This is a genomic window from Pseudomonas sp. Mn2068 (assembly GCF_049319725.1).
Taxonomy (GTDB): Bacteria; Pseudomonadota; Gammaproteobacteria; order Pseudomonadales; family Pseudomonadaceae; genus Aquipseudomonas; species Aquipseudomonas gingeri.
Window position 1 is genome coordinate 457,787 of record NZ_JBMOUG010000003.1, and the last position, 56,836, is coordinate 514,622.

Sequence of the window (56,836 nt, forward strand, 5' to 3'; positions counted from 1 at the left end):
TCGACGCAGATTTCGTACGCGCTTGCGAGATGATTCTGGCCAGCAAAGGCCGCGTGGTCGTGGTCGGCATGGGCAAGTCCGGGCATATCGGCAACAAGATCGCCGCGACCCTGGCCAGCACCGGCACCACGGCTTTTTTTGTCCATCCGGCGGAAGCCAGCCACGGCGACATGGGCATGATCACCCGGGATGACATCATCCTGGCGCTGTCCAATTCCGGCTCGACCGCGGAAATCGTTACCCTGCTGCCACTGATCAAGCGTCTGGGCATCCAGTTGATCAGCCTGACCGGCAACCCGGATTCGCCGCTGGCCAAGGCCGCCGAGGTCAACCTGAACGTGCATGTCGAGCACGAGGCCTGCCCGCTGAACCTGGCGCCCACCTCCTCGACCACCGCCGCGCTGGTGATGGGCGATGCCCTCGCCGTCGCCCTGCTGGAAGCCCGTGGCTTCACCGCCGAAGACTTCGCCTTTTCCCATCCGGGTGGCGCCCTCGGCCGCCGCCTGTTGCTGAAAGTGGAAAACGTCATGCATGCCGGCGACGAGCTGCCGCAGGTATTGCGCGGCACGCTGTTAAAAAACGCACTAATGGAAATGACTCGCAAAGGCCTGGGCATGACCGTGATCGTCGAGGCCGATGGCCGCCTCGCCGGGATCTTTACCGATGGCGACCTGCGCCGCACCCTGGATCGCACCATCGATATCCACAGCGCCCTGATCGAGGACGTCATGACCCCCCACGGCAAGACCGCGCGGGCCGAGATGCTCGCCGCCGAAGCCCTGAAGATCATGGAAGACCATAAAATCAGCGCACTGGTGGTGGTCGATGACGAGGATCGCCCGGTGGGCGCCTTGAACATGCACGACCTGCTGCGCGCGGGAGTGATGTAAATGAGCACCGATCTGCTGCAACGCGGCAAGCACATCAAGCTGGCGGTCTTCGACGTCGACGGCGTACTGACCGACGGTCGCCTGTATTTCCTCGAGGACGGCACCGAATTCAAGTCGTTCAGCACCCTGGACGGCCAGGGCATCAAGATGCTGATGGCCGCGGGCGTGCAAACCGCTATCATCAGCGGCCGCAAGACCACGCTGGTCGAGCGGCGCGCGAAGAACCTCGGTATCCCGCACGTGTTCCAGGGTCGTGAAGACAAACTGGTGGTGCTTGACGCCCTGCTGGCCGAACTCGGCCTAAGCTATGAACAGGTTGCCTATCTGGGCGACGACCTGCCGGACCTGCCGGTGATCCGTCGCGTCGGGCTGGGCATGGCCGTGGCCAACGCCGCGGGTTTTGTCCGCGAGCACGCGCACGGTGTCACCCAGGCCCGTGGCGGCGAAGGTGCCGCCCGCGAATTCTGCGAGTTGATCCTGCGTGCCCAGGACAGCCTTGAAGCGGCCCACGCCGCCTACCTGTAGAGCTATTTATGCTGAGCAAGAAAATTCGCAATATTGTGCTGTTCGCAGTTATTGCCGCCCTGTTCGCGGCTGTTGGCTACTGGAACATCAGCCCGGAACGCTTCCTGGAACAGACGGCCGCGCCAGTCGACAGCACGCTCGTCGACTACTATGCGATCAACGCCCACAGCGTCCAGTACATGCCCGACGGCAAGGTGCAGTACGACATGACCGGCGACAAGGTCGAGCACCTCAAGGTGTCCGATGTGACCCTGGTGACCAAGCCCGACCTGCAACTCTATCGCGGCACGGCCTTCCCCTGGCATGTCCAGAGCGAACGCGCCGAGGTGAATCCGGACGGCACCCAGGTCGAACTGATCGACTCGGTACGCATCGCGCGCACCGATGAGAAGCAACGCAATATCGTCATCACCAGTAGCCGAATGACAGTATTCCCGCAGAAGCAATATGCGCAGACCGAGCAAGCCGTTAGAATCGACGGCCCCAACGGCGTGACCACGGGCACAGGCATGAAAGCCTATTTGGAAGAAAGCAGGATGCACCTGCTATCGAACGTAAGAGGACAGTATGAGTCTCGTTAAAACCCTCCCGATTTTGCTCAGCCTGGGCGCAGCACTGGGAAGCGTGAGCGCCTGGGCTCTGCCGAACGACAGCGAGCAGCCCATCCGCATTCAAGCTGACGACGCTCAACTGGATGACAAGCAAGGCATCGCCACCTACAAGGGCGACGTCATCATCACTCAGGGTTCGATGATCGTTAAGGGTAATACCGTGACGCTCACCCGCACCAAGGACGGCGCCATCGACGTGGTGACCTCCGTGGGCAACCTGGCCTACTTCGAACAGCGGCAGAAAGCCACCGACCCGCAGCCGGTCAAGGGCTACGGCAAGACCATCCAGTACCATGCGCAACAGAACCGCATCGTCCTGATCGACCAGGCCAAGGTGATCAACGATGGCAACACCACCGAAGGCGAGAAGATCGTCTACGACACGGTGAAGCAGGTGGCTACCGCCGGTCGCGCCAATGGCACGCCGATCACCACGCCACGCCAGCGCATCGACATGGTTATCCAACCGAAAAAGAAAACTGACGAGCAAAAGGCCCAGTAATGGCAATTTTGAAAGCTCAGCATCTGGCCAAAGCCTACAAGAGTCGCCAGGTGGTGCGTGACGTCAGCCTGTCGATCGAAAGCGGCCAGATTGTCGGCCTGCTCGGCCCCAACGGTGCCGGCAAGACCACCTGCTTCTACATGATCGTCGGCCTGGTCCAGGCCGACCAGGGTCGCGTGCTGATCGACGACCAGGACGTCAGCCACCAGCCGATGCACGGCCGCGCGCGCGCGGGTATCGGCTACCTGCCCCAGGAAGCCTCGATCTTCCGCAAGCTCTCGGTGGCCGACAACATCATGGCGATCCTCGAGACCCGCAAGGAACTCGACAAGGCCGCCCGGCGCAAGGAACTGGAAAGCCTGCTGCAGGAATTCCACATCAGCCATATCCGTGACAACCTCGGCATGAGCCTGTCCGGTGGCGAACGCCGCCGGGTGGAAATCGCCCGCGCCCTGGCCACCGCGCCCAAGTTCATCCTGCTGGACGAACCGTTCGCCGGTGTCGACCCGATTTCCGTGGGCGACATCAAGCAGATCATCCATCACCTCAAGGCCAAGGGCATCGGTGTACTGATCACCGACCACAACGTCCGCGAGACCCTGGACATCTGCGAAACCGCTTATATCGTCAATGATGGGCAACTGATCGCCGAAGGCGATTCGGCCACCATCCTGGCCAACGATCTGGTCAAGGAAGTCTATCTGGGCCATGAGTTCCGCCTGTAAGCCCGACGGTGTTTGACCGCCCGCCTGAGCGCCGGAATGTTCGATAAAGCGTCACATGCTTTTATTGTTACAGCGCTCTAGGCAAACACTCCGGTTTCAGGCATATAATTTGCTTATGTTTGGCGCTTCGGCGCCCTGTAGTGGATGGCGCATGCGCGCCGGCAAATAAGGTGTTAAGCCCCTGCCATGAAACCATCGCTAGTCCTGAGAATGGGCCAGCAGCTGACGATGACACCGCAGCTGCAACAGGCCATCCGCCTGCTCCAATTGTCGACCCTGGACCTTCAGCAGGAAATCCAGGAGGCCCTGGAATCCAATCCGATGCTCGAACGCCAGGAAGAAGGCGACGACTTCGATAATGCCGATCCACTGGCCGACAACGCCGAGCAAAAACCCAACACCGACGTCCAGGAACCCTCCTACCAGGAAACCGCGCCCACGGTCGACAACCTCGAGGAAGGCGACTGGAACGAACGCATTCCCAACGAACTCCCGGTCGACACCGCCTGGGAAGACGTCTACCAGACCAGCGCCAGCAGCCTGCCCAGCAACGATGACGACGAGTGGGACTTCACCACCCGTACATCCGCCGGGGAAAGCCTGCAAAGCCACCTGCTGTGGCAGCTGAACCTGGCCCCGATGTCCGACACCGACCGGCTGATCGCCGTGACCCTGATCGACTGCATCAACAATCAGGGCTACCTGGACGAGACCCTCGAGGAAATCCTCGACGCCTTCGATCCGGAACTGGATATCGAGCTCGACGAGATCGAAGCCGTCCTGCACCGCATCCAGCAGTTCGAACCGGCCGGCATCGGCGCGCGCAACCTCGGCGAATGCCTGCTGCTGCAATTGCGCCAGCTGCCGGCCAAGACCCCGTGGCTGAGCGAAGCGCAACGCCTGGTCAGCGACTACATCGACCTGCTGGGCAGCCGCGACTACAGCCAGCTGATGCGCCGCATGAAGCTCAAGGAAGACGAGCTGCGCCAGGTCATCGAGCTGGTGCAGAGCCTCAACCCGCGCCCGGGCTCGCAGATCGAGTCCACCGAAGCCGAATACGTGGTGCCCGACGTCATCGTGCGCAAGGACAACGAGCGCTGGCTGGTGGAACTGAACCAGGAGTCGGTACCACGCCTGCGGGTCAATCCGCAGTACGCCGGTTTTGTCCGCCGTGCCGATACCAGCGCCGACAACACCTTCATGCGCAACCAGTTGCAGGAAGCCCGCTGGTTCATCAAGAGCCTGCAGAGCCGCAACGAAACCCTGATGAAGGTCGCCACCCAGATCGTCGAGCACCAGCGCGGCTTCCTGGAATATGGCGATGAAGCGATGAAGCCGCTGGTCCTGCATGACATCGCCGAAGCCGTGGGCATGCACGAGTCGACGATTTCCCGGGTCACCACGCAGAAATTCATGCATACCCCCCGCGGTATTTATGAGCTGAAATACTTTTTCTCCAGCCATGTCAGCACCTCCGAAGGCGGCGAATGCTCGTCCACGGCGATCCGCGCGATCATCAAGAAACTGGTTGCGGCGGAAAATCAGAAAAAGCCGTTGAGTGACAGCAAGATCGCTGGTTTACTGGAGGCACAAGGCATTCAGGTCGCCCGTCGTACCGTCGCCAAGTACCGCGAGTCCCTCGGGATCGCGCCTTCCAGCGAACGGAAGCGGTTGATGTAACCGCCGGGCGTGCCACAGCGTTCCAGTGGCAGGCATACGCCTGCCGCTTTATGCACTGGCAACGAAGGAGAAGCTGTATGCAAGTCAACATCAGTGGACACCAACTGGAAGTGACCGAACCCCTGCGTGCCTACATCGGCGAGAAGCTCGACCGATTAGAGCGCCACTTCGACAAGATCACCAACGTACAGGTGACAATGGCCGTCGAAAAACTGAAGCAGAAAATCGAAGCCACTCTGCACATTCACGGTGGTGAGGTGGTCGCCAACGCCGAACATGACGACATGTATGCCGCGATCGACCTGCTTACCGACAAGCTGGACCGCCAACTGAAAAAGCATAAGGAAAAGAACCTGCACCTGCTCCAAGGTACAGGTCGCTAACACCCACCCATGATTCGACTTGAAAACATCCTGACCCCCGGCCGTTCCCTGGTGAACGTGCCGGGCGGCAGTAAAAAACGCGCCCTCGAACAAATTGCCAACCTGATCGCCCGTGAAGTGCCTGATCTGGAAATGCAGGATGTCTACGAGAGCCTGATTGCCCGTGAAAAACTCGGCTCGACCGGTTTTGGCAACGGCATCGCCATTCCCCACTGCCGCCTCAAAGGTTGCGAGTCGCCCATCAGTGCCCTGATGCACCTGGACGCTCCCATCGATTTCGACGCCATCGACGGTGCCCCGGTCGACCTGCTGTTCGTACTGCTGGTCCCGCAGGCCGCCACCGATGCGCACCTGGAACTGCTCCGGCAGATCGCCAGCATGCTCGATCGCAAGGAGGTACGTGACCGCCTGCGTAGCGCACCGAGCAATGAAGCCCTGTATCAGGTTGTCCTGGACGTACAGAACGGTCATTAATCATGCGCTTGATCATCGTCAGCGGTCGCTCCGGCTCAGGTAAAAGCACTGCCCTCGATGTCCTCGAGGACAACGGCTATTACTGCATCGACAACCTGCCGGCCGGCCTGCTGCCGGAACTGGCCGAGCGGGCGCTGATCCATACCGAGCTGGCACAACCGCTGGTCGCCGTGTCCATTGACGCGCGCAACCTGCCCAGCCACCTGTCGCGTTTTCCCGAGTTGCTGGACGAAGTCCGCGGCCGGCATATCCAGTGTGACGTGCTGTACCTGGACGCCGACGAGGAAACCCTGCTCAAGCGTTTCTCCGAGACCCGCCGGCGCCATCCCCTGAGCAGCGCCAACCGTTCGCTGGCCGAAGCCATCCGCGACGAGAGCAACCTGCTGGGACCGATTGCCGACCTCGCCGACCTCAAGGTCAACACCACCAACCTCAACCTGTACCAGCTACGGGATACCATCAAGCTGCGCCTGCTGAACCAGCCGGAACCGGGGACCGCGTTCCTGGTGGAGTCGTTCGGCTTCAAGCGCGGCATGCCGGTGGACGCCGACCTGGTATTTGACGTACGGTGCCTGCCCAATCCGTACTGGAAACCCGAACTGCGCGAGCAATCCGGGCTCGACGGCCCGGTGGCCGAGTACCTGGCCGCGCAACCGGATGTCGAGGAAATGTTCCAGGACATTTCCAGCTACCTGCTCAAATGGTTGCCACGCTTCGCCGCCAGCAACCGGGCTTATGTCACCATTGCCATTGGCTGTACCGGCGGGCACCATCGCTCCGTCTACCTGACCGAACGCCTTGGCCAGGTTCTGCAACAATCCCTGAAGAACGTCCAGGTCCGCCACCGCGACCTTAGCTGAAAGGATCACCATCGCGATGCCCGCTCTGGAAATTGAAATCATCAACAAACTGGGTTTGCATGCCCGCGCTTCCGCCAAGTTCGTCGGCGTTGCCGGTCAGTACCCCTGTCAGATCCGGGTAGGTCGTACGCCCGAGAGCATGGTCGATGGCAAGAGCATCATGGCCATGATGATGCTGGCGGCCGGCAAGGGCACCATGATCCACATGCAGACCGAAGGCGAACAGGAAGACGAGGCGATGGCGGCACTGGTGGCGCTGATCAACAACTACTTCGATGAGGGCGGTTGAGCTGGCGCGACGCCGCACCGCAGTGATGGCGTTCGACTGAACGCCATGGGACCGGGCTGACTCCCTGCTACAGCCCTTCCAGCCAGCCCAGCAGTCGGGCAACCAGCAACACCATCCCCGCCAGCAGCAACAGCCAGCCGACTCCGAAGCGAAATAGTCGCCCTCTGCTCATTGCCACGGTTTCAGTCCCCATCATCGGCTTTGGATCTTGTTGGTTATAGGGTTCACGCCAGTGCCGCGAGATAACGCCGTTCGACCTCTGGCCAGTTGATCACGTTGTAGAACGCATTGATGTATTCCGGACGGCGGTTCTGGTACAGCAGGTAATAGGCGTGCTCCCAGACATCCAGGCCGAGGATCGGGGTATTGCCGTTCATCAGCGGGCTGTCCTGGTTACCGCTGCTTTCAACCACCAGCTTTTTCTGCGGGGTCACGCTCAACCAGGCCCAACCGCTGCCGAAGCGCGTCAGTGCCGCCTTGGTAAAGGCCTCCTTGAACGCCTCGAAGCCGCCCAGTTGTTCGTCGATGGCCTGGCCCAGCGCCGCTTCCGGCTCACCGCCACCCAACGGGCTCATGACCGCCCAGAACAGCGAATGGTTGGCATGGCCACCACCGTGGTTGATCACAGCCGGGCGGATCTTTTCCGGCAGTTGCTGGACCGCGGCCACCAGTTCTTCCACCGGCCAATCGGCCCATTCCAAGCCCTCCACCGCCGCATTGAGGTTGGTGATGTAGGTCTGATGATGCCTGGTATGGTGGATTTCCATGGTCTTGGCATCGATATGCGGTTCCAGGGCATCGTAGTTGTAAGGCAGCGCAGGCAAGGTGTAGGTCATTTCAATGAACTCCATGTTGATGACGCGTCGGGGTCGATCCCGAGGAGGCCGTCTGGCTGTAGAGCAGGCGGCTGGTGCGGGGGTATTCGCCGTGTTCGCTGATAAAGGCGAGCAATTCGACGTAGGTCTTGCTGCTCTGATGCATCGCCGCCTCGCGCAGTGGCGGCGCAAGCCGGGTGTCCTGCATCGTCTGCAGCAGGCGCTGATGGATCGCGCACAGGTACTCGACGCTTTCTTCGGGCTGATTGAGCCGCAAGTGGAGGTCCGCCAGGTTGTGGTGGGAAATCACGCAGGCGGCCACCGCCTCCTCGGCGTCCGGCCAGCGCTCGAACAACACCTGTGCCAGGGCCAGGGCCTGCAGGTAGTGCTCGCGGGCATCGACCAGCTCGCCCAGGTTGAAATAGCGGTTGGCCCTTTCGATCGTGCGTTTCCAGTGTTCCATGACGAACCTCCAGGCAATGCAGTGGGTTACACGCCGCCAGCGGTGAGCTTTTCCGGATCCAGCAGGGTTTCCAGCTGGCTGCGCGGCAGATCGGTGTGTTCAAGCGCGACATCGATGATCGGACGGCCTTGCTGATAGGCCTTCTTGGCAATCTCGGCGGCCTTCTGGTAGCCGATGATCGGGTTGAGTGCGGTGACCAGGATCGGATTGCGCGACAACGCTTCCTTGAGCTTGGCTTCGTTGACCTTGAAGCTGGCGATAGCCTTGTCGGCCAGCAGGCGACTGACGTTCGCCAGCAGTTCGATACTGCTCAACAGATTCTGGGCGATGATCGGCAGCATCACGTTCAGTTCGAAGTTGCCTGACTGCCCGGCCACGGTGATCGCACTGTCGTTGCCGATGACCTGCGCCGCCACCATCGCGGTAGCCTCCGGGATCACCGGATTGACCTTGCCCGGCATGATCGACGATCCCGGCTGCAAGGCTTCCAGCTCGATCTCGCCGAGGCCGGCCAGGGGGCCGGAGTTCATCCAGCGCAGGTCGTTGGCGATCTTCATCAGCGACACCGCGGTGGTTTTCAACTGACCGGACACCGCGACAGCCGTGTCCTGGGAACCGATCAGCGCAAACAGGTTATGGCCCGGGGTGAATTGCACATGGGTCAAGGCGCTCAGTTGCCGACTGAACAGCTCGGCGAACTGCGGGTGGGCATTGATCCCGGTGCCGACCGCCGTACCGCCCTGGGCCAGGGATTGCAGGCTCGGCAGCAGGTCCCGCAGATGCTGGACATTGGCCTTGAGTTGCGCCGCCCAGCCGTTGAGTACCTGGCTCAGGCGAACCGGCATGGCGTCCATCAGGTGGGTACGGCCGGTCTTGATAAACGGATGGACCTGCCCGGCCTTGGCTTCGGTGACCTGCACCAGGTGCGCCAGTGCCGGCAGCAATTGTTCGTGCAACGCCAGGGCGGCGCTGACATGAATGGTGGTCGGGATGATGTCGTTGCTGCTTTGCCCGCAATTGACGTGGTCGTTGGGGTTGACCGGCTCGCCGAGCAAACGGCTGGCGAGGGTCGCGATCACTTCGTTGGCATTCATGTTGGAGCTGGTGCCGGAGCCGGTCTGATAGATATCCACCGGGAAATGCGCCATGAAGTCGCCTTCCAGCAGGCCCTGGCAGGCATCGACGATGGCCTTGCCCTGCGCAGCGCTCAACTGCCGCAATTCGACGTTGGCCTGGGCCGCCGCCGCCTTGGCGAGGATCAGCGCACGGATGAATTGCGTCGGCATGCGCAGGCGACTGATGGGAAAGTTGTTCACCGCGCGCTGGGTCTGGGCACCATACAAGGCCTCGGCCGGCACCTGCAGTTCGCCCATGCTGTCGCGTTCGATACGGGTATTACTCATCGGGGAATCCTTGCACCAGTTCAGTCAGGGGAATGGAAGGCAGCAGCGAACAGGTCGCCAACTGCCAGGCAAAGCTTTGCCAGCGGCGCAACCGACAGTTGCACAGCGCCTGGCGCTCCAGGTCGCGCAGCGGACGCCAGGCCTGGTCCAGGCACAACGAACGCCAGTGCCAGGGCAACGCGGTGTCGGCGGCCGTGTCGAGCAACAGGCGAAAGGCGGTTTCGGCAATGGTCCACGGCGAGGTGGCCGTACAGCAGGCCAGATAGCGGCCTTCGGCGAGGTAGTGCTCGATCAGCCGGGGTTCATCCGGCAGCAATGCGCAGCGGATCTGGCGGCTCATCCAGCGCCAGCTTTCCAGGTAGGGTTGCTCATGCAAGGCAGAACTCATGACCCAGGCTCATTCGATAATGAGATTTATTATTATATGATATTGAGAATCAAGACAAGCACATAAGCCTATCTATCAGCGGCGGGAGCCAGGCAAAAAAAAAGCGTGTCACCCAGTGGGTGACACGCTTCGTGTGCAGCCGGCCAGCGGAATCAGCTGCCCGCCACGGTCATCCGCTCGATCAGTACCGAGCCTGTGCGGATATTGCTGCGCAGTTCGAGATCGCTGCCAACGGCGACGATCTGCTTGAACATGTCGCGCATATTGCCGGCAATGGTCACTTCCTGGACCGGGAACTGGATTTCGCCGTTCTCGACCCAGAAACCCGCCGCGCCGCGGGAGTAGTCACCGGTGACCATGTTCAGGCCATGGCCCATCAGTTCGGTGACCAGCAGGCCACGGCCCATGCGACGGATCAGGGCATCCTGGTCCTCGACGCCGTGGGTGACGAACAGATTGTGCACGCCACCGGAGTTGGCGGTACTCGGCAGGCCCAGCTTGCGCCCCGAATACGTGCCCAGCACATAGGACACCAGGGTGCCATTTTCGACGAACGGCTTGGCGTAGGTCGCCAGGCCATCACCGTCGAATGCCGAACTGCCCATGGCGCGCATCAGATGCGGGCGCTCGTCGAGGGTCAGCCATTCCGGGAACAGGCACTGTCCCATCGCGCCCTCGAGGAACGACGACTTGCGGTACAGGTTGCCGCCGGAAATCGCCGAGAGGAAGCTGCCGAACAGGCCACCGGCCAGTTCCGCGGAAAACAGCACCGGGACTTCGCAGGTCGGGACCGGTCGGGCGCCCAGACGGCTGGCCGCCCGCTGCGCGGCTTTCTGGCCGATGATCACGGCGTCGGTCAGCAATTCGCCCTGGCGATTCACGTCATACCAGTAATCGCGCTGCATCTGCCCGTCGCCTTCGGCGATCATCACGCAGCTCAGGCTGTGGCGAGTCGACGCGGAACCGCCGATAAAGCCATGGCTGTTGCCATAGACACGGCAGCCCTGACCAGTGGTCAGCGTGGTGCCATCGGCATTCTTGATCCGTGGATCGGCATCGAACGCCGCCGCCTCACAGATCAGCGCCCGTTCGATGGCCTGCTCCGGAGTGATGTCCCACGCGTGGAACAGGTCGAAATCCTTCAGGTCCTTTGCCATCAGGGCGGCATCCGCCAGGCCCGAACTCTCGTCTTCGGAAGTATGTTTCGCTATCGCCAGCGCGGCCGCGACGGTTTCGCGAATCGCCTCCGCGCCACTGGCCGAAGTGCTGGCCGAGCCCTTGCGCTGCCCCACATACAGGGTGATGCCAAAGCCCTGGTCGCGGTTGAACTCGACCGTCTCCACTTCCCGCTGGCGCACCGAAGTCGACAAACCCTGCTCCAGGGACACCGCCACTTCACAGGCACTGGCGCCCTGGCGCTTGGCTTCGGCGAGAATCTGCTCGACCTGCTCCTGCAGTGCCGGCAAAGCCTGCGGGCCGACGCTTTGTGCTGCACTCATGGTTCTCTCCAATCAAATTCGGCTTTCGGTCAAGGTCTTCGAGCGACCGGGCCGGACAAGCGGCCCCCGACTGGTTATCATGGCGGCGTTTCTTTGCGGACTGCCACCATGGTTGATTCTTACGACGACTCCCTCGATGGGGAGAAAAGCAAAACCCAGGTCAAACGCGAGCTGCATGCTCTGGTTGATCTCGGCGAGCGCCTGACAACACTCAAGCCTGACCTGGTGGCAAAACTGCCACTGACCGACGGCTTGCGCCGTGCCCTGGCCGAAGCGCCGAAGCACACCGCGAATATCGCGCGTAAACGGCATATCCAGTTCATCGGCCGACTGATGCGCGACCAGGACACTGACGCCATCCTGGTGTTGCTGGACCAGCTCGACGCCTCCACCCGGCAATACAACGAACGCTTCCACAATCTCGAACGCTGGCGCGATCGCCTGATCGCAGGCGCCGACGATGTGCTGGAAAAGTTCGTCGCCGACTATCCCGATGCGGATCGTCAGCAACTGCGTTCCCTGATTCGCCAGGCCCAGCACGAACTTGCCCAGAGCAAGCCGCCGTCTGCCAGCCGTAAAATCTTCAAGTACATCCGGGAGCTGGACGAAACTCAACGCGGCCTGCGCTGATCTTCGTCACGGGTGAGTGCCGTTGGCTCTCACCCGAGGCTCCGCCTTCCTACGACCCCGTGCCACCCACGGTGATCGCATCGATTTTCAGGGTCGGCTGACCGACACCCACCGGCACCGATTGCCCATCCTTGCCACAGGTTCCCACGCCGCTGTCCAGCGCCAGGTCGTTACCGACCATCGACACCTTGCTCATGGCTTCCGGGCCGTTGCCGATCAGCGTCGCCCCCTTGACCGGCGCGGTGATCTTGCCGTCCTCGATCAGGTAGGCCTCGCTGGTGGAGAACACGAACTTGCCGCTGGTGATATCGACCTGGCCACCGCCGAGGTTGGCGCAGTAGATGCCCCGCTTCACCGAAGCGATGATTTCCGCCGGATCGCTTTCGCCCCCCAGCATGTAGGTATTGGTCATGCGCGGCATCGGCAGGTGCGCGTAGGACTCGCGACGACCGTTGCCGGTCCGCGCCACGCCCATCAGCCGGGCATTCAACTTGTCCTGCATATAGCCCTTGAGCACGCCGTTTTCGATCAGCGTGGTGCACTCGGTCGGCGTGCCTTCGTCATCGACACTGAGGGAGCCGCGGCGCCCGGCCAGGGTGCCGTCATCGACGATGGTGCAGAGCTTGGACGCAACCCTCTCGCCCATCCGCCCGCTGTAGGCCGAACTGCCCTTGCGGTTGAAATCGCCTTCCAGGCCATGGCCGACCGCTTCGTGCAGCAGGACCCCGGACCAGCCGGAGCCGAGCACCACCGGCAAGGTACCGGCCGGAGCGGGAATCGCTTCCAGATTGACCAGTGCCTGGCGCAAGGCCTCGCGGGCATAGCCCATGGCGCGGTCTTCGCTGAGGAAATAACGGTAGTCGGTACGACCGCCGCCGCCATGCCCGCCACGCTCGCGCCGGCCGTTCTGCTCGACGATCACGCTGACATTGAAGCGCACCAGCGGGCGCACGTCCGCCGCCAGGCCGCCATCGGTGGAGGCGACGAGAATCCGTTCCCAGACCCCCGCCATGCTCACCGAGACCTGCTGGATACGCGGGTCCAGGGCACGGGTGGCGATGTCGACACGCTTGAGCAACTCGACCTTCTCGGCACGGGTCATGACATCCAGCGGGTTGTCAGGGGCGTAGAGCTGCGCCACATCCCGGGTGGAGAAAGCCTGCACCGTACCGTTCTGCCCGGCGCGGGAAATCGAGCGGGCCGCACGCGCGGCCGACCCCAGGGCTTCGAGGGTAATCGCGTTGCTGTAGGCGAAACCGGTTTTTTCACCGGACTGGGCACGCACGCCGACACCCTGGTCCAGGTTGAAACTGCCTTCCTTGACGATGCCGTCTTCGAGGGACCAGGACTCGGAAATCTGCCCCTGGAAATACAGGTCGGCGGCGTCGATGCCCGGACCGGCCAGGTCACCGAGGACCGATTGAAGGTTTTCGAGCGTCACGCCACCCGGCGCCAACAGGTGTTCACTGACTGAGGACAACAACTCGCTCATAGGTTTTGCGCCTTATTTCGTCATTCCGATGCAGGCCGCCGTGCGCCCTGCGAGAAAAAGCGCCGATGGCTCGCCACCGGCATTCGCGCCCGTATGGACGCCTGTTCAGTACTGTCGCGCTCGGCCAGCAACACCGCTTCGCCTTGATCCTGTTCAGCGACGATACGCCCCCACGGGTCGACGATCGCCGCATGGCCAAAGGTTTCCCGTGGCCCCGGGTGCACACCGCCCTGGGCGGCGGCCAACACATAACACTGGGTCTCGATGGCCCGTGCACGAATCAGGATGTCCCAATGCGCCGCGCCGGTCACCGCGGTAAACGCCGACGGCGCGGTGATCAGCTCGGCCCCGGCCTGGCGCAACTCGCTGTACAACTCGGGAAAGCGCAAGTCGTAGCACACGCTCAGGCCCAGCCGTCCGACCGGCGTATCGGCCACCACCACCCGGCTACCATGAGCATAGTCATCGGATTCGCGATAACGCCCACGATTATCCGCCACGTCGACATCGAACAGGTGCAGCTTGTCGTAGCGAGCCACCGTCTCACCCTGCTCGTCGACCAGCAACGAGCAGGCATTGGCCTTCGCCTGCGGCTGGTCGACCGGCGGTAGCGGCAAGGTGCCCGCCACTATCCATAACCTGAGGTCACGGGCGGTCTGTTTCAACCATGGCAGGATCGGCCCTTCGCCGAGTGCTTCGGCGCGACCGATGGCGGCGACATCCCGACGGCCCATGGCGGCGAAGTTTTCCGGCAGCACCGCCAGGCGCGCGCCGCCTTCGGCCGCTTGCTCGAGCAGGCGGCGGGCCTGGCTCAGGTTGGCCAGCACATCGCTCTGGCTGACCATCTGGATGACGGAGAAAGTCATGGCGCACTCCTTGAAAGGTAGGCAACCATGCTACTCCATGGCGCTCTACTTGGACTTCTCAAAAGGCTTGTCGAAGGTGATTTTCGGTTCTTTCCACGGGCCGGTGACGCTGTACTTCACGCTGGCGAAGCGGGCGACCCGGTCGCCGATCAGCTTGTCGATCAGGAACAGCGCACCGCCGATGGCCGGGGCACCGACGATCAAGGCGGCGATCGGCAGGTTGTTGGTCACCGGCAAGGTCACCAGCAGCTTGGCATCGACCCGGTCGGCCACCATGTCCAGCGTGCCATTGAGCTCGAGATTGCTCGACGGTCCGGTCAGGGTGATCGGATCGCGGGTGACATAGACGCCATCGCTGGCCACCAGCAGCCCCTTGACCCGGTCATAGCTCAGGCCTTTTCCGAGCAGGTCGGAGAAGTCCAGGCGCAGCCGACGGCCGATGGAGTTGAAGTTCAGCAGGCCGAACACCCGCAGTGCCTGGGCCCCGCCCTCGACTTCGACGAACTGGCCCTTGCGCAGGGTCGCATCCAGGCTGCCGGAGAAACGCTTGAGCCCGACCCAGGCCGGCGAGCCGGGCCAGCGACCGTCGACATCGAGGTGGAAATCCTCGCTGGTCACGGTCGGCGCGAAGCTCCAGGCCTTCAGCACATCCGCCAGGTTCTTGCCTTCCACACGACCGTTGATCCAGCTGTTGCTGCTGCCCGGTACGCCTTCCCAGCCACCGTTGCCCTGGAGTTGCATGCCCTTGAGGCCCAGGTCGAGATCGTTGAGCCTGACTCCCTTGGGCGTAGGCCGGGCCTTGAGCGACCACGCCCCGACCAGGTCCTGGCCCTGGAACAGTTGGTCGATGCTGATATCCAGCGCCGGGATCTGCCGCGGATCCGCCGAGGCCAGCGGGTCCGGGGCATTTTCATCGGCCACCACGCTCGGATCCGGTGCCGGCAATCGCACGTAGGCCAGCTTGACGCCGATCGGTGCGCCCTTGGCATCCGGCAGGGTCACGCTGCCCTTGGCCTGCTGGCTATCGATCATCAGGCCCCAGGCCGTGGCGCTGCGGGCCATCTGCAGGCTCACCTGGTCGAAACGGGTACCAAAGCCGGTGAGCTTGTCGACCTTGAAGTCGGCGCTGCTGAGCAGCTGCTTGGCATTGCCGCCGGGATCCTGGCCGGCATAACGGTCAACCACCGCTTTCCACGGCTCCAGGTCCAGTTCCGAGAGCACGCCACGCACGCGCAACCCCTTGGTCGTCGGCAGCTGGGCATCGCCATCACCGAGGAACAGTTCGCCACGACCGTCGCCAAACTTGCCGCCCGGCGCGGCAAAGGTGAAGTTCGCCAGCTCGCCATAGTCGAACCAGTAGCGGCGCTCGGCACCTTGCAGGGTCATGCGGAACACGCTGTCGCGGCCCTGGCTGGCCGGCATGCCAAAGGGCGCGGGCAGGTCGACGGCAACGCCCTTGAGGTTGGAGTTGATGATCAACTGGCTGTCGGCGCCGTCGAGGTTCAACTGCAACTGATAGGGCAGGTCACCGGTGACCGGCAGCGGCTGGCTGACACCCAGCCAGTCGGTGAGTTTCTTGATCGCCACCTGGCCCTTGGCGGTGACCCGGGTACCGAGATCCCCGGGCTTGCCGACGGCAGCGATCTGCGCGGTGATGGGCCGGTCGAATGCCTGGGCGGTGATCGCGTCGCCGCTCAAGCCCTTGGCACTGTCAAAACGGAAAGCGCCCTTGAGCTGGGTCAGCTCCAGGGCCGGATCGGCCAGTTTCAGCCGCGCCTTGTCGGTGGCGAAATCCACCAGGATCTTCGGCTCCTCGCCTTTCTCCAGGGGAATATCCAGCTTGACCTGGCCTTTCAGCTCACCTTCGCCCTGCCAGCCGGCAAAGGTCGCGGCGGTGCCGATCGGTGCTTCCTGGAGAATCTTCAGGCCATCGCCCAGGCCGCCGGCAAAACCACCGTCGAGAAACATGTGCGGGGCCTTGCCCTGCGACGAGTGGGGAATGTTGACCACGACATCACTGACCTGGGTGTCGAGCAACTGGCCCTTGCTGGCCTTGATCCGCACCCCACTGTTTTCGATGAAGACATCGCCGCTGACCTTGCTGACATGCGGCCAACCCGGCTGAAACGCCAGCTCGGCGTCATGGACCTTGAAGAACAGGCTGATATTCTGCGCGGCGGCCACGGCATCATGGTCCAGCGAACCCTGGTACTGGAAGAAGCCCTGTTCCACCGCGCCATGGAGGATCGAGGTGCGCAGCCACTCGTCCAGAGACGGACTCAGCACCGCCGGCAGGTATTTCGGAGTAAAGCGCCCGTCCCCGTCCACCAGGCCGACCCGCAGGTCCATGTAGTCTTCCTGGTCACGCTCGAAATGCAGGCGGATCAGGAAGTCGGCGGCGATCTTGCCTTCTTCCCCCAGCACCTTGATATAGGGGGCGATCAGGGTGAACCCCTGCTGGTCGAGTTTCCAGGTCAGGCGGGCGTTGGCCTGGATGTACTGCCAGGGCTTGTTGAAGATCGGATACAGGAACAGCGAGAAGTCCTTGCTGTCCATGCGCAGTTCACCCTGGCCGAGGTCGCCGCTGATGCTGCCGCTGACATTGCGCGCCGCCGGCGCACCGTGATAGGCGTCGAAACCGACCCGCTCCAGGTTGGCCTCGAAGCTGAGACGGCGGTCACCGGTTTCCTGGGGACGGTAATCGAGCAGCACGTTGCGCAAGGCACCGGTGACCTTCAGGTGATCGATGACGGTCGCCAGGCCTTCCGGCAGCGGTGCCAGGCCATCGAGCAACGGCGTGATCGGCGTCAGGTCGAGGCGGTCGGCCTGCACATGCCACAACTCCCCGGCCTTGTCGGTCGCCGCCGTCTGCTGCAATTGCAGATGGGACTCCCAGCGGGTCTTGCCCAGGTTCATCGCCAGGGAGTCGAGCAACAGGCTGAAACCCTGGTCGTTGCGCTGCAGGTAGGCGTTGAGGGCCAGGTTCTCGATCTTCACCGGCTTGCGGTCGGCGTAGGCACCGCGAAATTGCGGGGCATTGAGACGTGCCACGGCGCTTTGCACCGTGCCATCGGCCCACTTCAACCAGAATTCGCCGCCGGCCTTGAGCTCGGCGACGTTCCATTTCTGTTTCAGGCTCGCCGGCAACCAGCGCGCCCAGTCGCTCTGCGGCAGGCTCAGGTAGGCGTCGGCGGAACCCTGGCGCCAGGCGCCGGCCTGCAAACGGGTACTCAGGTTGAACGCCAGGGGCTGGCCATCGGGCAGGGTCAGGCGCATGTCGAGGCGCTGGCGGGACAGGCCGGTCTGCAGGTTCAGGCCGACATAGGTCAGGGTCAGCGGCGATTCGCCGAACGGTTCCAGGGTCACCTGGCTATCCAGCACCGACAGTTGCGCGACCATCTGCAGGCGGTTCAGCAGTTGCTCGGGGTCCAGCGGCTGGCCGTCCGATCGGGGCAATCCTTCGAGGGCCCACTGACCCTCCTTGTCCTGCCGCAGGTTCAACTGCAGGCCATTGAGCTCCAGACGGGCAATGCGCACTTCGCGGGCCAGCAGGCTGGCCCAGATATCCGGGATCACCTGCACCTGGTCCAGGCGCAACGCCGAAACACCGGCACCGACCGTCACATCGTGGGCCAGCAGCACCGGCGCCAGGCCGCTCCAGCGCCCTTCCAGGCTGCCGATGGACAGCGGCATGCCCAGCGCGGCCTGCGCCTTGCCCTCGACATCGGCGCGGTACTCGGCCACCAGCGGCACGAACTGCCGCCCCAGGCTGGCATACAAGGCCACCAGCACCAGCAACAACGCACAGATACCCAGGCCCCAGCGGGTCAACGCGGCGACAAAGCGTGTCAGACGCTCCATGTCAGTGGCCCCTCAGGCAAGGTTCGATCAACAGGCCAACGCCAGCCAGCATGGACAGTGTATGTACAGAGCAGGGAATCAGAGCAGCACCACGTCGTATTGTTCCTGGGAATACATGGTTTCGACCTGGAAACGGATGGTCCGTCCGATAAACCCCTCCAGCTCCGCGACATTGCCCGACTCTTCATCCAGCAGGCGGTCAACGACTTTCTGGTTGGCCAACACTCTATAACCTTCGGCCTGATAGGCACGGGCCTCCCGCAGGATCTCGCGGAAAATCTCGTAACAAACCGTCTCCGGGGTCTTCAGCTTGCCGCGCCCCTGGCAACTGCTGCACGGCTCGCAGAGCACCTGCTCAAGACTTTCGCGGGTGCGCTTGCGGGTCATCTGCACCAGGCCCAGCTCGGTGATCCCAATGATGTTGGTCTTGGCGTGATCGCGTTCCAGCTGTTTTTCCAGGGTCCGCAGCACCTGGCGCTGGTGCTCTTCGTCTTCCATGTCGATGAAGTCGATGATGATGATCCCGCCGAGGTTGCGCAGGCGCAGTTGGCGGGCAATCGCGGTAGCCGCTTCGAGATTGGTCTTGAAGATGGTTTCTTCGAGGTTGCGATGACCGACAAAGGCCCCGGTGTTGACGTCGATGGTGGACATGGCTTCCGCCGGGTCGACCACCAGGTAGCCGCCGGACTTGAGCGGCACCTTGCGCTCCAGGGCTTTCTGGATCTCGTCCTCGACACCGTAGAGGTCGAAGATCGGCCGCTCGCCGGGATAGTGTTCGAGACGATCGGCAATTTCCGGCATCAACTCGGCGACGAACTGCGTGGTCTTCTGGAAGGTTTCCCGGGAGTCGATGCGGATCTTCTCGATCTTCGGGCTGACCAGGTCACGCAGGGTCCGCAGCGCCAGACCGAGGTCCTCGTAGATGACATTGGGCGCACCGATGGTCTTGATCTGCGCGCCGATCTGATCCCAGAGCCGGCGCAGGTAGCGGATATCCATCATGATCTCGTCAGCCCCCGCCCCTTCGGCGGCGGTGCGCAGGATAAAGCCACCGGCTTCCTTGATGCCTTCCTGGGCCACGCAATCGCTGACGACCTTCTTCAACCGGTCGCGCTCGGCTTCCTCTTCGATCTTCAGCGAAATGCCGACATGGGCGGTACGCGGCATGTACACCAGGTAACGCGAGGGAATCGACAGTTGCGTGGTCAGGCGCGCGCCCTTGGTACCGATGGGGTCCTTGGTGACTTGCACCACCAGGCTCTGCCCTTCGTGAACCAGGGCGCTGATGCTTTCCACCGCCGGGCCTTCGCGCATGGAAATTTCCGAGGCATGGATAAAGGCCGCCCGATCCAGCCCGATATCGACGAACGCCGCCTGCATGCCCGGCAGGACCCGCACCACCTTGCCCTTGTAGATATTGCCGACGATACCGCGCTTCTGCGTACGCTCGACATGCACCTCTTGCAACACACCGTTTTCTACCACCGCCACGCGCGATTCCATCGGCGTGATGTTGATCAGGATCTCTTCACTCATGGCTGGGTCTCGTTCAGGCGTGTTCACAATAATTGCCGTTCACTGGAGTGCGGCAATCAGCGCACGATAAGGTTTTGCCAACAGGGTATGCCGAAATGGCCGAGCAGTTCTGCGGTTTCGCACACCGGCAAGCCCACCACGCCCGAATAGCTGCCGTTCAGACCCTCGACGAAAACCGCGGCAAGGCCTTGAATGGCATAGCTTCCAGCCTTGTCCCGAGGCTCGCCGCTGGACCAGTAGGCAGATGCCTCTTCTGTTTTGATCGTACGAAATTTCACCAGGCTGCGAACCACCCGCGACTCGCACCGATCACCGTCCAACAGCGCGATGGCGGTGAGCACTTCGTGCTCGCGAGCGGACAATGCCAGCAGCGTGGCCACTGCATCCGCCTCATCCAGCGGCTTGCCGAGAATCCGTCCGTCCAGCACCACGGCGGTATCGGCACCCAGCACACAGAACGGCGCCGCGACCTGGCGACTCGCCAACAGGCCCTGGCCGGCTGCCGCCTTGCCGCGCGCCAGGCGCTCGACATAGGCCGCCGGCGTCTCATCCATCAGGGGAGTTTCATCGATATCCGCGCTGATCGCGGTGAAAGGCACGCCGATCTGGGTGAGCAGTTCACGCCGACGCGGCGAGCCGGAGGCCAGGTAGAGCGGGGTCATGGGGACATCTCCGTGTCGGGGCGCTTTATCGGGGCTCTTCATCAGCATCAGCATCATCACCAGCTCACGGGCATTCGACGCGATCGGTCAGTTGACCTTGTAGCGTCGACGCAGCCCGCGCAAACCGAAGCTGATCCACGGCCAGAGCAAGGCACTGACCAGCGCCGGCAGCACCAGCGCCAGGGTCGGCTGGCGGTTGCCGGTCAGGGCGCTGAGCCACAGCTGCACCAGCTGCGCCAGGCCGAAGATCACCAGGATCACCAGGCTCTGCTGCCACATCGGGAACATGCGCAGGCGCTGTTGCAGCGACAGCACCAGGAAGGTGATCAATGTAAGGATCAAGGCGTTCTGCCCGAGCAGGGTGCCGTAGAGCACGTCCTCGGCCAGGCCCAGCAGGAATGCGGTGACCATGCCGATCTTGTGCGGCAGGTACAGCGACCAGAAAGCCAGCAGCAACGCCAGCCACAGCGGACGGAGGATTTCCATGAACTGCGGCAACGGCGAGACACTGAGTAGCAGGCCGACGGCAAAGGTCAGCCAGACGATCCAGCCATTACGCGAAAGAGTAGCGCCCGCCATTATTCCTCCTGCCGTTGGGTGGACGGTGCAGCCGCGGGCGGCTTGGCCGCTGGCTTGGTGGCCGCAGGTTTGACGGTCGCCGGCTTGGGTGCCGGTGTCGCATGGGCCGGGGCGCTGGTGCTGGTGGCATGCGCCGGTGGCTTGCTCGCCGGGGCTGGCGCCGCAGGTGCCGCGCTCGCCGCAGCCGCCGCAGCAGCCGGTTTCGGTACGGTCGCCGGAACGATCGGCGCACCGTCGCCCTGCTTGTCGGCTTCCTGGGCCTGGGCCGCTTCGTTGGCGCGCTCTTCCGGGGTACGGCTGTCGCTGAACACCAGCAGCAGGTAGCGACTGCGGTTGAGGGCGGCGGTCGGCACGGCGCGGACAATGGCGAAAGGCTGGCCGGAGTCGTGAATCACTTCCTTGACCGTCGCCACCGGGTAACCGGCCGGGAAGCGCTGGCCCAGGCCGGAGCTGACCAGCAGGTCGCCCTCCTTGATGTCGGCGGTGTCGGCGACGTGGCGCAGTTCCAGGCGCTCGGGGTTGCCAGTACCGCTGGCGATGGCGCGCAAACCGTTGCGGTTGACCTGCACCGGAATGCTGTGGGTGGTGTCGGTGAGCAACAGGACGCGGGAGGTGTACGGCATCAACTCAACCACCTGGCCCATGAGGCCACGGGCATCGAGCACCGGTTGACCAAGTACCACGCCATCGCGCTCACCCTTGTTGATGATGATGCGATGGGTGAACGGGTTGGGGTCCATGCCGATCAATTCGGCGACTTCGACCTTCTCGTTGACCAGCGCCGACGAGTTGAGCAATTCGCGCAGGCGCACGTTCTGCTCGGTCAGGGCCGCGAGTTTCTGCAGGCGCCCTTGCAGCAGCAGGTTTTCGGTCTGGAGTTTTTCGTTCTCGGCGACCAGTTCGGTACGACTGCCGAACTGACTGGCCACGCCTTGCCACAACCGTTGCGGCAGGTCGGTAATCCAGTATGACTGCATCAGCACCAGCGACATCTGGCTGCGCACGGGCTTGAGCAGTGTGAAACGGGCATCGACCACCATCAGCGCGACCGATAGCACGACCAGCACCAACAAGCGCACGCCCAATGAGGGGCCTTTGGCGAAAAGCGGTTTAATAAGCCGCTCCTCCCAGGCAATGAGTCATTTTATTCATACGGCATCAAACCGGCCTGGATGAAGATTGACAGAAGATAAACGCAACAGGCAGCACTGCAAAGTGCTGCCTGTGAACGAACCATCATAGAGCCTGCCAGCGAACTCACTCGCTGGAAAGCAGGTCCATGGTGTGCTTATCCATCATTTCCAGGGCACGACCGCCACCACGGGCAACACAGGTCAGCGGATCTTCGGCGACGATCACCGGCAGGCCGGTTTCCTGGGCCAGCAGCTTGTCGAGGTCACGCAGCAACGCGCCACCACCGGTCAGCACCAGGCCACGCTCGGCGATGTCCGAGGCCAGCTCCGGAGGCGACTGCTCCAGGGCGCTCTTCACCGCCTGGACGATGGTCGCCAGGGATTCCTGCAGGGCTTCCAGCACTTCGTTGGAATTGAGGGTAAAGGCACGTGGCACGCCTTCGGCCAGGTTACGGCCGCGAACGTCGACTTCACGGACTTCGCCGCCCGGGTAGGCCGTACCGATTTCCTGCTTGATGCGCTCGGCGGTGGATTCGCCGATCAGGCTGCCGTAGTTGCGGCGCACGTAGGTGATGATCGCTTCGTCGAAACGGTCGCCACCAACCCGTACGGATTCGGCATAGACCACGCCGTTCAGGGAGATCAGCGCGATTTCAGTGGTACCGCCACCGATATCGACGACCATCGAGCCACGGGCTTCTTCAACCGGCAGGCCGGCACCGATCGCGGCGGCCATCGGCTCTTCGATCAGGAAGACTTCGCGGGCACCGGCACCGAGGGCCGATTCACGGATCGCACGGCGCTCGACCTGGGTCGATTTGCACGGCACGCAGATCAGCACGCGAGGGCTTGGCTGCAGGAAGCTGTTTTCGTGAACCTTGTTGATGAAGTACTGCAGCATCTTTTCGCAGACGCTGAAGTCGGCGATCACGCCGTCCTTCATCGGACGAATGGCAGCAATGTTGCCCGGCGTACGACCGAGCATGCGCTTGGCTTCGGTACCGACGGCAACGACACTCTTCTGATTGCCATGGGTGCGAATCGCAACGACCGATGGCTCATTCAGGACGATACCGCGCTCGCGCACGTAGATAAGGGTGTTGGCTGTGCCCAGGTCGATGGAGAGATCGCTGGAAAACATGCCACGCAGTTTCTTGAACATTGGAAAGGGACCCTGGGCAACGCGTGGGTAAAAAAGTGCGGCAAACTCTAACAACGACGGGGATTTTGGGCAAGGCGCCAATATGTTAAATTAGGCGTTTTTCCGAGCACCATCCCATACAATCGCGGCCATGTGACCGTAAAAATGCGGTAGTGTTCCGATAATCCCGGATCAGTACGAAAACTAGTCGAGCGGCGATCGAGCGTGTTTTCAACGCAGCATGATCGTCGCGCAGGCAATTTCCGTGCAGAGCCTAACACACGGACAGCTTCCATTTTGTTTTCCACTGGAGATTCCCATGGCGCTTGACCGCTCCGACGTGGAAAAAATCGCTCACCTGGCCCGCCTGGGCCTGGTCGAAGCCGATCTTCCACGCACCACCGAAGCCCTGAACAGCATTCTGGGTCTGGTCGACCAGATGCAGGCTGTCGATACCGACGGTATCGAACCCCTTGCCCACCCTCTGGAAGCGAGCCAGCGCCTGCGCGCCGACGCCGTCACGGAGCGAAATAACCGCGAGGCTTATCAGTCCATCGCACCAGCGGTCGAAAACGGCCTGTACCTGGTTCCGAAAGTCATCGACTAAAGGGAAAGAGCCTGCAATGCATCAATTGACTCTGGCCGAGATCGCCCGCGGACTCGCCGACAAGAAGTTTTCCGCCGAAGAGCTGACCCGGACCCTGCTGGCGCGCATCGCCCAGCTCGATCCGCAGATCAACAGCTTTATCAGCTTGACCGAAGAACTGGCCCTGCAACAGGCCAAGGCTGCCGACGTACGGCGCGCCAACGGCGAGAACGGTGCCCTGCTCGGCGCGCCGATCGGCCACAAGGACCTGTTCTGCACCCAGGGCGTGCGAACCAGTTGCGGCTCGAAGATGCTCGACAACTTCAAGGCGCCCTACGACGCCACCGTGGTTGCCAAACTGGCCGCTGCCGGCGCCGTGACGCTGGGCAAGACCAACATGGACGAATTCGCCATGGGTTCGGCCAACGAGTCGAGCTACTACGGCAAGGTCAGAAACCCGTGGAATCTGGAACACGTACCAGGCGGCTCGTCCGGTGGTTCTGCCGCCGCCGTGGCCGCACGCCTGTTGCCTGCCGCCACCGCGACCGACACCGGCGGTTCGATCCGCCAGCCGGCGGCGTTCACCAACCTCACCGGGCTGAAACCGACCTACGGTCGCGTTTCGCGCTGGGGCATGATCGCCTACGCCTCCAGCCTCGACCAGGGTGGCCCGCTGGCCCGCACCGCCGAAGACTGCGCCCTGCTGCTGCAAGGCATGGCCGGCTTCGACCCGCAGGACTCCACCAGCATCGATGAACCGGTCCCGGACTACAGCGCCGGCCTGAACGACTCGATCCAGGGCCTGCGCATCGGCGTGCCGAAGGAATACTTCAGCGCCGGTCTCGACCCGCGCATCGCCGAACGGGTGCACGACAGCGTCAAGGAGCTGGAAAAGCTCGGCGCGGTGATCAAGGAAATCAGCCTGCCGAACAACCAGCACGCGATTCCAGCCTACTACGTGATCGCCCCGGCCGAAGCCTCGTCCAACCTGTCGCGTTTCGACGGCGTGCGCTTCGGTTATCGCTGCGAAGAGCCCAAGGACCTCGAAGACCTGTACAAACGCTCCCGTGGCGAAGGTTTCGGCGCGGAAGTGCAGCGTCGGATCATGGTCGGTGCCTATGCCCTGTCGGCCGGCTACTACGACGCCTATTACCTCAAGGCGCAGAAAATCCGTCGCCTGATCAAGAACGACTTCATGAGCGCCTTCAACGAGGTCGACGTCATTCTCGGCCCGACCACGCCCAACCCGGCCTGGAAGATCGGCGCCAAGAACAACGATCCGGTCGCCGAGTATCTGGAAGACTTCTACACCATCACCGCCAACCTCGCGGGTCTGCCGGGCTTGTCCATGCCTGCGGGCTTCGTCGACGGCTTGCCGGTCGGCGTGCAATTGCTTGCCCCGTATTTCCAGGAAGGCCGCTTGCTCAACGTTGCGCACCAGTATCAGTTGAACACTGACTGGCACACCCGCACCCCCCAGGGGTTTTGAAGCCGCTGCGCCCGGTAATGCTGCGTTGAAAGCTGACGCGTAATGCTCATTGACTAAGGTCAACTGCGCTTACTCGTCAGCCTTCGCCTTGCCTTACCTTCGCTCGCAACGCTTCAAACGTCCCCTGGCAAGATTTCGAGGAGTAACACCATGCAATGGGAAGTCGTGATCGGGCTGGAGATTCATACCCAGCTCGCCACCCAATCGAAGATATTCTCCGGCAGCTCGACCACCTTCGGCTCCGAGCCCAACACCCAGGCCAGCCTGGTTGACCTGGGCATGCCGGGCGTGTTGCCGGTGCTGAACGAAGAAGCCGTGCGCATGGCCGTGAAATTCGGCCTGGCAATCGACGCCGAGATCGGCCAGCACAACGTGTTCGCCCGCAAGAACTACTTCTACCCGGACCTGCCCAAGGGCTACCAGATCAGCCAGATGGAACTGCCGATCGTCGGCAAGGGCCACCTGGACATCACCCTGGAAGACGGCACGGTCAAGCGTGTCGGGATCACCCGGGCGCACCTGGAAGAAGATGCCGGCAAGAGCCTGCACGAAGAATTCAGCGGTTCCACCGGTGTCGACCTGAACCGCGCCGGCACGCCGCTGCTGGAAATCGTCTCCGAGCCGGATATGCGCAGCGCCAAGGAAGCCGTGGCCTATGTCAAGGCGATCCACGCGCTGGTGCGCTACCTGGGCATCTGCGACGGCAACATGGCCGAAGGTTCGCTGCGTTGCGACTGCAACGTGTCGGTACGGCCGAAGGGCCAGGTCGAATTCGGCACCCGCTGCGAGATCAAGAACGTCAACTCGTTCCGCTTCATCGAGAAGGCGATCAACACTGAAGTCCAGCGCCAGATCGAACTGATCGAAGACGGCGGCAAGATCATCCAGCAGACCCGCCTGTACGATCCGAACAAGGACGAGACCCGCGCCATGCGCAGCAAGGAGGAAGCCAACGACTACCGTTACTTCCCCGATCCGGACCTGTTGCCGGTGGTCATCGAGGATGCGTTCCTCGATGCCGTGCGCGCCAACCTGCCCGAACTGCCGCCGCAGAAACGCGAGCGCTTCCAGTCCCAGTACGGCCTGTCGCTGTATGACGCCAGCGTACTGGCCTCGAGCCGCGAGCAGGCGGACTACTTCGAGCAGGTCGCGAACATCGGCGGCGACGCCAAGCTGGCGGCCAACTGGGTCATGGTCGAGCTGGGCAGCCTGCTGAACAAGCTGGGCGTGGAAATCGACCAGGCGCCGGTGACGGCCGAGCAGTTGGGCGGCATGTTGTTGCGGATCAAGGACAACACCATTTCCGGCAAGATCGCCAAGACCGTCTTCGAAGCCATGGCCAACGGCGAAGGCAACGCCGACCAGGTGATTGAGGCCCGTGGCCTGAAGCAGGTGACCGACAGCGGCGCCATCGAGAAGGTCCTGGACGAAGTCCTCGCGGCCAACGCCGAGCAGGTCGAACAGTACCGGGCGGCGGACGAGGCCAAGCGCGGCAAGATGTTCGGCTTCTTTGTCGGCCAGGCGATGAAAGCCTCCAAGGGCAAGGCCAACCCGCAACAGGTGAACGAATTGCTGAAAAGCAAGCTCGAAGGCTGATAGCGGCGCGGCCGGCAACGGCCGCTCCCGCCAGCCTTGCATGCCTGTCCACTGCGGGAACGGGCTTGCCCGCGAATACGATGGCGCAGATACATCGTCTTCGCGGGCAAGCCCGCTCCCACAGGCAGGCCTACCCCATGCTCCGCCGTGGGAACGATCACTGTAGGGAGTGCCCCCGATGAAACGCCTGCTTGGCGCCTGCGCCCTCCTCACCCTGCTGGCCGGTTGCGCCACTCACGATATCGACCCGCGCGGCTACAATGAAACCGGCATGGCGTCCTACTATGGCGCCCGGCACCACGGCAAACGTACCGCCAGCGGCGAACCGTTCGACCAGCACGGCCTGACCGCCGCCCATCGCCAACTGCCCTTCGGCACCCGGGTAAAAGTCACCAACCTCGCCAATGACCGCAGCGTCGTGGTCCGTATCAACGACCGTGGCCCCCATACCCGTGGGCGCCTGATCGACCTTTCACGGGAAGCGGCCGAGCAGTTGGGTATGCTGCAAAGCGGCACCGCGCGCGTTCGTGTACAAAGCCTCAACGACTGACTTCGGGAGCCCCCGCCATTTTCGGATTGACCGCCCTGCCGCTCCTGAGCCTGATCCAACTGCTCGGCGGCCTGTTACTGCTGATCGTCGGCGCCGAACTGCTGGTGCGTGCGGCCGTGCGCCTGGCGGCAAGCCTGCGGGTGCGCCCGCTGCTGATCGGCCTGACCATCGTCGCCTTCGGCAGCAGCGCGCCGCAGATGGCCGTCAGCCTGCAGGCGGCCTTTTATGAAAACGCCGATATCGCGGTCGGCAGCGTGATCGGCGGCAATATCTTCAACACCCTGGTGACCCTCGGCCTCTCGGCGCTGATCATCCCCTTGCGGGTCTCGCGCCAGTTGGTGCGCCTGGATATCCCGCTGATGATCGTCGCCAGCCTGCTGGTCTTCGGCCTGGCCTTCAACGAAGAGCTGAGCCGTTTCGACGGCGTGCTGATGCTGGTGATTTTCGCCCTGTACCTGGGCTTGCTGCTGCGTACCTCGCAGCACAACCAGCATGCCCATCATCACCCCGGGCATCCCCATGACCGCCCGCGCGCGCCCTGGGTCAGCAGCGTGACCTGGATGCTGCTGGGCCTGGCCCTGCTGACGCTCGCCGGTCACCTGCTGCTGGATGCGGCGGTGGACGTCGCCACCGAGCTGGGCCTGTCCGAACGTATCATCGGACTGACCGTGGTCGCCGTCGGCACCTCGTTGCCGCAACTGGCCACTTCGCTGATCGCCGCCTTCCGCGGCCAGCGGGATATCGCCGTCGGCAACGTGATCGGCGGCAATCTGTTCAACCTGCTGGGGGTACTGGGCGTCACGGCCCTGATCGCCCCGGAACCCTTGTCGGTGTCGCCCAACGCCCTGTCGTTCGACCTGCCGGTCATGCTCGGCGTCGCGGCGTTGTGCTGGCCGGTGTTCTACTCCGGTTATCGCATCACCCGCGCCGAAGGCCTGCTGTTTCTCGGCCTGTACCTGGCCTACGGCCTGCATGTGGTGTGGTTCACCACCGGCATGCCGATGGCGGTGCGCCTGGAACACCTGATGCTGTTTTTCATCCTGCCGGCGCTGCTGGCGTACCTGCTGTTCAGTACGCTGCGGGCCTGGCGTCGCCAACACTCATAGGAGCCACTGCAATGACCGATCAGAAGAAACCTGGTGTCGAGATGCGTCGTCAGGTGATGGGCGATGTATTCGTCGACCGTGCCCTGGGCAATGCCACCGAGTTCAGCCAGCCGCTGCAGGATTTCGTCAACGAACACGCCTGGGGCAGCGTCTGGAACCGCGAAGGCCTGCCGCTCAAGACCCGCAGCCTGATCACCCTCGCGGCGCTGACCGCGCTCAAGTGTCCGCAGGAACTCAAGGGCCACGTACGCGGCGCCTTGAACAATGGCTGTACCGTCGAGGAAATCCGCGAAGCGCTGCTGCACTGCGCGGTGTATGCCGGCGTGCCAGCAGCCATCGATGCGTTCCGCGCGGCCCAGGAAGTGATCGACGCCTACCAGACAGCGGACTGAGTGCGACCGCCGGCGGCTGGGCCTGCCGTCAGATCCAGCCGCCCCACTGCAACACGAAGATGCCGATATTGGTCGTGATCGCCGCCATCAGCGTGGTGATCACGATAATCGCCGCCGCCAGTTCATGATTGCCATTGGCCGCCCGGGCCATGACGAAGCTGGCCGCCGCCGTCGGGCTGCCGAAGTAGAGAAACAGAATCCCCAGTTCCGCGCCGCGAAAGCCGCAAAGCCATGCGCCCAGGGTCGCGATGATCGGCATGCCGACCATTTTCACCAGGCTCGCGCTCAGGGCCATGTCGCCGCTCTTGCGCAATGCCGCCAGGGACAAGGTGCCGCCAATGCAGATCAGCGCCAGCGGCAGGGTCATCTGCGCCAGGTAGTTGCCGGAGGTTTCCAGCCAGCCAGGCAGGCCGATCTGCCAGTACGCAAAGGGCGCGGCGGCGATCACGCTGATGATCAGCGGGTTGCTGAACACGCTTTTGCAGATGCTCCAGGGATCGGACTTGATCACCGGGCTATAGACCGCCAGGACAATGGTCGACAGGGTGTTGTAGAACAGGATCACCAGCGCCGCGAGGATCGCCCCGAGGGAAATCCCGTAGTCGCCGTACATGCTGGCGGCCAGGGCCAGGCCGATCACCCCGTTGTTGCCGCGAAAGGCCCCCTGGGTATAGATGCCCCGGTCTTCCTTCGGACAACGCCAGATCGCCCACCCCCAGGAACCGGCGAACCCCACCAGCGTGGCAATGGCGAAATACCCCAGCACCGCGGGCTTCAGGGCCGAATGCAGGTCGGCGTGGAGGATCCCGAGGAACAGCAGCGCCGGCATGGTGACGTTGAATACCAGCGCCGACGCGGTGTGGATGAAGTTGTCGTTGATCCAGCCAACGCGCTTGAGCGCCACGCCCAGGAACAGCATGGCGAACACCGGCGCGGTGATGGTGAGAGTGCCGAGAAAGATCGCCAGCATGCCGTAGAAACCCATAGCCTGTCGTTAGTCGGCTAATGATACGGCAAAGCATGGGGTTTCAGTCGAACTGCGCGCGCATCCAGGCCTGGTAAGCGGCGACCTGCGCCTCGCCTTCACGGGGCGCCCAGGTCGCCATCTCGCCCTCGCCCACCGGGCGATACGGGCCGGCCTTGCACTCGAACATCACCGTGTCGGGCTCCAGCACCACCAACCCGTGGAACACCCCGGCCGGCAGGTCGACGGCCGGGCAGTCACCGCCCGCCTGCAGGACACGACGGGTCACCACTTGCCCGTCCTCGTCGAACACCAGCAGACCCAGGCTGCCCTTGAGCACCAGCAGGGTCTCGGCCTTGTCCGCGCTCAAATGCCGGTGCGGCGGGACATAGGTATTGGGCTGCAGGCCGACCGCCATGCGATGGCATGGCTCGTCCATCTGGTGAAAGTTGTGGTGCGTGCGTCCACGCGGGCTGGCCGCGGCCTTGCTGGCCAGGTCGGCAAACAGGGCCTGATCGAGAAAACTCGGCGCGGCCATGGCTTACATGCCCTTGACGGCAAAGATGCCGGCAGCGTTGCGCCAGTAGCCCTTGTAGTCCATGCCGTAGCCGAAGATGTACCGGTCGATGCATGGCAGACCGACATAATCGGCCTTCAGGTCAGGACGCGCCTTGCGGTCGTGGTCCTTGTCGATCAGCACGGCCGTGTGCACCTTGCGGGCACCGGCATGCTTGCAGAAGTCGATGATCGCGCCCAGGGTGTGGCCCTCGTCGAGGATGTCGTCGATGATCAGCACGTCACGGTCGATGAACGAGACTTCCGGCTTGGCTTTCCAGAACAGGTCGCCGCCGCTGGTTTCGTTGCGATAGCGGGTCGCGTGCAGGTAGGACGCTTCCAGCGGGAAATCGAGGTGGGTCAGCAATTTGCCGGAGAAGATCAGGCCGCCGTTCATCACGCAGAACACCACCGGATTGCGCTCGGCCAGGTCGGCATTGATCTGCGCGCCGACCCGGGCGATGGCCGCTTCGACTTCGTCGTTGGTGTACAGGCAGTCGGCTTCGCGCATGACTTGACGGATATGCTCGAGATCAGCGGACATGGCGCTCTCCATAGATGCTTGGGTAGGGCTTGTGCAGGGAGCTGCGCAAGAAAAGCCGGCAAAGGTACGCACCCGGCAGGGTCAGATCAAGCGTTTCTGGACTAACGTATTACCGTTCTATAGGACATCTTCCCCGGATAGATTAATCTAGGGCGGTTTTTTTGCCCGCCGTCGGAGCCTTTCCCCATGCCCATCCGTGAGATCCGCCATCCGCTGATCCGTCACAAGCTCGGCCTTATGCGCCGCGCTGACATTAGCACGAAGAACTTCCGTGAGCTTGCCCAGGAAGTCGGTGCATTGCTGACCTATGAGGCGACCAAGGACCTGCCCCTCGAAACCTATGACATCGAAGGCTGGTGCGGCACCGTACAGGTCGAGAAAATCGCAGGGAAGAAAATCACCGTGGTGCCGATCCTGCGCGCCGGTATCGGCATGCTCGAAGGCGTGCTCAGCCTGATCCCGGGCGCCAAGGTCAGTGCCGTGGGCGTGGCCCGCAACGAGGAAACCCTCGAAGCCCACACCTACCTGGAAAAACTGGTCCCGGAAATCGACGAACGCCTGGCGATGATCATCGACCCGATGCTCGCCACCGGTGGCTCGATGGTCGCGACCATCGACCTGCTGAAGAAAGCCGGTTGCAAGGACATCCGCGCGATGGTCCTGGTCGCGGCTCCCGAAGGCATCGCCGTGGTCGAGAAAGCCCACCCGGACGTGACCATCTACACCGCCTCCATCGATCAGAAACTGAACGAGCACGGCTACATCATCCCGGGCCTGGGCGATGCCGGTGACAAGATCTTCGGCACCAAGCAGAAGGACGCCTGACATGCGGGATGAGTTCAACGACCCGCTCTGGCGCACGGTGCTGTCTGGCGCGCAGATGCTCTTCGTGGCCTTTGGCGCCCTGGTGTTGATGCCGCTGATCACCGGCCTCGACCCCAACGTCGCGCTGTTCACGGCGGGCCTGGGGACTCTGCTGTTCCAACTGGTCACCGGGCGCCAGGTGCCGGTGTTCCTCGCGTCGAGCTTCGCCTTCATCACCCCGATCATCCTCGCCAAGGGCCAGTTCGGCCTGGCGGCGACCATGGGCGGGGTGATGGCGGCCGGTTTCGTCTACACCTTCCTGGGCCTCGCGGTGAAGATCAAGGGCACCGGTTTCATCGACCGGCTGCTGCCGCCGGTGGTGATCGGTCCGGTGATCATCTCCATCGGCCTGGCCATGGCGCCGATTGCCGCGAACATGGCGATGGGCAAGGCCGGCGACGGCTCGGAACTGATTCATTACCAGACCGCCATGCTGATCTCGATGCCGGCGCTGCTGACCACGCTGATCGTGGCGGTGTTCGGCAGGGGCATCTTCCGCCTGGTGCCGATCATCTCCGGGGTCCTGGTGGGCTTTGCCATGTCGTTCTACTTCGGCGTGGTCGATACCGCCAAGATCGCCGCCGCACCCTGGTTCGCCCTGCCGCACTTCACCGCGCCGGAGTTCAACTGGCAGGCGATCCTGTTCATTGTCCCGGTGGCGCTGGCCCCGGCCATCGAGCATATCGGCGGAGTGATCGCCGTGGGCAGCGTGACCGGTCGCGACTACCTGAAGAAGCCGGGCCTGCATCGCACCCTGCTGGGTGACGGCATCGCCACCACGGCAGCCGGCCTGTTCGGCGGTCCGCCCAACACCACCTATGCCGAAGTGACCGGCGCGGTGATGCTGACCAAGAACTACAACCCGAAAATCATGACCTGGGCGGCGATCTTCGCCATCAGCCTGGCGTTTATCGGCAAGTTCGGCGCCCTGCTGCAAAGCATCCCGGTGCCAGTGATGGGCGGGATCCTCTGTCTGCTGTTCGGTTCGATTGCCGCGGTGGGGATGAACACCCTGATCCGCCACAAGATCGACCTGGGCGAAGCGCGCAACCTGGTGATCGTCTCGGTGACCCTGGTGTTCGGCATCGGTGGCGTGCTGGTGGGCACCGGCACCGGCCCCGACGACTTCGGCCTCAAGGGCATCGCCCTGTGTGCCGTGGTGGCGATTGCCCTGAACCTGTTGCTGCCGGGCAATGACAGCTGGAAGCACAAGAAAGGCGACGAGCCGTTGTTGTAAGGCTCATGCTTGCTCCTACGGGGCCGTGTTGTACGCAAATCTGCGATTCAACACAGAACTGTAGGAGCCGGCTTGCCGGCGATCCAGGCGACGCGGTTTGACAGAAAACCGCACCGCTGCCATCGCCAGCAAGCCGGCTCCTACAGGGTCCAGCAGGGTTTTCACGATTTGCATTTACAGGGCCAACGGCGCCCGCTCACAGAGCGTGTTCAGCGCCGCCGCCCACTGCGGCTCATCGTTCAGGCACGGTACCAGCACCAACTCCTCGCCTCCCGCCGCGATAAACTGCTCGCGCCCGCGATCGCCGATCTCCTCCAGCGTCTCGATGCAATCGGCGACAAACGCCGGGCACATCACCAGGATCTTCTTCACCCCGGACCTGGCCAGCTCATCCAGGCGTGCCTCGGTGTAGGGCTCGATCCACTTCGCCCGGCCAAGACGTGACTGGAACGATACCGACCATTGCCCCTGCGCCAATCCCATCTGCTCGGCAAACGCCGCCGCCGTGCGCAGGCATTGGGCGCGGTAGCACGTGGCGAGCACCGCGGGCGATGCATTCCGACAGCAGTCGGCATCCTTGAGGCAGTGGCTGCCCGTGGGGTCAAGCTTGGTCAGGTGGCGCTCCGGCAGGCCATGGAAACTCAGCAGCAAATGATCGAACCCCTGCGCCAGGTGCGGTCGCGCGCTCGCCACCAGGGCTTCGATGTATTCCGGCTGGTCGTAGAACGGCTGCAGGATGGAAAACTGCACGTCGAGCCTGCGCTCGCGCACCACCCGCCGTGCCTCTTCGATCACCGTGGTCACGGTGCTATCGGCGAACTGCGGATACAACGGTGCCAGGGTCACCTGGCGGATACCCTGGGAGGCCAGCCGGGTCAGCACCGTCTCGATCGACGGTTGACCATAACGCATGGCCAGTTCCACCGGCCCCTGGGTCCATTGCGTGCTCATCTGCTGCTGCAAGCGCCGGCTCAACACCACCAGCGGCGAGCCCTCGTCCCACCAGATCGAGGCATAGGCATGGGCCGACTGCTCGGGGCGCTTGATCAGGATCAGCGACACCAGCAGGCGCCGAATCGGCCACGGCAAGTCGATCACATAGGGATCCATCAGAAACTGATTGAGGTAACTGCGCACATCCGCAACCGAAGTGGAAGCCGGCGAACCCAGGTTGACCAGTAGCAGCGCGTGATCGGTCATGCAATGTCCTATGTCAGAGGCGACCCGACAGATCGTCGAGGGCCGCGGGCAGATCGGTAAACTGAAAGACGAAGCCCGCCGCCAGCAGGCGATTGGGCACCGCGCGCTGGCCGCCGAGCAGCAACAGCGACAACTCGCCGAGGCCGATCCGCAAGGCCGGGGCCGGCATGGGGATCACGGCCGGACGATGCAGCACCTGGCCCAGGGCCTTGGCGAACGCACGGTTGCGCACCGGTTTCGGCGCGCAGGCATTATAAGGACCGCTGGCGTCGTCGCGGTGCAGAAGAAAATCAATCAGGGCGATTTGATCCTGCAAATGGATCCATGGCATCCACTGCCGACCGTTGCCGATCGGGCCGCCCAGGCAGAGTTTGAACGGCAGCAGCAGGCGCGACAAAAAGCCGCCCTCGGCCGCCAGCACCAGGCCGGTTCGTACCAGCACCACGCGAATACCCAAAGCCTGCGCGCGTTGCGCGGTTTCCTCCCAGGCGATGCACAACTGGCTGGCAAAGTCTTCGCTGACCGGCGGCGAATCTTCCGTCAGCTCACGCTCGCCACCGTCGCCATACCAGCCCACCGCCGAGCCGGAGATCAGCACCGCCGGACGTTGCTCGCGCCCTTCGAGCCAGGCCAGCAGGGTTTCGGTCAACTGGATCCGGCTGCTCCACAGCAATGCCTTGCGCTTGTGGGTCCAGGGGCGGTCGGCAATCGGCGCGCCGGCCAGGTTGATCACCGCGTCCAGCGGCTCGCCGGCCAGGTCCTCCAGATGGCGCACGCCACGCACCTGCGCCCCGCACAAGCGGGCCACGTCCTCGGGCCGGCGGCTCCAGACCGTCAGGCGATGCCCCTGTGCCGACCAGTGCTTGCACAGCTGGCGCCCGATCAAACCAGTACCGCCTGTCAGCAATATGTGCATGAAAGCGTCCTCGCGTAACGTTTTGTCGGGAGCGTTAGTCTATTTTTATACACAGGGCTCTTTTCTTCTCGACAGAATATGTGTTTAACAATAGGACAGCTTCAGACGACAGGAAGGTCGCAACTTATACCTAAAATCAAGATTGTACAGGTTTTACCGACGGCGTAGTCTGTGCAGACAGGTAACGAGGCCCCTATGACTGTACCTATCGCAATAATTGGTGCCGGTATCGCCGGACTCTCAGCCGCCCGCGCATTGCAGGATGCCGGGCACGCCATCGAACTGTTCGATAAAAGCCGCGGCAGCGGCGGACGCATGTCGAGCAAACGCAGCGACGCCGGGTCGCTGGACATGGGCGCCCAGTACTTCACCGCCCGCGACCGCCGTTTCGTCAACGAAGTACAACGCTGGCAAAGCCAGGGCTGGGTCGCCGAATGGGACCCGACGCTCTACACCTGGCAGAACGGCCAGTTGAACCTGTCGCCGGACGAGCAGACCCGCTGGGTCGGCGCCCCGCGCATGAGCGCCATCACCCGCGGCCTGCTGGGAGACCTGCAAACCCACTTCAGTTGCCGCATCACCGAAGTGTTCCGCGGCGAACAGCACTGGCACCTGCAGGACGCCGAAGGCTTCACCCATGGCCCGTTCAGCCACGTCATCATCGCCACGCCGGCGCCCCAGGCCACCGCCCTGCTCGCCGCCGCGCCGAAACTCGCCGGGGCCGCCGCCGGCGTGCAGATGGAACCGACCTGGGCCGTCGCCCTGGCGTTCGAGACAGCGCTGGATACCCCGATGGAAGGCTGCTTCGTGCAGGACAGCCCGCTCGACTGGCTGGCCCGCAACCGCAGCAAACCGGGACGCGACGACAAGCTCGACACCTGGGTCCTGCATGCCACCAGCAGCTGGAGCAAGCAGCACCTGGACCTGTCCAGGGAAGCCGTGATCGAACACCTGCACGGGGCGTTCGCCGAACTGCTGCATATCACCATGCCCGCCCCGACCTTCACCCTCGCCCACCGCTGGCTCTACGCCCGTCCTGCCGGCGCGCGCGAATGGGGCGCCCTGGCCGACGCCGACCTGGGCCTGTATGTCTGTGGCGACTGGTGCCTGTCGGGCCGTGTCGAGGGCGCCTGGCTCAGCGGCCAGGAAGCCGCCCGCCGGCTGCTGGAACACCTGGCGTGAACCGGATCAACCCACGCAAGCTGCTGCTGTCGAAGTGGACAGCAGCTCGCCCGCAAAACCGGGAAAAACACTTCCTGGTCACCGAACTGTTCTGCGATGAGATCGGCACGGTCCTCGAACTCGAACTGCAAGCGGTATTGACCCGACGCAATCAGCGCGTCGCCTGGCAGACCCTGCAGGACGCCGCCAGTTGGCGGATGGGCTGGCAATAACGTCGGCCAAGCAATCTTGTACAAAATATTTGACTTGTACAAGATAGAACCTATGATGAGATTTAGTTGTACAAGACACGAGACTTGTACAAGTAAATCCCCGAGGTTCGCCGAATGCCCTTGCCCACCGATACACCCCGTAAACCGAGGATCGCCATCAGCGCCTGCCTGATGGGCGCCGAGGTGCGCTACAACGGCGGGCACAAGGAATCGCGACTGTGCAGCCGCACCCTCAGCGAATATTTCGATTTCCTCCCGGTCTGCCCGGAAGTGGCGATCGGCCTGGGCACGCCCCGCGAACCGATTCGCCTGGTGGGCGATCCGCAACATCCCAGGGCCGTCGGCACGGTGCACCCCGACACTGACGTCACCCACGCGCTGGCGGACTACGGCACGCGAATGGCGGCCGAGCTCAAGGATATCTGTGGCTATATCTTCATGCAGAAATCGCCGTCCTGCGGGCTGGAGCGGGTCAAGGTCTACCAGGACGGTGGCCGCCCCGCCGAGCACGCCGGACGCGGCATCTTCGCCCAGGTCTTCTGCGCCCGGCACCCCGACCTGCCGGTGGAAGAAGAAGGCCGCCTGAACGATCCGGTGTTACGGGAAAACTTCCTGACCCGGGTCTTCGCCTACGCCGCCTGGCAGGAACTGTGCGCCAGCGGCCTGAGCCGCCGGGCCCTGACCGACTTCCACGCACGCCACAAGTACCTGCTCATGGCCCATAACCCCCCGCAGTACAAGGCCCTCGGTCACCTGCTGGGCAGCATGGGCAAGTCGGATCCGAACGAGGTCGGCCCACGCTACTTCAGCGAACTGATGGCCGCCCTGAAGAAATGCGCGACCCGCCGCACCCATACCAATGTCCTGCAGCATCTCAGCGGCTACCTCAAGCAAACCCTCAGCGCCGCGGACAAGCAGGAAATGCAGCAGCTCATCGGCCAGTACCGCCTCGGCATCGTGCCGCTGGTGGTGCCGCTGACCCTGCTCAAGCACCACTTCCGCCAGCACCCCGATCCCTACGTGGCCTTGCAGGTCTACCTGCAGCCTCACCCGGAAAATCTCAGCCTGCGGAACGCGATCTGACCATGACTCTCCCCGAAGACGACGAAGCCAACCCCGACTACGCCAGCGCCCTGGCGGCCGGCTGGCTGCCGATCCGCGAAGTGGCCCGGCAGACCGGCGTCAACGCCGTCACCCTGCGGGCCTGGGAGCGGCGCTACGGACTGATCGTGCCGCACCGCACGCCCAAGGGGCACCGGCTGTTTTCCACCGAACACGTGCAACGCATCCAGGCGATCCTGACCTGGTTGAACCGTGGCGTGGCGGTGCGCCAGGTCAAGCGGTTGCTCGATGCCCCGCAGCCGCCCGCCGAACCGCCGGAAAACGACTGGCATCGTCTGCACCACAACCTGGTCCGGGCCATCGGCCAGCTGGATGAGCGCCAGGTCGATGACAGCTTCAACCAGGCGATGTCGCTGTATCCGCCCCGCACGGTCTGCGAACAGCTGCTGATCCCGCTGCTGGCGGAACTCGAGCAGCGCTGGCAGAGCCAGTTCGGCGGGCAGATGGAGCGGACCTTCTTCTACTCCTGGCTGCGCAGCAAGCTCGGCGCACGGATCTATCACAACAATCGCCAGCTCAAGGGCGCCCCTCTGCTGCTGGTCAACCAGTCGGACCTGCCGCTGGAGCCGCACCTGTGGCTGACCGCCTGGCTGGCCAGCAGCGCCGACTGCCCGGTGGAGGTCTTCGACTGGCCGCTGCCGCCCGGCGAACTGGCGCTGGCCGTCGAACACCTGAAGGCCCGGGCCGTGGTCCTGTATTCCAGCAAGGCGCTGAGCCTGAGCGCCCTGCCCCGGCTGCTCGGCGGTATCGGTTGCCCCAGGCTGATCACCGGCGCCGCGGTGTGCATCCACTTTGTCGAACTGTCCGTATATAGCGACGAGAACCCGGGCGTGAGCCTGGCCGAAGACCCGTTGTCAGCGCACCAGGGCCTGACCCGGCTCGGACTGCTCTAGCGATCTCGCCCATGGCCCAAGGAATGACTATGCAATTGTTCTGGCTGCGCACCGACTTGCGCCTGCATGACAACACCGCCCTGAGCGCCGCCGCCCGGCGCGGTCCCACGGTGGCGGTGTATCTGCTGACACCGGCCCAGTGGCTGGCCCACGACGACGCCCCGTGCAAGGTCGACTTCTGGCTGCGCAACCTGCGGGAGCTGAGCCAGGCGCTGGCCGCCCTGAATATTCCGCTGCTGGTTCGCCATGCCGACACCTGGGAGCAGGTCCCTGCGGTCCTGCTCGAGTTGTGCCAGGCCCTGAGAATCGACGCCCTGCATCTCAACGAAGAATACGGCGTGCACGAAACCCGCCGCGACCAGGCCGTGGCCAAGGCCGTCGAAGCCCACGGCATCGGCTTCCACAGCTATCTCGATCAACTGTTCTTCAAGCCCGGCAGTGTACTGACCCGGACCGGTGGCTACTTCCAGGTCTTCAGCCAGTTCCGCAAGGTCTGCTACAGCCGCCTTCACGGCGCGTTGCCGGCCATGGTCGAGGCACCCCGCGCGCAGTTGCCGCTGAGCCTGGGCAGCGATCCGATTCCCGCCGAAGTCGAAGGTTTTCCGCCACCATCCCAGGCCCTGCGCGACCTCTGGCCGGCCGGAGAAGCCGAAGCCCGGCGGCGCCTGGACGCCTTTGCCGACCAGCAGATCGACTACTACCAGAGTGAGCGGGACTTCCCGGCCAAGCCCGGCACCAGTCAGCTGTCCGCCTACCTCGCCGCCGGCGTGGTCTCCCCGCGCCAGTGCCTGCACGCCGCCCTGCAGAACAACCAGGGCGAATTCGACAGCGGCAACGCCGGCGCCGTCACCTGGATCAACGAACTGCTCTGGCGCGAGTTCTACAAACATATCCTGGTGGGCTACCCGCGGGTCTCGCGGCACCGCGCCTTCCGCCCGGAAACCGAAGCCGTGCCCTGGCGCGATGCCCCGCAGGAACTGGCGGCCTGGCAACAGGCCCGCACCGGCCTGCCGATCATCGACGCGGCCATGCGCCAACTGCTCGACACCGGCTGGATGCACAACCGCCTGCGCATGGTCGTGGCGATGTTCCTGACCAAGAACCTGCTGATCGACTGGCGCGAAGGCGAGCGTTTCTTCATGCGCCACCTGATCGACGGCGATCTGGCGGCGAACAACGGCGGCTGGCAGTGGAGTTCGTCCACCGGCACCGACGCGGCCCCCTACTTCCGCATCTTCAACCCGATCAGCCAGTCGGAGAGATTCGACAGCGAGGGCCTGTTCATCAAGCACTGGCTGCCGGAACTGGCTGGGCTGAACAAGAAGGAAGTGCACAACCCGGCGGCCGTCGGCGGCCTGTTCGGCGTCGCCGACTATCCACGACCCATCGTCGATCTGGGCAAAAGCCGCGAACGCGCCCTGGCCGCCTTCAAGAGCCTGCCGGCGCGGCTGGATACCGGAGCCGCGCATGAGTGAGTTCCTGCACCATTTCGTCCAGCGCTTCGCAGCCCTGGACAAGGACAACCTGCACCTGCTCGCCGAACTGTACAGCGACGACGTGCGGTTCACCGACCCGTTGCACGAAGTCAGCGGCCTGGCGGAGCTGCAGGGCTATTTCGCCCGGATGTACAGCGACATCAGCGGGCTGCACTTCGACTTCCATGGCCTCGACCAGGTCCGCGAGGGCGAAGGCTATCTGCGCTGGAACATGAGCTATCGTCATCCCAGGCTCGCCAGGGGCGAGCCGATCCATGTCGAGGGTTGCTCCCATCTGCTATGGATCCACAAGGTCTACCGCCACCGGGATTATTTCGACGCCGGGGCACTGCTCTATGACCACCTGCCATTGCTCGGGCACGCCACCGCGTGGCTGAAAAGGAGAGTCGCATGAGCCTGTCCTCCGCACGTCGCATCTGGCTGACCGGTGCCAGCAGCGGGATCGGCGCGGCCATGGCCGAGGTGCTGCTCGAGAGCGGCATCCAGCTGGCCGTCAGCGCCCGCAATGTGCGAGCACTGGAAGCCCTCGACGAGCGCTATCCGGGCCAGGTGCTGCTGGTCCCCGGCGACCTGACCGACAGCCGCCAGGTACGCGAGATCGGCGAACGCATCAAGCAGGCCTGGGGCAGTCTCGACACGGTGATTCTCAACGCCGGCACCTGTGAATATGTCGATGCCCAGGCGTTCGATGCCTCGGTCGTCGAACGGGTGGTGCGTACCAACCTGCTCGCCAGCAGCTACTGCATCGAGATCGCCCTGCCCCTGCTCAGGGCCGGCACCGAGCCGCACCTGGTGGCGATCGCCAGCGCCGTGACCTTCCTGCCGCTGCCGCGCGCCGAAGCCTACGGTGCCTCGAAAGCCGGCATGCGCTACCTGTTCGAATCCCTGCGGATCGACCTGGCCCGCGAAGGTATCGACGTCACCATCGTCAGCCCCGGTTTCGTCGACACCCCGCTGACGCAGAAGAACGATTTCCCCATGCCCCTGAGCTGGCCGGCCGACAAGGCTGCCGGCTACATCTGCGAGAAACTCCACAAGCGGCCGCTGGAAATCAGCTTCCCGGCCTTGTTCATGGCCGGGCTCTGGCCACTGTCACGCCTGCCCAAGCGCCTGCAACTGGCGATCGGCAGGCGCATGGCGCGCAATAACGGCAAGGACAAGGACCCTTCATGAAAATCGCCCTGATCGGCAGTGGCATCGCGGGCCTGACCTGCGCCTACCTGCTCAACCGCAATCACCAGATCACCCTGTTCGAAGCCGCCAGCTGGATCGGCGGGCATACCCATACCGTGGACGTCACGGTGAATGGCGAGCAGCACGCCATCGATACCGGCTTCATCGTCTTCAACGACTGGACCTACCCGAACTTCATCCGCCTGCTCGGCCAGCTCGGCGTCGGCTACAAGGCCACCGAGATGAGCTTTTCGGTGCGCGACCCGGCGGCCAACCGCGAATACAACGGCAACAACCTCAACAGCCTGTTCGCCCAGCGCCGCAATCTGTTGTCCCCGGGTTTCTGGGGCATGTTGCGCGATATCCTGCGGTTCAACCGCCAGGCCCTCGACGATCTGGAGCAGCAGCGCATCGCCGCCGACACCACACTCGGCACCTACCTGTGCGACGGCGGTTATGGCGAGCGGTTCATCCAGCACTACATCGTGCCCATGGGCGCGGCGATCTGGTCGATGTCCCTGGCGGACATGCTCGGTTTTCCGTTGCAGTTCTTCGTACGCTTCTTCAAGAACCACGGCCTGCTGTCGGTCAGCAACCGCCCGCAATGGCGGGTGATCGAAGGCGGCTCGAGTCGTTACATCGATCCCCTGATCGCCGGCTTTCGCGAACGCATCCGCCTCGATTGCGCGGTGACCCGGGTCGAGCGCGACGGCCATGGCGTGGTTATCCACAGCGCTGCCGGCAGCGAACGCTTCGACAAGGTGGTGTTCGCCTGCCACAGCGACCAGGCACTGCGGTTGCTGGCCGAGCCGAGCAGCGCCGAACAGCAGATCCTCGGCGCGCTGCCCTACGCCGACAACGAAGTGGTGCTGCACACCGACACCCGCCTGCTGCCGGAGCGCCCGCTGGCCTGGGCCAGCTGGAACTACCGCCTCGGTGGCGATGGCCTGCGCCTGGCCGCCGTGACCTACAACATGAACATTCTCCAGGGCATCCGCAGCGACACCACCTTCTGTGTCAGCCTCAACCAGGGCGCCGATATCGATCCGCGCAAGGTCCTGGCCCGCTACACCTACGCCCACCCGCAATACAGCCTGGCCGCCGTGGCCGCGCAGCATCGCTGGGAGGAATTGTATGGCGAGCGACATACCTACTATTGCGGAGCCTACTGGGCCAACGGCTTCCACGAAGACGGCGTGAACAGCGCCCTGCGCGTGGCCGGCGCCTTCGGTGAATACCTGTGAACAGCGCCCTGTACAGCGGCTGGATCGCTCACCGGCGCTTTGCGCCGCGGGCCCACGCCTTCCGCTACCGGATCGGCCTGCTGTACCTGGACCTCGATGAACAGGACAGCGTGCTCGGGCTGTCAGCGCTGGCGGGACGCAGTCGCTTCGCGCCCTTCGCCTTCCGCGAGAGCGACTACCTGCGTACCTGGACCCGCGAGGGCATGCCGCTGATCGAAGCGGTGCGCCAGCAGGTCGCCCGTGCCCTCGGGCATGCCCCGCAGGGCCCCGTACGCCTGCTGACCCAGGCACGGAGTTGGGGCCTGGCATTCAACCCGGTGAGTTTCTTCTATTGCTTCGACGCCGACGAACGCCTGGCGGCGATCCTCTGCGAAGTGACCAATACCCCCTGGGGCGAGCACTACCACTATGTGCTGCCCGCTGACGGCGAGGGCCACCAGCATGTCGCGGTGACCAAGGCGTTCCATGTCTCGCCGTTCCTGCCGCGGGACCTGGAATACCGCATGAGCTTCAGCCAGCCGAATGCCAGGCTCGGCGTGCACATGGCCGACTGGCAGGGCGAGTTGAAGGTCTTCGACGCCACCCTCAACCTGCGGCACGAAGCCCTCAGCCGGGCCAGCCTGCACCGCTACCTCTGGCGTTTTCCCTGGATGACCGCCAAGACCTGCCTGGCGATCTACTGGCAGGCCCTGCGCCTGCTGCTCAAACGGATGCCGATCTTCTCCCACCAGGCTGCCGATGGCGCCTTTGGTATTGCCACCGCGCAAGATAAGGAACAACGTCATGAAAAGTTCTAGCCTGGTGACCAGGGCCAATCTGTTCAGCACCAACACCCTGACCACCAGCCTGTTGCGCCGTGGCGTACTGCGCCAGCTCCGCGCCCTGCGCCACGGCCAGTTGCTGCTGGTCGAGGACGGCGAGCGCCAGTTGTTCGGCAATACCGGCGAAAGCCTGCTGGGGGAGATCCATATCCAGGACCCGGCGGTCTGGGGCATGGTCGCCGGCAATGGCTCGATCGGTGCCGGCGAGGCTTTTATCCATGGCTACTGGACCACCCCGGACCTGACGGCGGTGGTCCGGGTGTTCGTCAGCAACCTCGACGTGCTCGATGCCATGGAAGGCGGCCTGGCCCGCCTCGGGCGTCCTTTCGTCCAGGCCCTGCACTGGCTCAATCGCAACACCCGCAAGGGCTCGCGCAAGAATATCGAGGCCCACTACGACCTGGGCAACGCGCTGTTCGAGCAGTTCCTCGACCCGACCATGATGTACTCGGCCGGGCAGTTCCTCAGCCCCGATGACTCCCTGGAACAGGCGCAGTTGAACAAGCTCGAGCGCATCTGCCGCAAACTCGACCTGCAACCGGGCGATCACCTGCTGGAGATCGGCACCGGCTGGGGCAGCATGGCGATCCATGCCGCCCTGCATCATGGCTGCCGGGTCACCACCACCACGCTGTCGAAGGAACAGTTCGCCTACACCCGGCAACGTATCGACAGCCTGGGCCTGCAGGACCGGATCACCCTGCTGCTGGAAGACTACCGCGACCTCACCGGCCAGTACGACAAGCTGGTCTCCATCGAAATGATCGAGGCCGTCGGCCACTCGTTCCTCGCCAACTATTTCAAGCAATGCGCGCATCTGCTCAAGAGCGACGGCCTGATGCTGTTGCAGGCCATCACCATCCGCGACCAACGCTATGAACAAGCGAAGAACAGCGTCGACTTCATCCAGCGCTACATCTTCCCCGGTGGCGCCCTGCCCAGCGTGCACAAGATGCTCGAAGTGGTCAGCCGCGAAACCGACATGAACCTGCTGCACATGGAGGACTTCGGCCCGCACTACGCGCGCACCCTGCGCCTGTGGCACGAGAACTTCCGCCGCGCCCACGGCCGCCTGGGCGAGCTGGGCTACGACGACTATTTCCTGCGCCTGTGGGAGTTCTACCTGTGCTACTGCGAAGGCGGCTTCCTCGAGCGCACCATCGGCACCGCCCAGTTGCTGCTGGCCCGGCCGACCGCCCGGGCCCAGCCGCTGCTCGGGCGTTTCGACAGCTGAGGGACCGGCGCTAGAGCTGGCGCAACTGCTCGCGCACCACCGCCTCCCGTTCCGGGGCATTGAAAAACAGCTGGCGCGCCATGACCAGGCTGATCTCGCTGCGCCAGATGCGGAACACCTCCAGGGCTCGCCCGGGTTGCCCCTGGCGGATGCGTTCGAAGCGCTCCTGCTCGGCCCGGGCCTGCGCCTTGATGCCGAGAAAACGCTCGGCCCAGCGCTTCAGGTGAGCGCCATGGGCCTGTGGCTTGCCGTCCTTGTCCAGGGCCCCGCGCATCACGAACAACTCTTCCGGAGTGGCCTTGTCGGGATAGTGGAAGTGCGCCACCCAGATATTCTTGCCGGTCGCCTTGTCACGCACCGCATACTCCTGGAGAAAGTCGCTTTTGCCGAGTCGGGTGCGCGGCCCGTTGCGAAAGATCTCGACCTCGTTGTGCTCCTTGAGAAACAGCAGCCGTTCGGTGTCCGGCGCACTCGACTTGGTCACGGCGATCCGCGCCATCAGCCCCTCATGCCTGAGGGTCCCGGCCTGGAGACGCAGTTCCGCGGCCTGGACCTGGCCGGCGGAAACTTCGCTTTGCGTCACCGAGCCGTTCGCCTGCGTCACCGCGCGGTCGATCTGCCCGGCCAGCGCTTCCAGCGCCCGCGCCCGCACGTCGAGGACATCCTGCAGATAGATCGGGTCCTTGGCGACCGGGATCTGCCGCCTGGCCATCTCGATTTCCCGGCCGGCCTGGCGGATCTGGCTCTCGGCCATCTGCACCAGGCGCTTGAGGCCCGGCTGCGGCGCCGGTCTGGGCGCGGGGGTGGGCGCCGGCTTGGGCAACGGCTGCCAGTAGCCGTCCTCTTCCTCGACAAAGGACTCGAGCGGTTGACCGGTCTGGGGGTCCATCAGCTCGACGACCTCATGGCCATCCTGGGGCGTGTCGCGAACATAGCCGAGATAGTGCTGCTTGCGACGGGTGCGGATGATCTTGCGCCGCTTGCCGGCGGGCGGCGACGGCAGGTCAGGCGCGTCCTCGGTGGGAGCCTGCGCCTCGATACGCGCGACCAGGCTGCGCTCGGCTTCCTGCTGCAACTCGACCAGGCGCTGGGTGAACAGGTCGGTCCAGACCAGGCGAGTCCCCGGCGGCAACAGGCCGGTCTTGTACTCGGCCATGGCCAGGGCTTCGTTGTATTGGCTCACACAGGTATTGAGCACCGCGATGTCCGCCTCGGCGGACAGCGGCGTAGCGGAGCGTTCATCGAGAATGGACTGGGAGGCCAGGGCACCGCGCAGGTCATTGAGCTTGGTCGAGATATCGCTCTCGAGCTGGTGCGGATCCAGTTCCCTGAAGCAGTACACCGCGAGCCGGCACGCCCTGATGGCTTTCAGTGCGCGCACCTTGTGCCCCCCGCCCCTGATTTGCTGCATGCGCTGGTAGTCCGCCAGGTTCTGGTTGCGATGATCGCCCAGTTCGGCAAACGCCTGCTGCTCGCGCTCCGCCCAGTCGATATACAGGTCCGTGGCGCGGTTTTCCCGTTGCTCCAGTCGTTGCGTTTCCATCAGGACCCGACCCGAACCATCCTGATAGGGCAAGCGCTCGATGATCCGCACGCAACGACGGTCGATGATCCTGATCGCGTCCAGGGCGAACTGCATCGCCGTGACGAATTGATCCAGGGTGGTAAAGAGTGTCGCCTTGTAGCCCCGCAGGAAGACCGTCTCGTTCATCCGCAGTTCGTTGAGCTGTTGCTCGTAACCGTCGATCAGGGCTTTTCCCAGCTCGGCGATCCGGTCCATGCGGGCAAACCATTGCGCGTGGGTATAGCGGTCGGGATTGGCTTCCATCGCCACCAGGGCCTCGCGTTCGGGAAACAACGCGCGTGCCCGTCTCCCCTGCTCCGCGACGCGCTGATTCCAGCCTTCCATGAAGCGCTCGCTGACCCGCTCCCGCTGCTCCTGCTCCCGGCGCTTTTCCTCGAGCAGGGCCGCTCTTCTTTTCCCGACGTTGCCCGGGCGCCCCGAGCCGCCGCGCAGGCGCAGCTTCAAGTCCGGCGTCCAAACGCCCGCGCCATCGTTTTTCAGATAGAAGCCGTCACGCAGGCCATCCGGCGAGACCACCTGGACAGTGCCTTCGCTGTCCGCCTTCACAGCAAACAGCCATCCCCCGAAGTAGGCCGCCAGCCGCTTGGACGCCTTCAAGCGGATCAGGCCCTTGAGGTCGCCGGACGCGATGACCTCCCCCAGGGTCTCGGGCGCGGGCCAGGAATAGGGGTAGATCTTCAGGGTGAACGAACTGGCGGTCGGACGCGAGGCGACCGTGCCGGGCGCTACCGGGTTGTCCAGTTTCATCGGCAATGGCCGGTCCGGCCCTTCGCTGATCGTGGCCTCGTGCGACGGCCGCTGGCCCTCGTCGAGCGGGATCCGCTGCGGTGTCCTGGCGTGCGCCTGCCGACGGTTCAAGTGATGTTCGAGAATAAAGGCGATGTTCACCAGGACATCGGCCCAGGCATTGGCCTTGGCCCCGGGGTCCTTTTCCTGCAGTCGCCGAAAGTCGGCATCGACGCTGGCGACCACGGCGAAAATCCAGCCGGCCACCGCCGCCGGGCCACGGATAAACATCAGCACCACGTTGAACAATTGCCAGCCGCCCTCCTTCAAGGTGTTCCAGCGTAGTTCGGCATTGGACACCGATTGCCGGTCCGCCAGGGCGATCAGGGTCCTGGCCAGCGAATCGAAAAGATGATGCAGGTAGTCGCCCCGGACCACCGTTTCGTCGAGCGTGGCCGGCGCCACCGGCAGCAGCGCGGCAAAATCGTCCTCGAACGAACGCCGCAGGTGGGGCTCGACCAGGCCGCCATTGGCATAGGTGCGCCGGGCCTGATCGCTCAACCACGCCAGGATGCTGTCCTGCACTGAACCGGGTTGCCTGAGCGCATCGAACAGGGCCGACCACGTCGGGTATTGCAGCAGCGGTTCGACGGGAGGCGTGGGGCGGGCGTCATTGTCATGAGGGCAGAAATGCTTGTCCGCTGTCGCCTGGAACTGCTGGAAGGCCGCCGCCTGCGGGCCGGCCTTGGCCAGCAGCGGACGGTAGAGAATGAACGGGCCGCTCCCCGTGTCCTTCGGACCGATGATGAACATGGACGCCACGACATCCGCCGACGCATCGGCTTCGACCTTGAATGCCAGGGGACGCAGGACGATCTCCTGGCCGTTCACCTGGCGTTGCGCCGCTTCGGCCTGCACTACCGCTTCGACACAGCGGTAACCCGCTTCGTCGAAGTGGGCGTCGCCGCGAATCTTCAGTTCCAGCGCCGCCATGGGCAATTGCACCCGCAGTTGCCCGGTGAAGAGTGTTTCCCGGCGCCGGGCCTCATCGGCGTCGTCGACAAGCTTGGCCCGCAGGATGTCGAGATAAGTCTTGCCGATGTCCACGGCCGTGACCAGCGCCTTGACGTAGTCCGCGGTGAGCCAGTCTGGCACCGCCACATCCACTCCACAGTGGCGGATGGTGATCTTCATCTTCGCGTGGCGGAAGCCGCCGAGATTCTCCAGGGCAAACTCCGTCAGGCTCATCCGCACCTTTTCCACCGTTCCCAGCGCCCCGCCCGCGCCGCCGGCCACGGCCACCGCGATGACCTTGTCGAGCTCCAGGCGAATATCATCGGGGTTGGCGATATCGGCAGCGGACGGATGGTCCTCGCCCATCTTCTTGCGCAGCGCCCTGGCCGCGAACTCCGGCAGATCGCCCACGTCATCGAGAAATGCCTTGCCGCCCGACACACGCTGCACCTCGGCCAGTTTTTCCAGCAGGGCCCGGTAGGTGCCGAGGTCTTCGCTCGACGCCCCCAACAGCCAATGCGGCAAGCCGTCATTGAGCGCCGCCAGCGCTTCGGGCAACTCGACCACCGTATGGGGCTCGGTCTGCACCGGCGTGAAAAACCAGTCATCGGGACGGGTGATTTCATCGAGGCGGTGCTGGTAGTCCGCGAGCGTCCACTCGCTATCGAAGCCGATCAGCGCAATCGTCTGCAGCTGGTTTTCCAGCAGGGTTTCGACAAAGCTGGCGAAGGCCAGGCCCAGTTGCATATCCGGGTCGCCCCGCTGCCAGAGCCGATGCTCGCGATACTCGATATCGCGACCGTTGGCGCGGACACTCATGAACAAGGGCAGCAGCGGTCCGAGGTCCGTGGTGTCGGCCCGGAAAAGGCCCTTGGCCAGGCTGAGCAGCAACGGGTTCTGCTCGATCCCGCGCTCCTTGCGACGGGCCACCAGCACGGGCAAGGCTTCGGGATAGCTGCCGCCCCAGATGTCCTTGCTCACCGCCTGGATGCCATGGAAAGCCAGTTGCTGCTCGGGCTTTTGCAGATCGATCGACAGAAAGGCCCGATGCTGTTCACGGTCGGCGGAAAACATGCGCATCAGGATCCGGCCAAGGCGTTGAAAGCGACTGCTACCGTCCGCATCCTCCGCGTTCCAATAGTCGACCAGGCCCTGTTGATAGAGTTGCAGCAGGATATCGCCCCACGACCCGAGCGTGTCCTGGGTTGCCGCGGCGTCCACCACCAGGCGGTCGCCGGGCAAGCCATCGAGCCTGATCTCCAACACATGCTCGGCGGTAAAGAGCGGCGCGACCCCGCTGGTAAAGTGTTCGAGCACCAGGTCGATCACGGCACGGTACTGATAGCCGCCCGAGAACCGTTTGCCTTCCTGCTCGCGCCACAGGAGCTTGCCGACATACAGATGCGAGGCGTTGCGCTGCGGGTCCCAGCGGCTGAAAAAAGCCTCCTGGATGGCCGACAGGGCCACTTCCCGCAATGTCGGCGGATGGGCGAAAAGCGCCTTGGCCGCCTCGATCTCCTGCTCGAGCGACAGGCCCGGCAGTGTGCTTGCGTCATTCATGCAGACTATTCCCTTCAAACAGATCCGACGGGCCCGGCTTCGAGCCGCCGTGCCCGTCACCGCACGGCGGTACCAGGGCAGTAGACGCCCGGCACGCCGGGCCCTGGCGGTATCCGCTTAGCTACAGTCGGCGCAATTGCTCCACCAGGGCCGCATCCACTTCAGCGGCATCGAAAAAGAACTGGCGGGCCATGGGCAGGCTGATCGCACTGCGCCAGATATCCACCGCCGCCTGCGCGCGACCGGGCTGGCCGCGGCGAATACGCTCGAACCGCGCCCCTTCGGCACGGGCTTGCGCCTTGGGCCCGAGAAAACGCTCTTCGCGGGTTTTCAGGTGGGCGGCCCCCGGGGTGAACAGGTCATCGTTGGGGGTCAGATCGGGGTAGTGGAAGTGGGCCACCCAGAGCAACGCGCTCTTCTTGCTCGCGACCGCCTTGTCGAGGATCAGGTACTCCTGCAGGTAATCGCCGGACTTGAGCAGGCTGCGCGGACCGTTTTTCCTGATTTCGATGGCGCCCTGGCGGTGCAGGAAGTCGACGCGGGCCATGTCCGGCATGCTCGCCTTGGTCGCCTCGACCCGGATCAGCAACCCCTCGTTGCCCAACTCGAGGGCCAGGGCGCGCAAGTTGGCCGCCTGGCTCTGTGCGTTGAGCCGCTCGGGCGACTGCTCGGTGCTCGCCAGGCCGTTCTCCAGTTGCTCGGCGAGCCGGACGAGGATCCGCGCTTCCCCTTCCAGCACATCCTGCAGGTAGACCGGGTCCCGGACCGGCTGCTTCAACCGGGCGGCGTGGTCGAGCGCGCGCGCCAACTCCTTGCGGGCATTGGCCAGCTCGCCACGGGCCTTCTGCATCTGCGTGCCGGCCTCCTTGACCAGCCGCTTGAGCCCGACCTGTGGCCGCGTGGCGACCGGCGCCGGGGCCTGCTCAGGGGCCTTGACCTCCTCCCAGTAGCTGCCGCTGGCGCTTTCCTGGAACACCCGCACTTCATCGCCGTCGGCCAGTTCGACGGTCTCCCGGCTCTGACCGGCGGCCGGCGGTCGGACTTTCCCCAGGTAGGTCCCGCCCCTGGACCCGCGGGTCTGGATCAGCCCGGGGATTTTCTCCAGCTCCTCCTGCGCGGCGATCTCACTGGCCCGTGCCTCGAGCGACTCGCTCAACGCCTCCAGCGCCTCGTCACGCAATTGCGCGATCAGTTCGAGCAGACGGTCGGTATAGGGCAGCGCCGTGCCTTCGGGCTGCTGGTGCCGCCAGAACTCGAGGGTCTGCAGGCCCGACACATAGTTTTCGATACAGGTGTTGAGCACCCGCTGACGGCGCCGGGCAGGTATGTCCGGGTCCTGCTCCAGGTTGAGCCAGGACTGGTTCGCCATGGCGATCTCCTGGGTCTTGTCTATCAGCGAAGGAGGGACCTGCTCGTCCTGTCGCAACTCATGCAGCGTCAGCCAGCGCAGGCTATGCAGCTGCGACGCCTGCGTGTCTCGCTCCAGCGGAGCGTTCGGGGTCCGGCCGATGGTCTGGTCGCGGGTCTTGCTGCCCAGACCGGCAAAATCGTCCAGATGCCTGTCGACCTGCCTTTCCCTGCGATGCCATTCGAACATGCGCTCATTGGCCGCGACCTTGCTCCGCTGGTAGGCAAGGAACCGCTCGAAGAACCCGGAGCCCATCTGCATAGCGCTGGTCTGCGCCAGCTCGAGTTCTATCGCGGAGGGGCGCTCTTCCTCACGGACCCGGCGCAGGACTTCAAGCGTCTCACGGCAGCCGCCCAACTGGATGCCGAGGAAAGCGCACACGGCGTCCTTCCATTTCGGCACTTTCGCCACCCGGGATTGTTCCTCGCGCAGGACGATGCTCTGCCCCATCATGTCGAAAGCCTTTTCCGCTTCCTGGAGATATCGCTGCCGAGCCCTGCTGATGGCCTCGACGTCAGTCCCCTCCTCCTTGAGTTTCAACGCGGCCCGTGCCGCGGAGGCGGCGATTGTCGCGAGTTTCCCGGCGGTTTCGATCTCCTTGTGGCGATCCACCAAGACCTTGGCCGCCGCCTTTTTTTCGTCCTGTATCTGCTTGATGGACTTGCGTCCGCCGCGCCCCGAGCCGCCGCGCAGACGCAGCTTCACGTCCAGGCTCCACTCGCCGGCCTCGGTGCTTTTCAGGTAGAAGCCTTCGCGACTGCCGTCCGGGGTGATCATCCGCACGCCGCCCCCGGGCTCCTCGCGGACCCGATACAGGCGCCCACCGATATAAGTGGCCAGGTGGCCGCTGTCGTTGAGCCGGATCAGGCCCTTGAGTTCACCCTCGGCGATCACCGCGCCCAGTGACTCGGCATCAGGCCAGGGCCGTTCGAAACGGCGCAGCAGCAGGTCGTCGATGCGGATGCGACGCTGCCCGGAGGGCGCCAGGGCCGGCTCGTCCAGGTGCATGGGCACGGGCAGGTCCGCCCCTTGCGCCACATAGGGCCCAGGCCTGGGTCGGCCCGCCCCCGCAGGCTCCGTGCGGAACGGTATACCCTCGCGAGCGGCTGAAGGTGCCCTGCCCTCGGCGAGATGATGGCTGAGGATAAAGGAAAGATTGACCAGCACATCGGCCCAGGCATTCGCCTGCCCCTGGCCGCCCCTGGCCTGCAACTGACGGATGTCCCGGTCCACGCTGGCCACCACCGCATAGATCCAGCCCGCCACGGCCGCCGGGCCACGGATGAACATCAGCAGCACATTGAACAGTTGCCACGCGCCTTCCTTGAGCTGGGCCCAGCGTTGCTCGGCGTTGGACACCGACTGCCGGTCGGCCAGCTCGATCAGCGTGCGCGCCGTCGACGTGAACAGGTGGTGCAGGCAGTCGCCGTCGACCACCGCGTCACTCGGGCGTGCCGGCCCCGGAGTGGAAAAAGCGGCAAAATCGTCTTCGAACGATCGCGGCAGGTGCGGTTCCTGGAAGCCGCCATGGTCGTACAGGCGCCTGGCCCGGGGGCTCATCCAGGTCAGGACGCTGTCCTGCAGCGGGCCCTCCTGGCGGATGGCCTCGAACACCGCGCCGAAGGTCTCGTACTGGCGCAGGGGTTCGAGCGCCGGCGTGGGCCGGGCATCGTTGTCGGGGGCACACAAGGCCGTCCCGGAGGCCGCCTGGAAACCCAGCAACGCCGACTCATGGCTGCCGGCCTTGGCGAACAACGGGCGATACAGCACGTGCGGACCGTGACGGATATCCTTCGGCCCGATGATAAACATCGACGCCACTTCATCGACCGCGGCATCGGCTTCGGCACGAAAACCCAGGGGCCTGAGCACGATCTCCTGGCCGTCGACCTGCCGCTGCGCTGCGGCGGGGTTCATGAGTGCCTCGATATACCGGAAACCCACCTCGCTGAAACCGGACTGGGCCCTGATCTTGAGCTCCAGCGCCGCCATGGGCAATTGCACCCGCAGTTGCTCGGTGAAGAGTTTTTCCCGGCGCCGGGCCTCGTCGGCGTCGTCGATCAGCTTGGCCCGCAGCGCCTCCAGGTAGGTCTTGCCGATGTCCACGGCCGTCACCAGGTGCCTGACGTAATCCGGAGTCAGCCAGGCCGGCACGGCGGACTCGCGGTCGCAGTGCCGGACCGCGATGCGCATCTTCGAATGGTGAAAGCCGCCCAGGTTCTCCAGGGCGAATTCGGTCAGGGTCATCCTGACCTTTTCGATGCTGCCCAGGGCCCCACCGCCGCCACCGGCCGTCGCCACCGCGATGACCCTGTCGAGCTCCAGGCGGATATCGTCGGAACTGCTGATCCCCAGGGGCTCGGCATGCTCCTCATGGATTTTTTCCAGCAGGGCCCGCCGGGTGAAACTCATCAGGTCGCCGATGCCGTCGAGAAAGGCCTTGCCCTGGGAGGCACGCTGCACACTCGCCAGATGATCGAGCAGATCCCGATAGCGCTCTATATCCCGCGGATCGGCAGCGAGCACCCAGTGGGGCATTGCATCGCGCAGCGCCGTCAGTTCCTCGGACAGTTCGCGCACGCTATGGGGCTGCGTCGGCTCGGGGTTGAAAAACCAGCTGTCGGGGCGGGTGATGGCGCTGAGTCGCCGCTGGTAATCCTCGACCGTCCAGTCGAGATCACGGCCGATCAGCGAAACCTCCTGCAACTGATTCTCCAGCAAGGTACGCCCCAGGCTGGCAAAGGCCTGTTCCAGCAGCTCGTCAGGATCACCCGACTGCCAGAGCCGATGCTCGTGATACTCGATATCACGCCCCTCGGCCCGGCGGCTCATGAACAAGGGCAGCAGATGTCCCACTTCCGGGGTCCGGGCCCGGAACAGTCCCTGGGCGAGGCTGAGCAACAACGGTGCCTGCTCGACCTCATGCTCCCAGCGACGAACCAGCAGCACCGGCAACGCTTCCGGGTAGTAGCCGCCCCACGGATCCTTGCTCACGGCGCGCAGGCCATGGACGGCCAGTTTCTGGTCGGGCTTCTGCAGGTCGACCGTGAGGAAGGCGCGGTACTGTTCGCGGTCCGCGGTGAGCATCCGCACCAGCAACGCACTGAGCCGGCCAAAGCGACTGCTGCCTTGCGCATTCTCTTCGTTCCAGTAGTCGACCAGCGCCTGCTGATAGAGCTCCAGCAGGATATCGCCCCACTGGCCGAGCAGCGTCGGCGGGACCGGCGGCTCGATCATCTGGCGATCGCCGGGCAGGCCGACGAAGCGGACTTCCAGCACATGATCTTCGCTGAAAACCGGCGCCACGCCCTGGGTGAACTGCTTGAGCACCAGATCGCTCAAGGCCGTGTACTGATAGCCGGCGGAGACCTTTTTGCCATCGGCCGTCAGCCATCGCGGCTCGCCGACATACAGGTGCGTGGCGTTGCGCAGCGGGTCCCAACGGCTGAAGAACTGTTCCTGGATAGCCGCCAGGACCACCCCCGACAAGGTCGGCGGGCGGGCGAAAAGCGCCTTGGCCGCAGCGATGTCCTGCTGCAGCGACGGGCGAGGCGATGTGGTGGTGTCCGGCATGTCTGGCTCCCTGCAAATGCGCGAGTAGACAAGGAACAGCGCTGCCCACGGCGGTATCCGGCTATCGCCAGACCGCTGATTCAGGCATACGGGCCCGCGGCACTGGCATACACTGGCGCCCATGACCACGATTCCCCTGACCGACCTCACGCCCCCGGCGATCACCTGCTCTTCCTGCGCGGCCTGCTGCTGTCGGCTGGAAGTCATGCTGATCACCGATACCGGTGTGCCCGAGCGCTTTATCGATATCGACGACTGGGGCGGCGAGGTGATGCTGCGCCTGGACGACGGCTGGTGCGCGGCCCTGGATCGCGACAGCATGCGCTGCACGATCTACGCGAAACGGCCGTTGATCTGCCGGGAGTTCGAGACCGGCTCGGCGGAGTGCCTGGAAGAACGCCGCGATATCGCCACCGCGTATCGATGATTTGAACGGGCGCATCAGGGCGCTTTCATCTCCGAGTCAAAGACGCTTCCCATATATCCGCTGAACCAGCGCAATCCACACTTGGGACCCCACGTCACAAGTAGCGGGCAACCCCAACGTTGCCCCCGGAACCTGAGATCACCGGCCCATGAAAACCCTCGAACCACCCTGTGCTTCGCCCCCCTGTGCAGCCGATCCCCTGACCGAACCGGACGAGCCCGCGCCGGCCCGCTCGCAAGCGTTGCTCGCCCTCGATACGGCCAATGCCCAAGTGACCGCCCTGCTGGAACAGCTACCATCCCCGACGCTGCCCGAGGCGAGTCCGGCAATAGCGAAAAGTGAACAGATACGCCAGTTGCAGCAGGATTATCTGGCGCAACTGCAACGGTTCTGGACGCAACCCAACGGCGCCAGCAACGGCCTGCCCGCCGAGCAATGGCTCGCCCTGAGCCTGGAGACGCAACTGCGGGCCGAGGCGCAGCTGCGCAGCGCCGATGGCACGCTGGACACCGAAGACCAACAACTGATCGACCAGGTGCTGCGCCTACCCACGCGGGCACAACGGGAAGATGCCCTGCCGGTACTGCCAGCACGCCATCGACCGGCGGTGTACGGCATTACTCTGCTGGGAGAGGACGCCGCGCCGTGGCCCGGCGCATTCGTTATCACCAACAGCGATGGCGCCGTCCTGCCGGGCAACGATCCCGACCCGACGCAGCTCAAGGGCAAGAAAGCGGTCGAGGTCCACAGCGATCTCGGCCGGGTCGTGCTCTACACCCTGGAACAGGGGCTTGAAGCCTTTGCCTCGCTCCGGCTCCTGCACAGCACGCTGCAAGTGCGCCTCGGGCACAAAATCGCCGACCGCTTCACCGCCAGCGAGGACAAACATGAAAGCCTGTTCACCGGGCAGGTTCGCTCACTGCGCGACGCCCAGCAACGCAAGGTGAACGCGGTGTTTGCCGCGTCCCCGACGGACGTCTCGCCAGCCCTGCTGAAAGACCTCGCCGCCGCCGCGGACCTGCGTGACATCCTGGATATCGGCGGGCGACTGAACCAGCGCTTGCAGGCATTGCAATACCAGGCCTGGCGGCAGGTCTTCAAGGACGGCAGCCGGCAGGACTGGCAACGCTACCGCACCGCCGCCGGCCAGGTGCAGGCCGGCCGGTTGGCGCTGGGCCTGGCGTTGCTCGATACGCTGCCGTCAACCGCGCCTGCCGACAACTCCGCCACGCCGGTCATCAAGGACCAGGCAGTACTGGATGCCATCGTAACGGTGCTGAGCGCAGAAAACCCGACCACCGCAAAACCGGCACAGGCAATACGCGAGGCCTGGCAATACGTCAATGCCGCCAGCCTGCAACTGGCGCTGCTGGACGCCACGCTCGACGGCCGCCTCGACACGCGCCAGCAACAATGGGTCCGCCTGCTGCTCGACTACCCCGACCCGGCCACCCGCCCGCTGATCGGCACACACACCCTCATCGCCAGCGCGCTGGGCCTGTGGACCCATCCCGAGAATGCCCCGAGCACGCTGCATATCATTGACGGCATACTCGCTATCAGCAGCTCGGCCCCGAACGACCCGACTGTCGTGCTGTACATCCCGGACGCCCCCGATGACCAGGATCTCAAGGCCCTGAGCCGACTCGCCGATATCGACCCGTATCTCGTGGAACCGCAGTGGCGAAACTACCTGGCCGCGCGACTGAAAACGTCGGGCACGCCAATCCCGCAGGTGCCGTTCCCCGTAACCGGCGCCC

Annotated in this window: 51 protein-coding genes and 1 pseudogene (2 of these 52 cut by a window edge); 31 read left to right on the plus strand and 21 right to left on the minus strand. The window is 64.0% G+C overall.

Annotation, left to right across the window (positions count from 1 at the left end):
* The 10 genes from ACL9RJ_RS10045 to ACL9RJ_RS10090 form a co-directional block, all read left to right on the plus strand.
* Positions 1 to 890 carry the 3' portion of a KpsF/GutQ family sugar-phosphate isomerase gene (locus ACL9RJ_RS10045; protein WP_017126525.1) on the plus strand. 85 nt of this gene lie to the left of the window's left edge, so the window shows 890 of its 975 coding nt (coding positions 86-975); its start codon lies beyond the left edge, outside the window; the stop codon is at positions 888 to 890.
* Positions 891 to 1,415, plus strand: coding sequence for a KdsC family phosphatase (locus ACL9RJ_RS10050; RefSeq protein ID WP_017126526.1), 525 nt, complete (start codon positions 891 to 893; stop codon positions 1,413 to 1,415).
* An 8-nt stretch (positions 1,416 to 1,423) separates the two neighbouring features.
* Entirely contained in the window at positions 1,424 to 1,996 is a 573-nt protein-coding gene (gene lptC / locus ACL9RJ_RS10055; RefSeq protein WP_017126527.1) for an LPS export ABC transporter periplasmic protein LptC, read from the plus strand.
* The gene (gene lptA / locus ACL9RJ_RS10060; protein ID WP_017126528.1) at positions 1,983 to 2,528 is read left to right on the plus strand and encodes a lipopolysaccharide transport periplasmic protein LptA; all 546 of its coding nucleotides are present in this window, start codon (positions 1,983 to 1,985) and stop codon (positions 2,526 to 2,528) included. The genes lptC and lptA overlap by 14 nt, the downstream gene beginning before the upstream one ends.
* Positions 2,528 to 3,253 (plus strand): LPS export ABC transporter ATP-binding protein, encoded by a 726-nt coding sequence (gene lptB / locus ACL9RJ_RS10065; RefSeq protein ID WP_422765190.1) that lies wholly within the window; start codon positions 2,528 to 2,530, stop codon positions 3,251 to 3,253. Before lptA ends, lptB begins: the two co-directional genes overlap by 1 nt.
* A 186-nt stretch (positions 3,254 to 3,439) precedes the next feature.
* Positions 3,440 to 4,933 carry an RNA polymerase factor sigma-54 gene (locus tag ACL9RJ_RS10070; RefSeq protein ID WP_042935433.1) on the plus strand — a complete coding sequence of 498 codons (1,494 nt, stop codon included), beginning with the start codon at positions 3,440 to 3,442 and terminating at the stop codon, positions 4,931 to 4,933.
* 77 nt (positions 4,934 to 5,010) lie between these two features.
* A complete protein-coding gene (gene hpf / locus ACL9RJ_RS10075; protein WP_017126531.1) occupies positions 5,011 to 5,316 on the plus strand; it encodes a ribosome hibernation-promoting factor, HPF/YfiA family in 306 nt (101 codons plus the stop codon).
* Between the two features lie 9 nt (positions 5,317 to 5,325).
* On the plus strand, positions 5,326 to 5,790 hold the full coding sequence (gene ptsN / locus ACL9RJ_RS10080) for a PTS IIA-like nitrogen regulatory protein PtsN (RefSeq protein WP_017126532.1): 465 nt from the start codon (positions 5,326 to 5,328) through the stop codon (positions 5,788 to 5,790).
* 2 nt (positions 5,791 to 5,792) lie between these two features.
* Complete coding sequence (gene rapZ / locus ACL9RJ_RS10085) at positions 5,793 to 6,650, plus strand: RNase adapter RapZ (protein WP_017126533.1); 858 nt, start codon at positions 5,793 to 5,795, stop codon at positions 6,648 to 6,650.
* Between the two features lie 16 nt (positions 6,651 to 6,666).
* The gene (locus ACL9RJ_RS10090; protein ID WP_017126534.1) at positions 6,667 to 6,939 is read left to right on the plus strand and encodes an HPr family phosphocarrier protein; all 273 of its coding nucleotides are present in this window, start codon (positions 6,667 to 6,669) and stop codon (positions 6,937 to 6,939) included.
* Positions 6,940 to 7,018: 79 nt separating this feature from the next.
* Here ACL9RJ_RS10090 and ACL9RJ_RS10095 read toward each other — a convergent pair.
* The 6 genes and pseudogenes from ACL9RJ_RS10095 to pmbA all read right to left on the minus strand — a co-directional run.
* Positions 7,019 to 7,132: pseudogene (locus tag ACL9RJ_RS10095) on the minus strand (ZIP family metal transporter); the annotation flags it as partial.
* A gap of 31 nt (positions 7,133 to 7,163) precedes the next feature.
* A complete protein-coding gene (locus ACL9RJ_RS10100; RefSeq protein WP_017126536.1) occupies positions 7,164 to 7,775 on the minus strand; it encodes a superoxide dismutase in 612 nt (203 codons plus the stop codon).
* Position 7,776: 1 nt separating this feature from the next.
* On the minus strand, positions 7,777 to 8,217 hold the full coding sequence (locus ACL9RJ_RS10105) for a hypothetical protein (RefSeq protein WP_017126537.1): 441 nt from the start codon (positions 8,215 to 8,217) through the stop codon (positions 7,777 to 7,779).
* A 26-nt stretch (positions 8,218 to 8,243) separates the two neighbouring features.
* The gene (locus tag ACL9RJ_RS10110; protein ID WP_017126538.1) at positions 8,244 to 9,620 is read right to left on the minus strand and encodes a class II fumarate hydratase; all 1,377 of its coding nucleotides are present in this window, start codon (positions 9,618 to 9,620) and stop codon (positions 8,244 to 8,246) included.
* A complete protein-coding gene (locus tag ACL9RJ_RS10115) occupies positions 9,613 to 10,008 on the minus strand; it encodes a hypothetical protein (RefSeq protein WP_017126539.1) in 396 nt (131 codons plus the stop codon). Before ACL9RJ_RS10115 ends, ACL9RJ_RS10110 begins: the two co-directional genes overlap by 8 nt.
* A gap of 152 nt (positions 10,009 to 10,160) precedes the next feature.
* Complete coding sequence (gene pmbA, locus ACL9RJ_RS10120; RefSeq protein WP_422765191.1) at positions 10,161 to 11,507, minus strand: metalloprotease PmbA; 1,347 nt, start codon at positions 11,505 to 11,507, stop codon at positions 10,161 to 10,163.
* Between the two features lie 108 nt (positions 11,508 to 11,615).
* On the opposite strand from pmbA, the gene yjgA reads away from it, so the two are divergent.
* Entirely contained in the window at positions 11,616 to 12,137 is a 522-nt protein-coding gene (gene yjgA, locus ACL9RJ_RS10125; RefSeq protein WP_103033066.1) for a ribosome biogenesis factor YjgA, read from the plus strand.
* Between the two features lie 49 nt (positions 12,138 to 12,186).
* Here yjgA and tldD read toward each other — a convergent pair whose 3' ends face one another.
* The 8 genes from tldD to mreB all read right to left on the minus strand — a co-directional run bounded on the left by tldD (position 12,187) and on the right by mreB (position 23,428).
* Complete coding sequence (tldD, locus tag ACL9RJ_RS10130; protein WP_177107053.1) at positions 12,187 to 13,629, minus strand: metalloprotease TldD; 1,443 nt, start codon at positions 13,627 to 13,629, stop codon at positions 12,187 to 12,189.
* 20 nt (positions 13,630 to 13,649) lie between these two features.
* The gene (locus tag ACL9RJ_RS10135) at positions 13,650 to 14,495 is read right to left on the minus strand and encodes a carbon-nitrogen hydrolase family protein (protein ID WP_177085502.1); all 846 of its coding nucleotides are present in this window, start codon (positions 14,493 to 14,495) and stop codon (positions 13,650 to 13,652) included.
* A 45-nt stretch (positions 14,496 to 14,540) separates the two neighbouring features.
* Positions 14,541 to 18,356 (minus strand): YhdP family protein, encoded by a 3,816-nt coding sequence (locus ACL9RJ_RS10140; protein ID WP_017126543.1) that lies wholly within the window; start codon positions 18,354 to 18,356, stop codon positions 14,541 to 14,543.
* Between the two features lie 78 nt (positions 18,357 to 18,434).
* Entirely contained in the window at positions 18,435 to 19,892 is a 1,458-nt protein-coding gene (gene rng, locus ACL9RJ_RS10145; protein ID WP_017126544.1) for a ribonuclease G, read from the minus strand.
* Positions 19,893 to 19,948: 56 nt separating this feature from the next.
* Positions 19,949 to 20,554 carry a Maf family protein gene (locus ACL9RJ_RS10150; RefSeq protein WP_017126545.1) on the minus strand — a complete coding sequence of 202 codons (606 nt, stop codon included), beginning with the start codon at positions 20,552 to 20,554 and terminating at the stop codon, positions 19,949 to 19,951.
* A gap of 87 nt (positions 20,555 to 20,641) precedes the next feature.
* Entirely contained in the window at positions 20,642 to 21,133 is a 492-nt protein-coding gene (gene mreD, locus ACL9RJ_RS10155; protein WP_103032945.1) for a rod shape-determining protein MreD, read from the minus strand.
* Positions 21,133 to 22,218, minus strand: coding sequence for a rod shape-determining protein MreC (gene mreC / locus ACL9RJ_RS10160; RefSeq protein WP_017126547.1), 1,086 nt, complete (start codon positions 22,216 to 22,218; stop codon positions 21,133 to 21,135). The genes mreD and mreC overlap by 1 nt, the downstream gene beginning before the upstream one ends.
* A gap of 172 nt (positions 22,219 to 22,390) precedes the next feature.
* Complete coding sequence (gene mreB / locus ACL9RJ_RS10165; RefSeq protein ID WP_002555108.1) at positions 22,391 to 23,428, minus strand: rod shape-determining protein MreB; 1,038 nt, start codon at positions 23,426 to 23,428, stop codon at positions 22,391 to 22,393.
* 298 nt (positions 23,429 to 23,726) lie between these two features.
* Here mreB and gatC point away from each other — a divergent pair, with 298 nt between their 5' ends.
* From gatC to ACL9RJ_RS10195, 6 genes are all read left to right on the plus strand, one after another.
* On the plus strand, positions 23,727 to 24,014 hold the full coding sequence (gene gatC / locus ACL9RJ_RS10170; RefSeq protein ID WP_017126548.1) for an Asp-tRNA(Asn)/Glu-tRNA(Gln) amidotransferase subunit GatC: 288 nt from the start codon (positions 23,727 to 23,729) through the stop codon (positions 24,012 to 24,014).
* Between the two features lie 16 nt (positions 24,015 to 24,030).
* Complete coding sequence (gene gatA / locus ACL9RJ_RS10175; RefSeq protein WP_017126549.1) at positions 24,031 to 25,482, plus strand: Asp-tRNA(Asn)/Glu-tRNA(Gln) amidotransferase subunit GatA; 1,452 nt, start codon at positions 24,031 to 24,033, stop codon at positions 25,480 to 25,482.
* 132 nt (positions 25,483 to 25,614) lie between these two features.
* Positions 25,615 to 27,078: an Asp-tRNA(Asn)/Glu-tRNA(Gln) amidotransferase subunit GatB gene (gatB, locus tag ACL9RJ_RS10180; RefSeq protein ID WP_422765223.1), complete on the plus strand. Its 1,464-nt coding sequence runs from the start codon at positions 25,615 to 25,617 to the stop codon at positions 27,076 to 27,078.
* 178 nt (positions 27,079 to 27,256) lie between these two features.
* On the plus strand, positions 27,257 to 27,628 hold the full coding sequence (locus ACL9RJ_RS10185) for a septal ring lytic transglycosylase RlpA family protein (RefSeq protein WP_177085494.1): 372 nt from the start codon (positions 27,257 to 27,259) through the stop codon (positions 27,626 to 27,628).
* Positions 27,629 to 27,678: 50 nt separating this feature from the next.
* A complete protein-coding gene (locus tag ACL9RJ_RS10190; RefSeq protein ID WP_042935460.1) occupies positions 27,679 to 28,734 on the plus strand; it encodes a calcium/sodium antiporter in 1,056 nt (351 codons plus the stop codon).
* Positions 28,735 to 28,745: 11 nt separating this feature from the next.
* Positions 28,746 to 29,126: a carboxymuconolactone decarboxylase family protein gene (locus ACL9RJ_RS10195; protein WP_017126553.1), complete on the plus strand. Its 381-nt coding sequence runs from the start codon at positions 28,746 to 28,748 to the stop codon at positions 29,124 to 29,126.
* Positions 29,127 to 29,154: 28 nt separating this feature from the next.
* Here the strand turns inward: ACL9RJ_RS10195 and ACL9RJ_RS10200 are convergent, their stop codons facing one another.
* Genes ACL9RJ_RS10200 through ACL9RJ_RS10210 form a run of 3 tightly spaced genes read right to left on the minus strand, consistent with a single transcriptional unit; the run spans position 29,155 to position 31,189 of the window.
* Complete coding sequence (locus ACL9RJ_RS10200) at positions 29,155 to 30,096, minus strand: AEC family transporter (protein WP_042935461.1); 942 nt, start codon at positions 30,094 to 30,096, stop codon at positions 29,155 to 29,157.
* Positions 30,097 to 30,154: 58 nt separating this feature from the next.
* Positions 30,155 to 30,628 carry a WbuC family cupin fold metalloprotein gene (locus tag ACL9RJ_RS10205; protein ID WP_177119256.1) on the minus strand — a complete coding sequence of 158 codons (474 nt, stop codon included), beginning with the start codon at positions 30,626 to 30,628 and terminating at the stop codon, positions 30,155 to 30,157.
* A 3-nt stretch (positions 30,629 to 30,631) separates the two neighbouring features.
* Positions 30,632 to 31,189, minus strand: coding sequence for a hypoxanthine-guanine phosphoribosyltransferase (locus ACL9RJ_RS10210; protein ID WP_017126556.1), 558 nt, complete (start codon positions 31,187 to 31,189; stop codon positions 30,632 to 30,634).
* 186 nt (positions 31,190 to 31,375) lie between these two features.
* Here ACL9RJ_RS10210 and upp point away from each other — a divergent pair, with 186 nt between their 5' ends.
* Entirely contained in the window at positions 31,376 to 32,014 is a 639-nt protein-coding gene (gene upp, locus ACL9RJ_RS10215; protein WP_017126557.1) for a uracil phosphoribosyltransferase, read from the plus strand.
* A gap of 1 nt (position 32,015) precedes the next feature.
* On the plus strand, positions 32,016 to 33,290 hold the full coding sequence (locus tag ACL9RJ_RS10220) for a uracil-xanthine permease family protein (protein WP_017126558.1): 1,275 nt from the start codon (positions 32,016 to 32,018) through the stop codon (positions 33,288 to 33,290).
* Positions 33,291 to 33,464: 174 nt separating this feature from the next.
* Here ACL9RJ_RS10220 and hemH read toward each other — a convergent pair whose 3' ends face one another.
* Positions 33,465 to 34,490 carry a ferrochelatase gene (hemH, locus tag ACL9RJ_RS10225; RefSeq protein WP_017126559.1) on the minus strand — a complete coding sequence of 342 codons (1,026 nt, stop codon included), beginning with the start codon at positions 34,488 to 34,490 and terminating at the stop codon, positions 33,465 to 33,467.
* A 13-nt stretch (positions 34,491 to 34,503) separates the two neighbouring features.
* The gene (locus ACL9RJ_RS10230) at positions 34,504 to 35,406 is read right to left on the minus strand and encodes a TIGR01777 family oxidoreductase (protein WP_042935441.1); all 903 of its coding nucleotides are present in this window, start codon (positions 35,404 to 35,406) and stop codon (positions 34,504 to 34,506) included.
* Between the two features lie 195 nt (positions 35,407 to 35,601).
* On the opposite strand from ACL9RJ_RS10230, the gene ACL9RJ_RS10235 reads away from it, so the two are divergent.
* The 10 genes from ACL9RJ_RS10235 (at position 35,602) to ACL9RJ_RS10280 (ending at position 44,783) form a co-directional block, all read left to right on the plus strand.
* Entirely contained in the window at positions 35,602 to 36,588 is a 987-nt protein-coding gene (locus ACL9RJ_RS10235; protein ID WP_042935443.1) for an NAD(P)/FAD-dependent oxidoreductase, read from the plus strand.
* The gene (locus ACL9RJ_RS10240) at positions 36,585 to 36,800 is read left to right on the plus strand and encodes a TIGR02450 family Trp-rich protein (protein WP_017126562.1); all 216 of its coding nucleotides are present in this window, start codon (positions 36,585 to 36,587) and stop codon (positions 36,798 to 36,800) included. The genes ACL9RJ_RS10235 and ACL9RJ_RS10240 overlap by 4 nt, the downstream gene beginning before the upstream one ends.
* 114 nt (positions 36,801 to 36,914) lie before the next feature.
* On the plus strand, positions 36,915 to 37,883 hold the full coding sequence (locus ACL9RJ_RS10245) for a YbgA family protein (protein WP_042935445.1): 969 nt from the start codon (positions 36,915 to 36,917) through the stop codon (positions 37,881 to 37,883).
* A 2-nt stretch (positions 37,884 to 37,885) separates the two neighbouring features.
* Positions 37,886 to 38,815, plus strand: a complete 930-nt coding sequence (locus ACL9RJ_RS10250; protein WP_422765192.1) for a MerR family transcriptional regulator — start codon at positions 37,886 to 37,888, stop codon at positions 38,813 to 38,815.
* 29 nt (positions 38,816 to 38,844) lie between these two features.
* Positions 38,845 to 40,290 (plus strand): deoxyribodipyrimidine photo-lyase, encoded by a 1,446-nt coding sequence (gene phrB, locus ACL9RJ_RS10255; RefSeq protein ID WP_422765193.1) that lies wholly within the window; start codon positions 38,845 to 38,847, stop codon positions 40,288 to 40,290.
* The gene (locus ACL9RJ_RS10260; protein WP_017126566.1) at positions 40,283 to 40,705 is read left to right on the plus strand and encodes a nuclear transport factor 2 family protein; all 423 of its coding nucleotides are present in this window, start codon (positions 40,283 to 40,285) and stop codon (positions 40,703 to 40,705) included. Before phrB ends, ACL9RJ_RS10260 begins: the two co-directional genes overlap by 8 nt.
* Positions 40,702 to 41,484 carry an SDR family NAD(P)-dependent oxidoreductase gene (locus ACL9RJ_RS10265; protein WP_177119253.1) on the plus strand — a complete coding sequence of 261 codons (783 nt, stop codon included), beginning with the start codon at positions 40,702 to 40,704 and terminating at the stop codon, positions 41,482 to 41,484. The genes ACL9RJ_RS10260 and ACL9RJ_RS10265 overlap by 4 nt, the downstream gene beginning before the upstream one ends.
* Positions 41,481 to 42,728, plus strand: a complete 1,248-nt coding sequence (locus tag ACL9RJ_RS10270) for an NAD(P)/FAD-dependent oxidoreductase (protein WP_017126568.1) — start codon at positions 41,481 to 41,483, stop codon at positions 42,726 to 42,728. The genes ACL9RJ_RS10265 and ACL9RJ_RS10270 overlap by 4 nt, the downstream gene beginning before the upstream one ends.
* On the plus strand, positions 42,725 to 43,525 hold the full coding sequence (locus tag ACL9RJ_RS10275; RefSeq protein WP_177119252.1) for a DUF1365 domain-containing protein: 801 nt from the start codon (positions 42,725 to 42,727) through the stop codon (positions 43,523 to 43,525). The genes ACL9RJ_RS10270 and ACL9RJ_RS10275 overlap by 4 nt, the downstream gene beginning before the upstream one ends.
* Complete coding sequence (locus ACL9RJ_RS10280; RefSeq protein WP_017126570.1) at positions 43,512 to 44,783, plus strand: SAM-dependent methyltransferase; 1,272 nt, start codon at positions 43,512 to 43,514, stop codon at positions 44,781 to 44,783. The genes ACL9RJ_RS10275 and ACL9RJ_RS10280 overlap by 14 nt, the downstream gene beginning before the upstream one ends.
* A gap of 10 nt (positions 44,784 to 44,793) precedes the next feature.
* Here the strand turns inward: ACL9RJ_RS10280 and ACL9RJ_RS10285 are convergent, their stop codons facing one another.
* Both ACL9RJ_RS10285 and ACL9RJ_RS10290 read right to left on the minus strand, forming a co-directional pair.
* Positions 44,794 to 49,668: a dermonecrotic toxin domain-containing protein gene (locus tag ACL9RJ_RS10285; RefSeq protein ID WP_422765194.1), complete on the minus strand. Its 4,875-nt coding sequence runs from the start codon at positions 49,666 to 49,668 to the stop codon at positions 44,794 to 44,796.
* 121 nt (positions 49,669 to 49,789) lie between these two features.
* Complete coding sequence (locus tag ACL9RJ_RS10290) at positions 49,790 to 54,649, minus strand: hypothetical protein (protein ID WP_422765195.1); 4,860 nt, start codon at positions 54,647 to 54,649, stop codon at positions 49,790 to 49,792.
* Positions 54,650 to 54,770: 121 nt separating this feature from the next.
* On the opposite strand from ACL9RJ_RS10290, the gene ACL9RJ_RS10295 reads away from it, so the two are divergent.
* Positions 54,771 to 55,076 (plus strand): YkgJ family cysteine cluster protein, encoded by a 306-nt coding sequence (locus ACL9RJ_RS10295; protein WP_017126573.1) that lies wholly within the window; start codon positions 54,771 to 54,773, stop codon positions 55,074 to 55,076.
* A gap of 148 nt (positions 55,077 to 55,224) precedes the next feature.
* Positions 55,225 to 56,836 carry the 5' end (the start) of a TcdA/TcdB pore-forming domain-containing protein gene (locus tag ACL9RJ_RS10300; RefSeq protein ID WP_422765196.1) on the plus strand. 4,877 nt of this gene lie beyond the right edge of the window, so only the first 1,612 of its 6,489 coding nucleotides appear in the window; it begins with the start codon at positions 55,225 to 55,227; the stop codon falls past the right edge of the window.

What these genes read in the sequence shown, in the direction of transcription:
- ACL9RJ_RS10050 (WP_017126526.1), top strand. Translation starts at nt 891, where the DNA reads ATGAGCACCGATCTGCTGCAACGCGGCAAGCACATCAAGCTGGCGGTC.
- lptC (WP_017126527.1), top strand. Translation starts at nt 1,424, where the DNA reads ATGCTGAGCAAGAAAATTCGCAATATTGTGCTGTTCGCAGTTATTGCC.
- lptA (WP_017126528.1), top strand. Translation starts at nt 1,983, where the DNA reads ATGAGTCTCGTTAAAACCCTCCCGATTTTGCTCAGCCTGGGCGCAGCA.
- lptB (WP_422765190.1), top strand. Translation starts at nt 2,528, where the DNA reads ATGGCAATTTTGAAAGCTCAGCATCTGGCCAAAGCCTACAAGAGTCGC.
- ACL9RJ_RS10070 (WP_042935433.1), top strand. Translation starts at nt 3,440, where the DNA reads ATGAAACCATCGCTAGTCCTGAGAATGGGCCAGCAGCTGACGATGACA.
- hpf (WP_017126531.1), top strand. Translation starts at nt 5,011, where the DNA reads ATGCAAGTCAACATCAGTGGACACCAACTGGAAGTGACCGAACCCCTG.
- ptsN (WP_017126532.1), top strand. Translation starts at nt 5,326, where the DNA reads ATGATTCGACTTGAAAACATCCTGACCCCCGGCCGTTCCCTGGTGAAC.
- rapZ (WP_017126533.1), top strand. Translation starts at nt 5,793, where the DNA reads ATGCGCTTGATCATCGTCAGCGGTCGCTCCGGCTCAGGTAAAAGCACT.
- ACL9RJ_RS10090 (WP_017126534.1), top strand. Translation starts at nt 6,667, where the DNA reads ATGCCCGCTCTGGAAATTGAAATCATCAACAAACTGGGTTTGCATGCC.
- ACL9RJ_RS10100 (WP_017126536.1), bottom strand. Translation starts at nt 7,775, where the DNA reads ATGACCTACACCTTGCCTGCGCTGCCTTACAACTACGATGCCCTGGAA.
- ACL9RJ_RS10105 (WP_017126537.1), bottom strand. Translation starts at nt 8,217, where the DNA reads ATGGAACACTGGAAACGCACGATCGAAAGGGCCAACCGCTATTTCAAC.
- ACL9RJ_RS10110 (WP_017126538.1), bottom strand. Translation starts at nt 9,620, where the DNA reads ATGAGTAATACCCGTATCGAACGCGACAGCATGGGCGAACTGCAGGTG.
- ACL9RJ_RS10115 (WP_017126539.1), bottom strand. Translation starts at nt 10,008, where the DNA reads ATGAGTTCTGCCTTGCATGAGCAACCCTACCTGGAAAGCTGGCGCTGG.
- pmbA (WP_422765191.1), bottom strand. Translation starts at nt 11,507, where the DNA reads ATGAGTGCAGCACAAAGCGTCGGCCCGCAGGCTTTGCCGGCACTGCAG.
- yjgA (WP_103033066.1), top strand. Translation starts at nt 11,616, where the DNA reads ATGGTTGATTCTTACGACGACTCCCTCGATGGGGAGAAAAGCAAAACC.
- tldD (WP_177107053.1), bottom strand. Translation starts at nt 13,629, where the DNA reads ATGAGCGAGTTGTTGTCCTCAGTCAGTGAACACCTGTTGGCGCCGGGT.
- ACL9RJ_RS10135 (WP_177085502.1), bottom strand. Translation starts at nt 14,495, where the DNA reads ATGACTTTCTCCGTCATCCAGATGGTCAGCCAGAGCGATGTGCTGGCC.
- ACL9RJ_RS10140 (WP_017126543.1), bottom strand. Translation starts at nt 18,356, where the DNA reads ATGGAGCGTCTGACACGCTTTGTCGCCGCGTTGACCCGCTGGGGCCTG.
- rng (WP_017126544.1), bottom strand. Translation starts at nt 19,892, where the DNA reads ATGAGTGAAGAGATCCTGATCAACATCACGCCGATGGAATCGCGCGTG.
- ACL9RJ_RS10150 (WP_017126545.1), bottom strand. Translation starts at nt 20,554, where the DNA reads ATGACCCCGCTCTACCTGGCCTCCGGCTCGCCGCGTCGGCGTGAACTG.
- mreD (WP_103032945.1), bottom strand. Translation starts at nt 21,133, where the DNA reads ATGGCGGGCGCTACTCTTTCGCGTAATGGCTGGATCGTCTGGCTGACC.
- mreB (WP_002555108.1), bottom strand. Translation starts at nt 23,428, where the DNA reads ATGTTCAAGAAACTGCGTGGCATGTTTTCCAGCGATCTCTCCATCGAC.
- gatC (WP_017126548.1), top strand. Translation starts at nt 23,727, where the DNA reads ATGGCGCTTGACCGCTCCGACGTGGAAAAAATCGCTCACCTGGCCCGC.
- gatA (WP_017126549.1), top strand. Translation starts at nt 24,031, where the DNA reads ATGCATCAATTGACTCTGGCCGAGATCGCCCGCGGACTCGCCGACAAG.
- ACL9RJ_RS10185 (WP_177085494.1), top strand. Translation starts at nt 27,257, where the DNA reads ATGAAACGCCTGCTTGGCGCCTGCGCCCTCCTCACCCTGCTGGCCGGT.
- ACL9RJ_RS10195 (WP_017126553.1), top strand. Translation starts at nt 28,746, where the DNA reads ATGACCGATCAGAAGAAACCTGGTGTCGAGATGCGTCGTCAGGTGATG.
- ACL9RJ_RS10200 (WP_042935461.1), bottom strand. Translation starts at nt 30,096, where the DNA reads ATGCTGGCGATCTTTCTCGGCACTCTCACCATCACCGCGCCGGTGTTC.
- ACL9RJ_RS10205 (WP_177119256.1), bottom strand. Translation starts at nt 30,628, where the DNA reads ATGGCCGCGCCGAGTTTTCTCGATCAGGCCCTGTTTGCCGACCTGGCC.
- ACL9RJ_RS10210 (WP_017126556.1), bottom strand. Translation starts at nt 31,189, where the DNA reads ATGTCCGCTGATCTCGAGCATATCCGTCAAGTCATGCGCGAAGCCGAC.
- upp (WP_017126557.1), top strand. Translation starts at nt 31,376, where the DNA reads ATGCCCATCCGTGAGATCCGCCATCCGCTGATCCGTCACAAGCTCGGC.
- ACL9RJ_RS10220 (WP_017126558.1), top strand. Translation starts at nt 32,016, where the DNA reads ATGCGGGATGAGTTCAACGACCCGCTCTGGCGCACGGTGCTGTCTGGC.
- hemH (WP_017126559.1), bottom strand. Translation starts at nt 34,490, where the DNA reads ATGACCGATCACGCGCTGCTACTGGTCAACCTGGGTTCGCCGGCTTCC.
- ACL9RJ_RS10230 (WP_042935441.1), bottom strand. Translation starts at nt 35,406, where the DNA reads ATGCACATATTGCTGACAGGCGGTACTGGTTTGATCGGGCGCCAGCTG.
- ACL9RJ_RS10235 (WP_042935443.1), top strand. Translation starts at nt 35,602, where the DNA reads ATGACTGTACCTATCGCAATAATTGGTGCCGGTATCGCCGGACTCTCA.
- ACL9RJ_RS10245 (WP_042935445.1), top strand. Translation starts at nt 36,915, where the DNA reads ATGCCCTTGCCCACCGATACACCCCGTAAACCGAGGATCGCCATCAGC.
- ACL9RJ_RS10250 (WP_422765192.1), top strand. Translation starts at nt 37,886, where the DNA reads ATGACTCTCCCCGAAGACGACGAAGCCAACCCCGACTACGCCAGCGCC.
- phrB (WP_422765193.1), top strand. Translation starts at nt 38,845, where the DNA reads ATGCAATTGTTCTGGCTGCGCACCGACTTGCGCCTGCATGACAACACC.
- ACL9RJ_RS10260 (WP_017126566.1), top strand. Translation starts at nt 40,283, where the DNA reads ATGAGTGAGTTCCTGCACCATTTCGTCCAGCGCTTCGCAGCCCTGGAC.
- ACL9RJ_RS10265 (WP_177119253.1), top strand. Translation starts at nt 40,702, where the DNA reads ATGAGCCTGTCCTCCGCACGTCGCATCTGGCTGACCGGTGCCAGCAGC.
- ACL9RJ_RS10270 (WP_017126568.1), top strand. Translation starts at nt 41,481, where the DNA reads ATGAAAATCGCCCTGATCGGCAGTGGCATCGCGGGCCTGACCTGCGCC.
- ACL9RJ_RS10280 (WP_017126570.1), top strand. Translation starts at nt 43,512, where the DNA reads ATGAAAAGTTCTAGCCTGGTGACCAGGGCCAATCTGTTCAGCACCAAC.
- ACL9RJ_RS10285 (WP_422765194.1), bottom strand. Translation starts at nt 49,668, where the DNA reads ATGAATGACGCAAGCACACTGCCGGGCCTGTCGCTCGAGCAGGAGATC.
- ACL9RJ_RS10290 (WP_422765195.1), bottom strand. Translation starts at nt 54,649, where the DNA reads ATGCCGGACACCACCACATCGCCTCGCCCGTCGCTGCAGCAGGACATC.
- ACL9RJ_RS10295 (WP_017126573.1), top strand. Translation starts at nt 54,771, where the DNA reads ATGACCACGATTCCCCTGACCGACCTCACGCCCCCGGCGATCACCTGC.